This window comes from Psychrobacter sp. UBA3480 (genome assembly GCF_002377945.1).
Taxonomy (GTDB): domain Bacteria; phylum Pseudomonadota; class Gammaproteobacteria; order Pseudomonadales; family Moraxellaceae; genus Psychrobacter.
The window spans coordinates 180,231-237,901 of sequence record NZ_DFQV01000020.1 but is presented as its reverse complement, the minus strand read 5'-3'; the positions used below and the strand labels follow the sequence as shown (position 1 = coordinate 237,901).

At 42.8% G+C, this 57,671-nt stretch carries 50 protein-coding genes (2 of these 50 cut by a window edge); 24 read left to right on the top strand and 26 right to left on the bottom strand.

Features of this window, described 5'->3' with window-relative positions:
• Positions 1–18 carry the beginning of an acetyl-CoA carboxylase carboxyltransferase subunit alpha gene (locus B2863_RS08300; protein ID WP_102078709.1) on the bottom strand. It extends 786 nt beyond the left edge of the window, so 18 of the gene's 804 nt are visible here — the first part of the coding sequence; it begins with the start codon at positions 16–18; its stop codon lies beyond the left edge, outside the window.
• Positions 19–195: 177 nt separating this feature from the next.
• Positions 196–1,761, bottom strand: coding sequence for an exopolyphosphatase (ppx, locus tag B2863_RS08295; protein WP_296209207.1), 1,566 nt, complete (start codon positions 1,759–1,761; stop codon positions 196–198).
• Between the two features lie 460 nt (positions 1,762–2,221).
• On the opposite strand from ppx, the gene B2863_RS08290 reads away from it, so the two are divergent.
• Complete coding sequence (locus B2863_RS08290; protein ID WP_296209804.1) at positions 2,222–2,557, top strand: DUF962 domain-containing protein; 336 nt, start codon at positions 2,222–2,224, stop codon at positions 2,555–2,557.
• Between the two features lie 125 nt (positions 2,558–2,682).
• Here the strand turns inward: B2863_RS08290 and B2863_RS08285 are convergent, their stop codons facing one another.
• The 3 genes from B2863_RS08285 to B2863_RS08275 form a co-directional block, all read right to left on the bottom strand.
• Positions 2,683–4,404: an AMP-binding protein gene (locus B2863_RS08285; RefSeq protein ID WP_296209204.1), complete on the bottom strand. Its 1,722-nt coding sequence runs from the start codon at positions 4,402–4,404 to the stop codon at positions 2,683–2,685.
• 264 nt (positions 4,405–4,668) lie between these two features.
• A complete protein-coding gene (gene hemL, locus B2863_RS08280) occupies positions 4,669–5,970 on the bottom strand; it encodes a glutamate-1-semialdehyde 2,1-aminomutase (RefSeq protein WP_296209201.1) in 1,302 nt (433 codons plus the stop codon).
• Positions 5,971–6,073: 103 nt separating this feature from the next.
• The gene (locus B2863_RS08275; protein ID WP_057758016.1) at positions 6,074–6,427 is read right to left on the bottom strand and encodes a zinc ribbon domain-containing protein YjdM; all 354 of its coding nucleotides are present in this window, start codon (positions 6,425–6,427) and stop codon (positions 6,074–6,076) included.
• A gap of 296 nt (positions 6,428–6,723) precedes the next feature.
• On the opposite strand from B2863_RS08275, the gene B2863_RS08270 reads away from it, so the two are divergent.
• Together B2863_RS08270 and B2863_RS08265 are read left to right on the top strand one after the other, a co-directional pair.
• Entirely contained in the window at positions 6,724–7,476 is a 753-nt protein-coding gene (locus tag B2863_RS08270) for a YgfZ/GcvT domain-containing protein (protein ID WP_296209197.1), read from the top strand.
• 91 nt (positions 7,477–7,567) lie between these two features.
• Positions 7,568–8,893: a D-amino acid dehydrogenase gene (locus B2863_RS08265; protein ID WP_296209194.1), complete on the top strand. Its 1,326-nt coding sequence runs from the start codon at positions 7,568–7,570 to the stop codon at positions 8,891–8,893.
• Positions 8,894–8,986: 93 nt separating this feature from the next.
• Here the strand turns inward: B2863_RS08265 and B2863_RS08260 are convergent, their stop codons facing one another.
• Both B2863_RS08260 and B2863_RS08255 read right to left on the bottom strand, forming a co-directional pair.
• Positions 8,987–11,185 (bottom strand): molybdopterin oxidoreductase family protein, encoded by a 2,199-nt coding sequence (locus tag B2863_RS08260; RefSeq protein WP_296209191.1) that lies wholly within the window; start codon positions 11,183–11,185, stop codon positions 8,987–8,989.
• Between the two features lie 63 nt (positions 11,186–11,248).
• Complete coding sequence (locus tag B2863_RS08255) at positions 11,249–11,947, bottom strand: TetR/AcrR family transcriptional regulator (protein WP_296209189.1); 699 nt, start codon at positions 11,945–11,947, stop codon at positions 11,249–11,251.
• Between the two features lie 210 nt (positions 11,948–12,157).
• Here B2863_RS08255 and B2863_RS08250 point away from each other — a divergent pair, with 210 nt between their 5' ends.
• The 4 genes from B2863_RS08250 (at position 12,158) to B2863_RS08235 (ending at position 15,927) form a co-directional block, all read left to right on the top strand.
• Entirely contained in the window at positions 12,158–13,399 is a 1,242-nt protein-coding gene (locus B2863_RS08250; RefSeq protein ID WP_296209187.1) for an NADH:flavin oxidoreductase/NADH oxidase family protein, read from the top strand.
• Positions 13,400–13,834: 435 nt separating this feature from the next.
• Positions 13,835–14,038 (top strand): CsbD family protein, encoded by a 204-nt coding sequence (locus tag B2863_RS08245; RefSeq protein WP_057758006.1) that lies wholly within the window; start codon positions 13,835–13,837, stop codon positions 14,036–14,038.
• A gap of 768 nt (positions 14,039–14,806) precedes the next feature.
• Positions 14,807–15,469, top strand: coding sequence for a hypothetical protein (locus tag B2863_RS08240; protein ID WP_296209185.1), 663 nt, complete (start codon positions 14,807–14,809; stop codon positions 15,467–15,469).
• Between the two features lie 83 nt (positions 15,470–15,552).
• A complete protein-coding gene (locus tag B2863_RS08235; protein ID WP_296209184.1) occupies positions 15,553–15,927 on the top strand; it encodes a hypothetical protein in 375 nt (124 codons plus the stop codon).
• Between the two features lie 142 nt (positions 15,928–16,069).
• Here the strand turns inward: B2863_RS08235 and B2863_RS08230 are convergent, their stop codons facing one another.
• From B2863_RS08230 to B2863_RS08220, 3 genes are all read right to left on the bottom strand, one after another.
• Positions 16,070–16,381, bottom strand: coding sequence for an NGG1p interacting factor NIF3 (locus B2863_RS08230; RefSeq protein ID WP_296209182.1), 312 nt, complete (start codon positions 16,379–16,381; stop codon positions 16,070–16,072).
• Between the two features lie 37 nt (positions 16,382–16,418).
• A complete protein-coding gene (locus tag B2863_RS08225; protein ID WP_296209180.1) occupies positions 16,419–17,051 on the bottom strand; it encodes a DNA-3-methyladenine glycosylase in 633 nt (210 codons plus the stop codon).
• A 314-nt stretch (positions 17,052–17,365) separates the two neighbouring features.
• On the bottom strand, positions 17,366–17,791 hold the full coding sequence (locus B2863_RS08220; RefSeq protein ID WP_296209179.1) for an immunity protein YezG family protein: 426 nt from the start codon (positions 17,789–17,791) through the stop codon (positions 17,366–17,368).
• A gap of 197 nt (positions 17,792–17,988) precedes the next feature.
• Between B2863_RS08220 and B2863_RS08215 the strand changes: the two genes are divergently transcribed.
• On the top strand, positions 17,989–18,426 hold the full coding sequence (locus B2863_RS08215; protein ID WP_296209177.1) for a hypothetical protein: 438 nt from the start codon (positions 17,989–17,991) through the stop codon (positions 18,424–18,426).
• A gap of 201 nt (positions 18,427–18,627) precedes the next feature.
• Here the strand turns inward: B2863_RS08215 and purC are convergent, their stop codons facing one another.
• The 5 genes from purC to B2863_RS08190 form a co-directional block, all read right to left on the bottom strand.
• On the bottom strand, positions 18,628–19,341 hold the full coding sequence (gene purC, locus B2863_RS08210) for a phosphoribosylaminoimidazolesuccinocarboxamide synthase (RefSeq protein ID WP_296209175.1): 714 nt from the start codon (positions 19,339–19,341) through the stop codon (positions 18,628–18,630).
• A gap of 128 nt (positions 19,342–19,469) precedes the next feature.
• Entirely contained in the window at positions 19,470–19,799 is a 330-nt protein-coding gene (locus B2863_RS08205) for a hypothetical protein (RefSeq protein WP_414706913.1), read from the bottom strand.
• A 141-nt stretch (positions 19,800–19,940) separates the two neighbouring features.
• Complete coding sequence (dapA, locus tag B2863_RS08200) at positions 19,941–20,846, bottom strand: 4-hydroxy-tetrahydrodipicolinate synthase (protein ID WP_101204579.1); 906 nt, start codon at positions 20,844–20,846, stop codon at positions 19,941–19,943.
• Positions 20,847–21,296: 450 nt separating this feature from the next.
• Positions 21,297–22,505, bottom strand: a complete 1,209-nt coding sequence (locus B2863_RS08195; protein WP_296209172.1) for a hypothetical protein — start codon at positions 22,503–22,505, stop codon at positions 21,297–21,299.
• Positions 22,506–22,781: 276 nt separating this feature from the next.
• On the bottom strand, positions 22,782–24,146 hold the full coding sequence (locus B2863_RS08190) for a Do family serine endopeptidase (protein ID WP_414706928.1): 1,365 nt from the start codon (positions 24,144–24,146) through the stop codon (positions 22,782–22,784).
• Positions 24,147–25,113: 967 nt separating this feature from the next.
• Here B2863_RS08190 and B2863_RS08185 point away from each other — a divergent pair.
• Positions 25,114–27,387, top strand: coding sequence for a cation:proton antiporter (locus tag B2863_RS08185; protein ID WP_296209169.1), 2,274 nt, complete (start codon positions 25,114–25,116; stop codon positions 27,385–27,387).
• Positions 27,388–27,615: 228 nt separating this feature from the next.
• Here the strand turns inward: B2863_RS08185 and tmk are convergent, their stop codons facing one another.
• Positions 27,616–28,335 carry a dTMP kinase gene (gene tmk / locus B2863_RS08180; RefSeq protein ID WP_414706927.1) on the bottom strand — a complete coding sequence of 240 codons (720 nt, stop codon included), beginning with the start codon at positions 28,333–28,335 and terminating at the stop codon, positions 27,616–27,618.
• Positions 28,336–28,435: 100 nt separating this feature from the next.
• Positions 28,436–29,725, bottom strand: a complete 1,290-nt coding sequence (mltG, locus tag B2863_RS08175) for an endolytic transglycosylase MltG (RefSeq protein ID WP_296209163.1) — start codon at positions 29,723–29,725, stop codon at positions 28,436–28,438.
• 170 nt (positions 29,726–29,895) lie between these two features.
• On the opposite strand from mltG, the gene B2863_RS08170 reads away from it, so the two are divergent.
• Positions 29,896–30,660 (top strand): DpnI domain-containing protein, encoded by a 765-nt coding sequence (locus tag B2863_RS08170; protein ID WP_296209160.1) that lies wholly within the window; start codon positions 29,896–29,898, stop codon positions 30,658–30,660.
• Here B2863_RS08170 and B2863_RS08165 read toward each other — a convergent pair.
• Positions 30,652–31,218, bottom strand: a complete 567-nt coding sequence (locus B2863_RS08165) for a hypothetical protein (RefSeq protein WP_296209158.1) — start codon at positions 31,216–31,218, stop codon at positions 30,652–30,654. The genes B2863_RS08170 and B2863_RS08165 overlap by 9 nt on opposite strands.
• A 177-nt stretch (positions 31,219–31,395) precedes the next feature.
• Here B2863_RS08165 and B2863_RS08160 point away from each other — a divergent pair, with 177 nt between their 5' ends.
• The gene (locus B2863_RS08160) at positions 31,396–31,587 is read left to right on the top strand and encodes a DpnD/PcfM family protein (RefSeq protein WP_025651093.1); all 192 of its coding nucleotides are present in this window, start codon (positions 31,396–31,398) and stop codon (positions 31,585–31,587) included.
• A 118-nt stretch (positions 31,588–31,705) separates the two neighbouring features.
• Positions 31,706–32,389 (top strand): DNA-methyltransferase, encoded by a 684-nt coding sequence (locus B2863_RS08155; protein ID WP_296209151.1) that lies wholly within the window; start codon positions 31,706–31,708, stop codon positions 32,387–32,389.
• On the opposite strand, the gene B2863_RS08150 is transcribed toward B2863_RS08155, so the two are convergent.
• The gene (locus tag B2863_RS08150) at positions 32,386–33,396 is read right to left on the bottom strand and encodes an aminotransferase class IV (RefSeq protein ID WP_296209148.1); all 1,011 of its coding nucleotides are present in this window, start codon (positions 33,394–33,396) and stop codon (positions 32,386–32,388) included. The two genes, B2863_RS08155 and B2863_RS08150, sit on opposite strands and share 4 nt — an antisense overlap.
• 3 nt (positions 33,397–33,399) lie before the next feature.
• Positions 33,400–34,062 carry a hypothetical protein gene (locus B2863_RS08145; RefSeq protein WP_165598150.1) on the bottom strand — a complete coding sequence of 221 codons (663 nt, stop codon included), beginning with the start codon at positions 34,060–34,062 and terminating at the stop codon, positions 33,400–33,402.
• Positions 34,063–34,552: 490 nt separating this feature from the next.
• Here B2863_RS08145 and aroE point away from each other — a divergent pair, with 490 nt between their 5' ends.
• Complete coding sequence (aroE, locus tag B2863_RS08140; protein WP_296209140.1) at positions 34,553–35,416, top strand: shikimate dehydrogenase; 864 nt, start codon at positions 34,553–34,555, stop codon at positions 35,414–35,416.
• A gap of 32 nt (positions 35,417–35,448) precedes the next feature.
• Here aroE and B2863_RS08135 read toward each other — a convergent pair whose 3' ends face one another.
• Positions 35,449–36,570, bottom strand: coding sequence for an FUSC family protein (locus B2863_RS08135; protein ID WP_290178295.1), 1,122 nt, complete (start codon positions 36,568–36,570; stop codon positions 35,449–35,451).
• A 382-nt stretch (positions 36,571–36,952) separates the two neighbouring features.
• Between B2863_RS08135 and B2863_RS08130 the strand changes: the two genes are divergently transcribed.
• On the top strand, positions 36,953–38,773 hold the full coding sequence (locus B2863_RS08130) for an acyl-CoA dehydrogenase C-terminal domain-containing protein (protein WP_296209134.1): 1,821 nt from the start codon (positions 36,953–36,955) through the stop codon (positions 38,771–38,773).
• Positions 38,774–38,895: 122 nt separating this feature from the next.
• Positions 38,896–39,366, top strand: coding sequence for a hypothetical protein (locus B2863_RS08125; RefSeq protein ID WP_296209131.1), 471 nt, complete (start codon positions 38,896–38,898; stop codon positions 39,364–39,366).
• 97 nt (positions 39,367–39,463) lie between these two features.
• On the opposite strand, the gene B2863_RS08120 is transcribed toward B2863_RS08125, so the two are convergent.
• Positions 39,464–39,838, bottom strand: coding sequence for a 5-carboxymethyl-2-hydroxymuconate Delta-isomerase (locus B2863_RS08120; RefSeq protein WP_296209129.1), 375 nt, complete (start codon positions 39,836–39,838; stop codon positions 39,464–39,466).
• 204 nt (positions 39,839–40,042) lie between these two features.
• Complete coding sequence (ybaK, locus tag B2863_RS08115) at positions 40,043–40,531, bottom strand: Cys-tRNA(Pro) deacylase (protein ID WP_296209127.1); 489 nt, start codon at positions 40,529–40,531, stop codon at positions 40,043–40,045.
• Positions 40,532–40,778: 247 nt separating this feature from the next.
• On the opposite strand from ybaK, the gene plsB reads away from it, so the two are divergent.
• Positions 40,779–43,601 (top strand): glycerol-3-phosphate 1-O-acyltransferase PlsB, encoded by a 2,823-nt coding sequence (plsB, locus tag B2863_RS08110; protein ID WP_296209124.1) that lies wholly within the window; start codon positions 40,779–40,781, stop codon positions 43,599–43,601.
• A gap of 102 nt (positions 43,602–43,703) precedes the next feature.
• On the opposite strand, the gene ettA is transcribed toward plsB, so the two are convergent.
• Entirely contained in the window at positions 43,704–45,365 is a 1,662-nt protein-coding gene (ettA, locus tag B2863_RS08105; protein ID WP_057757965.1) for an energy-dependent translational throttle protein EttA, read from the bottom strand.
• Positions 45,366–45,815: 450 nt separating this feature from the next.
• Between ettA and B2863_RS08100 the strand changes: the two genes are divergently transcribed.
• The 4 genes from B2863_RS08100 to B2863_RS08085 all read left to right on the top strand — a co-directional run bounded on the left by B2863_RS08100 (position 45,816) and on the right by B2863_RS08085 (position 49,555).
• Positions 45,816–47,018 carry a flavin reductase family protein gene (locus B2863_RS08100; RefSeq protein WP_296209121.1) on the top strand — a complete coding sequence of 401 codons (1,203 nt, stop codon included), beginning with the start codon at positions 45,816–45,818 and terminating at the stop codon, positions 47,016–47,018.
• Between the two features lie 158 nt (positions 47,019–47,176).
• The gene (locus B2863_RS08095; protein ID WP_296209119.1) at positions 47,177–48,625 is read left to right on the top strand and encodes a fatty acid desaturase family protein; all 1,449 of its coding nucleotides are present in this window, start codon (positions 47,177–47,179) and stop codon (positions 48,623–48,625) included.
• A 185-nt stretch (positions 48,626–48,810) separates the two neighbouring features.
• Entirely contained in the window at positions 48,811–49,104 is a 294-nt protein-coding gene (locus B2863_RS08090) for a GNAT family N-acetyltransferase (protein WP_296209116.1), read from the top strand.
• 157 nt (positions 49,105–49,261) lie between these two features.
• A complete protein-coding gene (locus B2863_RS08085; protein ID WP_296209112.1) occupies positions 49,262–49,555 on the top strand; it encodes a 4a-hydroxytetrahydrobiopterin dehydratase in 294 nt (97 codons plus the stop codon).
• Between the two features lie 133 nt (positions 49,556–49,688).
• Here the strand turns inward: B2863_RS08085 and B2863_RS08080 are convergent, their stop codons facing one another.
• Positions 49,689–49,844: a DUF1328 domain-containing protein gene (locus tag B2863_RS08080; protein WP_082624527.1), complete on the bottom strand. Its 156-nt coding sequence runs from the start codon at positions 49,842–49,844 to the stop codon at positions 49,689–49,691.
• 520 nt (positions 49,845–50,364) lie between these two features.
• Between B2863_RS08080 and B2863_RS08075 the strand changes: the two genes are divergently transcribed.
• Together B2863_RS08075 and B2863_RS08070 are read left to right on the top strand one after the other, a co-directional pair.
• Positions 50,365–51,651, top strand: coding sequence for a saccharopine dehydrogenase family protein (locus B2863_RS08075; RefSeq protein WP_296209109.1), 1,287 nt, complete (start codon positions 50,365–50,367; stop codon positions 51,649–51,651).
• 750 nt (positions 51,652–52,401) lie between these two features.
• The gene (locus B2863_RS08070) at positions 52,402–52,980 is read left to right on the top strand and encodes a hypothetical protein (RefSeq protein ID WP_296209106.1); all 579 of its coding nucleotides are present in this window, start codon (positions 52,402–52,404) and stop codon (positions 52,978–52,980) included.
• Between the two features lie 116 nt (positions 52,981–53,096).
• Here the strand turns inward: B2863_RS08070 and B2863_RS08065 are convergent, their stop codons facing one another.
• Positions 53,097–55,625 carry a Tex family protein gene (locus tag B2863_RS08065; protein WP_296209103.1) on the bottom strand — a complete coding sequence of 843 codons (2,529 nt, stop codon included), beginning with the start codon at positions 55,623–55,625 and terminating at the stop codon, positions 53,097–53,099.
• Between the two features lie 378 nt (positions 55,626–56,003).
• On the opposite strand from B2863_RS08065, the gene ompR reads away from it, so the two are divergent.
• Together ompR and B2863_RS08055 are read left to right on the top strand one after the other, a co-directional pair.
• Positions 56,004–56,762: a two-component system response regulator OmpR gene (gene ompR / locus B2863_RS08060; protein ID WP_057757943.1), complete on the top strand. Its 759-nt coding sequence runs from the start codon at positions 56,004–56,006 to the stop codon at positions 56,760–56,762.
• 79 nt (positions 56,763–56,841) lie between these two features.
• On the top strand, positions 56,842–57,671 hold the 5' portion of the coding sequence (locus tag B2863_RS08055; RefSeq protein WP_296209099.1) for a CobW family GTP-binding protein. The gene runs 430 nt beyond the window's last position; the window shows 830 of its 1,260 coding nt (coding positions 1–830); its start codon is at positions 56,842–56,844; its stop codon lies beyond the right edge, outside the window.

Here is a 57,671-nt window from a genome sequence, read left to right as displayed (position 1 = left end):
ATCCCAGACAGTGCTCATAGACGCTTCCCTTTAATATTTATACTTAATGTATTTATGTTTAAGAATAATATCGTTATCCGTATTCAGATAATGAAAGTACAGTTGTAAACTCAATAGAAGCTATAGTAGCACATCTTAAATGGCATGACATTATCGACAACGCCGCTTTTGTTACGTTAGTCTTTAACTCAATACTTACAATGGTAACTGCTCAATCTCTTGAGTCTCAGCCTCTTGAGCTTCAATCACATTAAGCTGTACGCCCCATTTGGCAAACTGGTCAATTTCAGTACGCAAATCAGCCAGCAAGAATGCGTAATGCTCACTGCTATCCGCTAAGGTGATTTGCCAACTGTTTTCAGCGACTACCTTTAGTTCTAGCTCTGGTAGCGCGTAATCACTGCGGCTATGATGTGCCAGTACGGCGAGGCGCAACAGTAAACAAAGATAAACCAACTGATCACCACCAATCTGACAAGTCTGCTCTAGCATATCGGCTTTGAGCTTGCGACGATGGTTAAGCATCAACTGTGCCATGCGTTTTTGATCGACTTGCGAAAACCCTGGAATATCAGAATACTCCAGCAAATATGCGCTATGCTTGTGATAACTACTGTGACTGATTGCTAGCCCTATCTCATGCAAGAAAGCAGCACGTCTGAGCAAGTCGCAATCATCATTGGACAGCGCAAGCTTGTCTTTTACTTGTTCGAATAAATGGCGACTGGTTTTTACCACTTGCTTGGCTTGCTTTTTGTCCCCTGAGTAACGCTTGATTAACGCAAGCACACTGCGGTCACGCACATCTTCACTAGCAAAGCGTCCGAGCATATCGTACATAACGCCTTCGCGTAATGCACCATCTGAGTAGGTAATGGTCTCAACACCCAGCACTTTCATCACCGCGCGCAATACTGCCACGCCAGCAGGAAATACAGCTTTACGATGTTCTTTGACGCCTTCTAACTCGATATCATCGATATTGCCAATCTTAATCAGCAATTTCTCTAATTTTTTGACACCTTTGTAAGTAATGCGTTCTTGCTCATCGGCCCAACCTTTTGATACTAAAACATTACGCACCGCTTTGATTGTACCGCTTGAGCCGACTACGCTACTCCAGCCTGTCTTTTGATAACGACCGTTAATCGCTAAGACTTCTTTACGTGCACCTGAAATGGCACTATTAAAAGCTTCTTTAGTAATCAGGCCGTCCGCGAAGAATTTTTGGGTAAAAGAAACACAGCCCATTTGTAAACTTTCAGTCAACAATGGATCGAAATTTTGACCAATAATGAACTCTGTCGAACCGCCGCCAATATCCATAACCAAGCGTTTATCACTACTCTCGTTGGTATGCGAGACGCCCAAATAAATCAATCGCGCCTCTTCGCGGCCCGCAATAATCTCAATAGGCTTTGGCAGGATTTTATTGGCACGGGAAATAAAATCGTTGGCGTTTTTGGCTTGACGCAATGCATTGGTCGCCACCACACGAATACGCTCTGGCGGTACTGAATCCAAGCGCGCCACAAAGCGGCTTAAACAATCAAGACCACGCTGCTCGGCAGCTGCGCTTAGAATATTATTTTCGTCCAGACCGGCGGCGAGCTGTACCTTTTCAGACATCGAGACTACTTTTCGCACTTCCCCATGGTCAAGACGAGCAATAGCTAAATGGAAACTGTTGGAACCAATATCGATGGCTGCCATCATTTCATCATCGCCAATTGGCGGATTCGTAAGGTAGTCAATAGGCATAGGACAAGTCGTCACCGTGTTAGAGAGAGTGGATAGTTTACCAAAATCACGTGCTATATAGTTATAAAATCACATGTATAGAAAAAAGTCATAACCACAAAAATCAGGGCAATTTTGTCATTAAAGCATTTATGCCAAACACTCGCAAGCAATGCAAAGTTGTAGCAGGGATATCGACGACCACCTTATAAACTGACAGGTATCGGCTCAGCATCTAGCGCTTGTGTTACGCATATCGGTTTGCTACATTGAAAGCTATCAATATCATGATAAAAAACCGTTATTTACAGAATTTTTATCCGTACAATTTACTTCAAAAGCCACCAACTAATCGGTTAAAAACCATCTGCAATTAATAGTTATCAACCTCACCAGCAAGGAAGCTAGTCAAATGAATCAGACCACTACAAAAGACGCTACCCAAAATACTGAAACCCCTATTAGTAGCGCTAAAAAAGACATGGTAAAAACTGAAAATTTGCCCAAACAGGCATTTTATGATTTTTACTTAGATGAGCATCAAAACATGGCCTGTCGCCGCCTACATTTCGCAGGCAGTAGCTTTGGCTTATTAGGACTGGCAAAGTCTGTCAAAACTGGCTCAGCTAAGCCTTTGGTAAAGGGCATTGCCGCTGGATATGCCTGCGCATGGGTTGGACATTTTTTCTTTGAAAAGAATAAGCCTGCTTCTTTTAAGTTTCCATTGAAAAGCTTTGTCAGCGATTTTCGTATGTATAGCGATGTGCTACGAGGTAATCTGAGCTTGAGAGATCGTAAGTTTGATAAAGCACGATAACGTTTAGTCGTCATATAAATTAAGTGACAAAAAAACTGGGCTACTATTTTTAGCGGCCCAGTTTTCAATTATATTGATAGCTTCATTGATGTCAGCTAATTTCTATAAGCGAAACGACACATTTCTTATCGTAAGGATTTGCGTAATATTTTGCCAACAGCAGTCTTAGGTAGCTCATCGATAAACTCATAGGACTGTGGACGCTTATAACCAGTTAAACGCTTGCTTGCAAAGTCTTTTAGCTCCTCTACGGTGAGATCCGCGTCTTTTTTGACCACAAACGCTTTTGGCACTTCCCCGCTATGGTCATCTGCCACCCCGACTACAGCGACTTCGAGCACTTTGGGATGTTCAGTCAGCGCAGCCTCTACTTCATTGGGATATACGTTAAATCCTGATACCAGTATCATGTCCTTTTTACGGTCGACGAGTGTCAAAAACCCCTCATCATTCATAACGCCGATATCACCTGATCTAAAGTAGCCATTTGGGGTAAAAGTATCTGCATTGTCTCGCTGCCAATAACCGCGCATGACCTGAGGCCCTTTGATACAGACCTCACCCCTTGTACCTACTGGGCACGTATTCCCATTCTCATCAATGATATGGATATCTGTCAAAGCCAATGGCAGTCCAACGCTGCCATTGAACTCTGTAATGCCAGACGGATTGAAAGAAATAACAGGCGCCGTCTCAGACATTCCATAGCCTTCGCTAATAATCATACCTGTCACTTGCTGCCATTGATCAGAGACCGCTTTAATAATCGCTGTGCCGCCACCGATAGATAAGGCTAAACGACTAAAATCTAGACTAGCGAATTTTGGATGATGCAGCATGCCAATGAATAATGTATTCACTGAAGGGATAACATGAGGTCGGTGCTGTTCAATGGTATTCACTAAACCATCGATATCACGTGGATTGGTGACCAATATATCTTCCCAGCCGCCATAAAGACCTAGCAAGCTGCAGACCGTAAACGAAAAAATATGATAAAGCGGTAAGGGATTAAGTATTTTAATCTGCTCGCTACGATTGGCTTCAATCGTTTTACCAAACATCGCATAGCACTGGCAGACATTGGCCATGACATTATAATGAGTTAGCATGGCGCCTTTTGGCTTGCCAGTCGTACCGCCTGTATATTGCAGTAGCGCCAAATCTTCACGTTCAATCGTAACTGTTTTGAACGCTTCTGCACCATAGGCCTGCATAATATGTGCAAACATTATGTTGTGCTGTGATGATTCATTTGATAATTCGGTCGAGGAATGTGTTTGCTCATCTGTGTTCGCAGATTGTGCTGTGCCAATTTGACTGAGCAAGGCAATGTCGTTATCAGCAATGCTAGGATCAATGGAACATCTGACCACCCATTTCAACTGCGCTTTGACTGTGTCATCTAATTGCTCATAAGCAGTGCTCATACCATCTAGCACAATTAGACCACAGGCTTGAGCGTCAGTGAGCTGATGTGCCAATTCATATTGGGTATACATGGGATTGACATTGACCAATACCACACCTGCACGTAGGCAACCTAATAGCACCACGGCATACTGCAGGATATTTGGCAGTTGTACCGCAATGCGGTCGCCTTTCTCAATACCTTGCGCTTGTAAAAAAGCAGCGAAACGTCGACTGGCAATGTTTAACTGTCCAAAAGTGAGCGACGCCGCACCCATACTAAAAGCTGGCAATTCACTATGCTGTTCAATCTTTGGTTGCAGTAAGTCAATTAGGTTGTGCTTACCTTCCAATACATCCAAATGATTGTCTAGGCCGTATTGGTCGTAAGTGGCTTGCCATAGTGGCGCGGTATTGCTAGAAGTAATGATACTCATTCGTTTGCATCCTTGCTTAATTGTCTGGGTTTACCTCAGAATATCATAACTTGTTGTCTGTTTTTCGGACGCGCAGGCAAGAACTGTATAAGCATCAGTCACGCTAATGTCTATACAAACAATCTTCGAAAATACTTTATATTATTCCCAATACGATTATAAATAAGATATCGATAAACAAAAAAACCAGCAAAGATCACAGGATGATCTCGCTGGTTTTTTAAGCTTTAACTTTTTAGTTAGCTAATAACTTACATGGCTAAACTATGCTTTTGCCATTTCTGCAAATATCTCATCAGCCGCATTGATTGACGCATCAATATCTTCGTCGCTATGCTTGATAGACATAAAGCCTGCTTCATAAGCTGATGGTGCCAAGTAAATACCGCGATCTAGCATACCGTGGAAGAAAGTATTGAATACGTCCATATCGCACTCTGTCACGTCATCGAAGTTCTTTGGCGTTTCGGTTGCACCGTCTTTGACAAAGAACATGCCAAACATACCGCCAAGCTTATTGGTACGTAGATGAATACCATGTTTGTCAGCTGCTGCTTGGAAACCGTCTACTAGACGATCAACTTTTGCTGCTAACTCGTCGTAGAAACCTTCTGCAGTTAAGTCTTCAAACATGGCAATGCCAGCGCGCATCGCTAGTGGATTGCCTGATAACGTGCCAGCTTGATAGACACCGCCAAGTGGCGCGATGCAAGACATGACTTCTTTTTTACCACCGAAAGCACCAACGGGTAAGCCAGCACCGATGATTTTACCGAAACAGGTCAAGTCTGGGTCAATACCAAAATGGGCTTGCGCACCGCCAAGACCAACACGGAAGCCCGTCATCACTTCATCAAAAATCAATACTGCGCCATTGGCTGTACATTCTGCGCGCAACGTATCATGAAACTCTTGTGTTGGGATAACCATGTTCATGTTGCCAGCGATAGGCTCTAAGATAACGCAGGCAATTTCTTCACCCCATTTCTCAAAGCAGTCCTTAATCGCTTGCGGATCATTATAAGGAATCGTAATGGTATGCTTAGCAAAGTCTGCTGGCACGCCTTTCGACGTTGGCTCACCAATATCAAGCATGCCAGAGCCAGCTTTTACCAACAAGCTGTCTGAATGCCCATGGTAGCAACCTTCGAACTTAACGATTTTGTCACGCTGAGTATAACCACGTGCCAAGCGAATCGCACTCATGGTCGCTTCTGTACCAGAACTGGTCATACGAATCATCTCAACGCTTGGTACGATTTCGCAAATTTTATCTGCAACTGTCGTCTCGAACGGTGTGGGCGTACCAAAGCTTAGACCATCATCAGCCGCTTTTTTTACCGCATCGATGACTTTTGGGTGCGCATGACCCAAAATCATTGGGCCCCACGAGCCAACATAGTCAATATAAGCATTGTCTTCGGTGTCATAAATTTTGCTACCATTAGCACGGTGCATAAAGATTGGCGTCCCACCAACTCCTGCAAAGGCGCGAACCGGTGAGTTAACACCACCTGGGATATGTTTACGTGCTTGTGCAAAGAGCTGTTCGTTTTTAGTACTCATAATTATTCTCTACTTATAGCGACATTTATAACGACAATGTTTTGTAATTAAACGTCTGCTTTATATTTGTTTATTATCGAATCTTTCAAGAAGTTTTTACAATTTAAGCTTTTTTGACCACAGAAGACTTAAGCTTCATTGGTCCGTAGCCATCAAGTTTACAGTCGATATCATGACCGTCAGTAGCATCTGGCAACAGACGTATGCTTTTCGCTTTCGTTCCTACTTTAATCACGATTGAAGAGCCTTTGACTTTTAGGTCTTTAATAACCGTCACCGCATCGCCGTCCTGTAGCTCATTGCCAACAGCATCACGAATAACTGCGTCTTGGTCTTCAGCTTGCGCTGCATCAGTCTCAGCCGCCGTCCATTCATGAGCACACATAGGACATACCAGTAACGCACCATCTTCATACGTATATTCAGCATCACATTTAGGGCAATTTGGTAAGCTCATTATTTCCTCGGCAGCCATCGTACATTAGGTTAATTGTAGAGCTGATATTGTACCGTAACTCACCATCTTTAACCAATTTGTAAGCTTGAAAATCAAACGCTATGCCCAATTTAACGCTTAACCCATCACTTAGTAATGACGTTTTTTATGGCAGGGTTTTTTGTGGTACTCTTCTTAGCCTCATTTAGATTTATGTGCACAGATGCTGTCAATGATAAAAGCACCCATATAATTTTTTATCACTTCGATTTACCCTATATATTAATAAGTAAGCTCTCATCAGAAGGATAATAACAATGACTCAGTCTTCAAATTTATCAGCTGTACCGCAGTTTTCGCAATTAACTATCCAAGGCGAAGATGCCGAAAAATTCTTGCAAGGGCAATTGACTTGTGACGTTACCAAGCTCGGGCTGAGCTATCAGGCCGCCGCCATCGGTAACTTAAAAGGTCGTATTGAGTTCGGTATCTGGATCAAAAAACAAGCAGAGAAACATTATGATGTGGTCATCAGTAGCGACTGTGCTGAGTCTTTGCAGGCGCATCTTAATAAGTACGGGGCGTTTTCTAAATTTGAGACCAGTGCACCAGCAGCGATTTATCCTTGTGTGTTAGCAGATGAGCCAACTTTTAGCCATAAAGACGACCATAATACTGCTGAGGATACGCAGGCTTGGATGGCATGCAGCTTAGCTACTGGTAATTATTGGATTGTAGCTACGACTCAAGGAGAGTTCCAACCGCAAGAGCTGCGTCTACATCAGCGCGGCGGCATGGACTATGATAAAGGCTGCTACTTGGGCCAAGAAGTCATCGCTCGCATCTACTTTAAATCTGCACCCAAAGCATTTTTGCACTATGTAAAAGGCACTGGTGAGACACCAAACGCAGGTGACAAGATTGATAAAATCCAAGTGGTCAATGCAATGAAAAATTATGAGGGCTTTACCGCTTTGGTCGTGGCGCGTCCTGAACAATTGGCAGAAAGCGATTTGAGCATATTGGACTTGCCAGCTGCACTACAAGTAGATGTTGCGCGCCCGAAATAAAAGCACATCGAATCAGGCAAGCGACGCAGTAAAGGTGATGGTCGTTCAATACAGCGCGACTGTCATGACTAACATGAGCATAGAGAATCCTATGACACATATTGCGGTACTCGGAGCAGGCGTGGTGGGCGTGACCACCGCATGGTATCTACGTCAGGCAGGCTATGATGTGACCGTGATTGAGCGCGAACCGGCGGCAGGTATGCAGACGTCATTTGCCAACGGCGGTCAAATATCTGTTTCACATGCCACGCCTTGGGCCAATCCTGCGACCCCGATGAAAGCGCTCAAGTGGCTGTTTAAAGAGGATGCTCCGCTACTGTATCGCTTGCGTGCGGATAAAGCGCAGCTCAAATGGGCCATGCAGTTTTTGCAAGAGTGCCGCGCTGATAGAGCCGATGCCAATCTAGTGCAAATGGTGCGCTTAGGTCTATATTCAAGAGATACCCTACAACAGCTGCGCGCGGATATTGGTATCAACTACGAGCAGCAAACACGCGGTATCATGCATTTTTATACCAATCAGGCAGAGTTTGATGCGGCTATCGAACCCACTGAACGCATGCAAGCGCTTGGTTGTGAGCGCCATGTGATTGATATCAATAATGCCGTCAACTTAGAACCAGCGCTTTACCCAATTGCGCATAAGCTCACTGGAGCAACCTATACCAGCCGTGATGAGTCTGGCAATGCGCACCTGTTTACCCAGCGCTTGGCGCAGCGCTGTATCGATGCTGGCGTACAGTTTTTATATGATACCGAGATTTTGGCACTCAATGCTGATGCTGACTCTGCCCGTCCGCATGTACATAGTATGACTATCCGTCCAAAAGGCGAAAACGCGCAGACTTTCACGGCTGATAGTCATGTGGTCGCGCTTGGCAGCTATAGCGTACCTCTACTAAAACCTTTGGGGATACACGCGCCAATATTTCCAGCAAAAGGTTATTCGGCTACCTATACGGTGAATCCACGTGCACCGCATTTAGCGCCTTTTGTTAGTCTAATTGATGATGAATTTAAGCTGGTCACTTCACGACTGGGTGACAAATTGCGAGTCGCTGGTACAGCTGAATTTAATGGCTATAACCTAGACTTAAATGCCACGCGCTGTGAAGCCATCACTCGGCGCGTGCAGCAATTATTTCCGAAAGGTATTATCGCAAACTCGGTGCAATATTGGACAGGACTGCGCCCAATGACCCCATCGAACGTGCCCCTTATTGGTCGCGCACACTGCGGACAAGTCAAACATGGCAGTCATAACGCTTCAGCGACTTTTGATAATTTATGGCTCAATACTGGTCATGGTACGCTTGGTTGGACCCACTCTTGCGGCTCTGCAAAAGCCCTTAGTTTGTTAATCCAAGGCGAAACCCCTAATGTCGATTTTGACTTTATCGGCATGAGCGTTTAATCGGATCAGCGATATATTTAAATTGCAAACAAAAAAAAGGCGCTCACTTTACGTAAACGCCTTTTTTGCATGTCTATGAACTTGCGATTAACTTTATGCTAGTGCGCCTTCCGCTACAGTCTCTGTAGCAGTAGATAAACCATCTGCACCCATATCCAATGCTTCTAGTTGCACAGGCACACCGTTGACTGCAGCATTACCACTCAACTGATCAATCAACGTCTCATCGGTCAAATCATTAACGCTAACCCCTGCATGTGCTTGCGCAATCTTTTGCTTAACCCCTTTACGACCGTGACCAAAGCCATGCGGGATACTGACCACTCCTGGCATCAGCTCATCCGTCACTTCTGCTGCAATGACCACGCTACCCACTCGAGAAGTTACTCTGACATCTTGACCATCTGCAATGCCATGTTGTGCTGCTGTTTGCGGGTGCAGCATCAATGTACAGCGAGATTTACCTTTTACCAATCGATGGCTATTGTGCAACCATGAATTGTTGCTACGTACATGACGACGACCGATTAGCAAAATCTCATTACTGTTGTACTGCTGTACCATCTCTTTGACACGTGCCAAATCTGACTGATAAAAATCGACATGAAGATGAATTTGTTTATCGGCGTGTTTAATAGCCTCTGGCAACATACGATGCAACGGACCTAAGTCGATACCATGTGGATTTTCGACTAGCGCTTCAAATGTCACCTCTTTATAAGGGCCATACTTAAGACCTTGCTCTAACAAGAATTTAGGACCAAAGGCTTTTGTCGCGGCACGTTCTTTTTGCGTTGCTTCTGGCGCATCTTTGTCTAAGCGGTCAGCCAATCCTAAATAAATCTCCCAGTCATGCTTGGTATCGTCAGTTTTATCAAACAAAGCAGGCGAGTATTTGGCGACATTGTGCACGGCAAAACCATTAAAAGTAATGTCATAATGGTCGCGCTCTAATGGCGATACAGGCGGCAGAATAATATTGGCATGGCGACTGGTCTCAGTCACAAAGTAATCAAGCGAAACCATAAACTCTAATTGTGATAATGCTTCGTCTAACTTTTCACCATTTGGGGTACTCAAAACAGGATTACCAGCGACCGTAACGAATCCCTTTAACTGGCCTTCCCCTTCTACTAACATCTCATCTGCCATCGCAACCACTGGATACTCGCCATTAAAATCTGGCAAATTGCTGACACGGCTATGGCGTTTACCTAAATAGCCTGGGCCTGAGCTGTTCACAACGTCAACGGCAGGATTTGGGAACATGAGTCCGCCCACTTCATCTAAACGACCTGTGACGATATTGATGACCATAGATAGATATTGGCTTAGCAAACCAAACTCTTGCACCGAGATACCCATACGACCATAACAAACCGAGCTTTCTGCTTCACAAAACTCTTTGACGATACGTTTGATCTCAGCTGCGGTAATACCCGTGATGTCTGCAACTGACTCAGGCGTGTATTGTTCAGCGAACAAAGCAAGTCGATCGATCTCTGGTGCCAAGGCCGCCACTCTAGTATCGAGCTTCGCATAGCCTTGCGTATAGATTTCATTGAGCATAGCTAATAACAGCAATACGTCCGTCGCTGGACGAATAAAGTGGTGTTCGCTAGCGATGTCTGCAGTTTCGGTACGTCTGGGATCAACCACTACTACCTTGCCATCGCGCGCTTTGATATCTTTTAGCTTTTGACGCATATTGGGCGCAGTCATGATACTGCCGTTAGAAGCCAGCGGATTGCCACCGATGATAAGCATGTATTGGGTGTGATTGACATCGGGAACTGGAATACGCAGCATATGACCAAACAGATGCATGCTAATAATATGATGCGGCAGCTGGTCGATAGAAGTGGCAGAAAAACGACTGCGCGTCTTTAAACTGGTAAGTAGTTGTTTGATGGTCAACATACCACCCATGTTATGTACGTTAGGATTACCTAGATAAACACCCAACGCATTTTGACCATACTTTTGCTGTATGGATTGAATACCTGCGGCGACTTTATCCAACGCTTCTGGCCAACTAATAGATTTCCAACCGTCTGCCGTTCTCTCTACCGGCTGACGCAAACGGTCAGGATCTTCATGCAAATCTTGCAAAGCGGTGGCTTTCGGACAAATATAGCCTTGTGAAAAGGGATCGTTTTTGTCCCCTTTAATCGACAAGACTTTTTCGCCATCATGTTTTATTTCGACGCCGCACATTGCCTCGCACAATGTACAAGTTCTAAAATGCGTTTGCGCTTCGCCTAACGTTGGTGCAGCCGTGGTTGTGGCCATAGTCACTCTCCCTGTTGTGTTTTTTGTTCTAGATTTCATGACAATAATTTTTGCTTATTATCACTACTGACTAGTATTGCTTCCGTGCAAAAAATTGGTGAACAGTGCATCAAAGCTGATACTCAAGGTGGCAATCGCTTGTTGCCTTGAGTAACGCTGCTGATGACAGCCCAATATCAACTCATGTACTTGTGCCGCCGCCATATCGACGCATAGATTGATAGCACTGCGCTCGCAAGTACGATTAGATAACTGCAATCCTTGAATGAATATCTCTGTCCACTCTTCTTGTATTTCGGTAATCAGATTGCCCAGTCCATTATTTAATGATGACTGGTTTTCTATATTGTCACTAAATCGTGGGCGATCCTCTAACAAATGCTGAAACAATGCGATATTCTCAAACGCAGAATCAAAAATCATCATCAGGCATTGTCGACATTGCCGATTAAATTGATCTTTACTCAATAGGTCATAATCTTTGAGCATATTGACCCATGCCAGTCGCATCGGTGATAGATAATTGTTTTTTAGTTGGGCACTCAGCTCGTTTTGCAGCGCCTCTAGGCTCTCAAAATGATTGTAAAAACTTGGCTGGGCGATACCTGCACCTTTGGCAATTTTATTCATACTCATGCCCTGAGCACCTTCCACGCTATACAACCGCAAAGCACTTTTTAATAACGCACGCCGAGTCTTGGCTTTCGCCAGCTCACGTTTGGACTCTACTGGGACTGTCAAATCTTGCGTTAGTACATTCAATGCAGAGGTCTTCCTATTCAATAGATAATTATATCGACACACCAGTAATTTACCTTAGGTGCTATTGTGCCAAAAAAATGTGATGATAATGGTCAATTGCCGATAGCGAATATCTTAGCTATAAGGTTATAGTCATTTAAACCATATGTCTATAGCCAAACCCATAGTAGAACTCATGCTTCACAAAACAACCATTTCTAGGCCACTATCATGACATCACCTGTATTCACCCCTTTAGTGCTGCCTTGTGGCGCTACGTTACCCAACCGCTTAGCGAAAGCTGCCATGGAAGAAAACATGGCTGATGTCGGTCAAGTCTCTGGCCCTACTCTGCTCCGTCTATATAAGAACTGGGCAGAAGGCGGGACAGGCCTGTTAATCACGGGAAACGTGATGGTCGATGGCCGCGCTATGACAGGGCCTGGTGGTGTCGTATTGGACAAACACAGTGAGATAGCGCCTTTTAGAGCGTGGGCAAATGCTGCCAAGCACAACAATACACAGGTTTGGATGCAGCTCAATCATCCTGGTCGTCAAGTATATGCTGCTATGGGTGGCGATGTGCTATCACCTTCTGACGTGGCGATCGATTTAGGCAAGCACTCCCATCTATTTGGTAAACCGCGTGCGATGACGCAGCAAGATATCGAGCAACTGATACAGCGGTTCGCCGATAGTGCACTAAAAGCAGAGCAAGCTGGCTTCGATGGTGTACAAATTCATGCCGCCCACGGCTATCTAATTTCTCAATTTTTATCACCGCTTACTAATAAACGTAAAGATAAATATAGTGGTTCGATTGAGAATCGTATGCGACTATTGATCGAAGTAATCAAAGCCGTTCGTGCTCAAGTTGCGCCTACCTTTGCAGTTGCTGTTAAGATAAACTCGGCCGATTTCCAACGCGGAGGATTTGATGCAGATGATGCCAAAGTAGTTATTTCAGCGATGAATGAATTGGCCGTAGATTTAGTTGAACTATCAGGTGGTAGCTACGAAAGCCCAGCCATGCAAGGCAGCTCAGCAGATGGTCGTACGTTGCAACGAGAAGCGTACTTTTTAGACTTCGCAAAAGAGATTGCTCAAGTTGCTACCATGCCTATCATGACGACAGGTGGCGTTAGGCGATTGGCTGTCGCAGAAGAGGTACTGGCGCAAGGGATTGAAGTGGTTGGTATGGGAACCGCATTAGCCATGAACCCTGCTCTACCGAATGAATGGAAAAATGATAGTACGCTTAGTGCTCACAATCCTGTGGTACGTTGGAAAGATAAAACCTTAAGTGCAGTTGCTACAATGGCGGTCATCAAGCGACAATTACAGCGCATGGGGCATGGGAAATCCCCCAAACCAAATGCCTCACCAATTTTCTCCTTGATTTCTGATCGTATACGAATAAAAAAACTCACCAAACGCTATCATCAGTATTTGAATAAACATTCCACGAAATAACTTTCAATCAATTTCAAAGACAATAAAAAAGCAGCTACTCTATTTTTGAGTAGCTGCTTTTTTATCTACATAAGTATTTTTGAATAATAATATATTTTCTTAATATTTATATAAACAACAAGTTCATAGAAGGAGTTATTATCACGCACAATAGACGCAATTTACGTGGCACTACTACAGCAGCCCTGTATATAACACTTAGTAAACGCTCACTATAATTAAGTAACACTATAAACATAGCATATACAGACAGCTGAATTGAAAAGTCCTATATTTAATCTCACAAGATATTTGGAACCAATCATTTATCCTTGTGCAATACAATTAAAATAAAAATTAAATAGTAGTATCAGTAATCGATATCGTGAAATAAGAATCAAAATAGTGATTAAGAAATAAATCAAACACAATAAGTTCAATAAAAGGAAGAATACAATGAACGAACATACTCTAAAAGGCGAATGGAACCAAATGAAAGGTTCAGTTAAACAAAAATGGGCCGAGCTAACAGATGATGACCTTACCCATATCGAAGGTAGCCGTGACAAGCTAGTAGGCCGCGTACAAGAACGCTATGGTCATGCCAAAGAAGACGCAGAGCGTGAGGTAGATGACTGGCGTGTAGAAAATAAATATTAATATATTTAGTTCATAACTACTGTACTGAATAAACTGAAAAACCGCATAGAAATATATGCGGTTTTTTTGTGGCATATTTATACTGTATAGATAAGCTGTCGGAAAAATAAATTACCATTCTCCAGACACGATAAAACCGCATAGCAATCAATTGTTATGCGGTTTTATTGTTAACTATCCATGTTACCTATCACGACTGTTTTTCATGCATCCTTGCACAAATATTCAGTATATTGTGATACTGGGCATCCTGCCCTTTTTACTACACTACAGCTTCAGTATTACTTGCTGCTATCAGCAAAGGGTATGTGTCCTTACTTCAATCACTATTGTCATCCTGACGTTAGTCATCGAATCATTATCCTTAATGCGGTTAACTCAATCCTTGAGTCACATTCCCTAATGCCGTGTGACTATAATGCCTAACTCTCACTCGTATGTTAAGTCGCGTAAACGTCATTGCGTGTAAGCATATGCTTACAACAATCTATTTTACTTACCACAATTATTACAACTTATTAACGCAAATGACACCTAGCGCAAAGTTTTGTACTCTATTATAGATAATGTAAGGAAATATTTCGGAAAATAAACTACTAAAAATAATTATTGATTACGACCTAATTTAATGCACCAGAATACCTTCAAAATCTTATAGTTATAGTTATAGTTATAGTTATAGTTATAGTTATAGTTATAGTTATAGTTATAGTTATAGTTATTTCTAATTTACACTGCCTACTTAATTCCATCATAGGATACTGCCCCATGAAAACGATAAACTCCTTCTCTATTAAGGCAATTATGTCTACTAGTCTTGTCATTGCATTATTGGGTACGACAGTGGGTTGTGCAGTTGTAGGCTCAGGATATGACAATCAGCCTGTCTATCGTGGTGATAATAATAGCCAAAACAATAATTTTAATCGTGTAAGTCAGCAGCTTCGACAAGACTTGCGCCGCAGAGGCTATCAAGTTATAGATATCAGAGCTGATAGCTACCGTGGTGATCGAGCTCTTACGGCTTATGCTAAAAAGAACAACCAAGCCTACGAGCTAAAGTATACTTACCCTGCCCTAAGACTCATCAGCTCAAGCAAAAAAGCATGGCCAAATAACTGGGATAATAATAAGTCGCAAAAGAATAATGACCGCTATAAAGAAAACAAGCATCAAGGTAATTATCAAAATGGTCAGCGCTATAAAAAAGGCGATGTCGAAGATACTATTAAAGGAGAATCACGTTACCCAGCTATCAAACGCCGTGCTATCAACAAAGTAAGGGCTATGGGCTACCGTGTTGAAGATATCGATCTTGAAGAAAAAAACAAGCGCGGTGTCTTTGAGATTGAGGCTAAACGCGGTTCACAGAAGTATGAGATATTATTAAGTTATCCAAATTTAGATGTGATCAAAGTCAGAAAAGATTGATTACTTTCAGCATTTTAGCTAACTACCTCGGTACATTTAACTTTTACCCATATTGAGCAACGATATATCCTTAGGAGATCATTATGAAAACTCTATCATTTTCAACATTAAAAACGGTAGTGACTGGCAGCATAGTCGCAGCTTTATTGGCAGTGACCACAGGCTGTGTGACTGCGCCGAGTGGCTACAATGGCTATGACGACCTTTACGAGCATAATCATAAGGACAATAAAGGTCATAAAAAACACAAAGACAAAAAGAACGATAAAAACAGCTATGTCTCCGTTGTCGAGCAACGAGCTGCTAGTAAAGTCCGTAGCATGGGATACCGCGTCAAAGACGTCAAATATAAAAACGGTGATCGTAAGATTAAAATAAAGGCTGAACGCGGACGCGACGATTACAAAATCGAGCTAGGCTATCCAAGCTACAACGTGATTAAACTCAAAAAAGATTAATCGATCATTAAGGTCTGATATTCACTATTTATACTCAGTTGAAAAATGAAAAACTTTACAACCAAATAAGTCATCAAGTGGCTTATTTGGTTTTTTTATAGAACGCTTTACATTCCATAAGCTGATATTTTTCTATATAAAACTAAAAATCCAAGACTTTTATCACATCATAAGCTGGTGTTTCATAGGGGTGCACTTCTTTTAACGCGGTAATGGTAGCATCAATAAATGCTTCATCCACTACCATTTCCACTCGCCACTCATCGACCGTTTCTAAACTATCCTGTGTACCGATATGCGGGTTACTGCCTGATAATGGCATAAACTGACCGGCCCCTCGTACCTGCCAACAGCATTGCTCATAGTTTCCAATCTTCCCAGCACCAGCAGTAAACAGAGCAGACTTTACTTTGTCTAACGCTGTATCAGGAATGAAAACGGTCAACTTATACATAGGTTTACCTCATAGAGTAGTTTTGAATCTCAATCTGCTAGTTCTTAGATAAAGAAGGGTGATCAGTCCATATATAACGTAGCAGCCAGTCTTTTGCGTCACCTGCATAATCAATACCAATACGTGGGCGTAGTGATACAGGTGGCTGGCAGCCATCATCTTCTATCCAAACGTCTGATGATGGCGAAATAGATTTGCCATATAAATGACGATCAATTTGCAAGCGTTTGGTCAATTTCCCAGGACCTGCGAACTGCTTAGGATGTGTAAACTGTTTATCTGAACTGAGTTGTTGCTCTTCGATCAGACGGTCACTATCATCAGTCAAAAACCCAGCGCGGATCAATACCGATTCAGGCGACTCTACAGAGCCGCTAATCAAATTTAGCATATGATGCACGCCATAGGTCAAATAGACGTAGAACACGCCGCCTTGCTCATACATAATCTCTGTGCGCGCCGTTCGAGTGCCTGCATGTGAATGGCAAGCGGGGTCATCTTGACCAATATAAGCTTCGGTCTCAGAGATACGCATACGTAGCGTTTTTTGCTGTCCATCGCTATCGGTTAGCTGTCGACATAAAACCTTACCAATCAGATCAGCAGCAACCACACAGGTCGGACGAGTGAACCAGTCAGGCTCCAAAACGGTTGATGAGGCAGTAGACATCAGCGAAACCTTTCCTTATTTTATGGTTTAATTAATATGAGTAAGTACTAACAAATTAGCATAAAAGCAAGACAAGGTATCGGGGACAGTGTTGGCGCTATGTTTGATTTTTTATACGAGCTAAACTACAAGCCTGTGCCTAAAGAGTGATACTGTTGATAAATAGATAGGAATTATAGTCTGTTACAAGTGGTTCCATTATGGCAGTCTGTTTTAAGTGGTCTATTAATACGTTTGGAGAGTGAATTAGCTAGTTCCGTTGGGGTATACTCTACGAAACTATGCTTTAGTTATAGAGAATTTGAGCTGCCTTTTTACTTTTTAGAACTCACACATCTTTCCCATTCCTTCATAGGGATATAGTATTCATCAAGCTCAGTCTGATCTAAGTCGCTAACTGACCTCATATATAAACCAGGCCAACTATCTTCTTCAGAAATATAAGCGAAATCAATTTTAAAACTACCATCTTTATTTAAGACAATTTTAAACTGTGTCCAAGGTTCTTTATTGAAAATTAAGCATTGCTTCAAGTCTTTCATCAGCTTTCGTAAATCAAAGAAAAGATCATTTGTCATTTCTATATATTTAGGCCCTTCATTTGTTTCACATAGTAACTGAAAGTCTTGATGTTCAGAATAAATACGTCCTCTAAAAACAATATTATTATCTTTCGGAGACATTACTGACCATAGCAACTCACCTATTTTTTGATAAATAATTTGATCATTTGCTTTCATGCCATTTTCCTATATCAGTATTTTTTTAATGCCTTAGCAATTGATAAATGATTTATTATTAAGACTAACGCTGATTATTTCATAATTACTAAAGTTGCATCTAACACTAGAAGCTCGATGCCTGTATAGCGCATCGATCACGTATTGGTAAATAGTTACGGGTGTATTTTGTTCCTAGGTAAGGAGCTTAGAATAAAATGCTAATGTTGTCAGGTGAAGTTAATATCTATTTAAATAGTCTAGGTACAATAGAAGGCAATGAAAAAATTCTAGATGCTATGGTGTTGCCAGGGCCAAGGTTCTCTATGGAAACTATGGAAATTGAAGGGATTGAGTATAGTTCTTATCAGTTTTCAGAACATGGTGTTGAATTTAGTTTTACAGATAAAGTGCTGGAAGCTATCTTTATATTTATGGTAGCTAATGAAGATTATGATAAATACGTATTAGGAGATAGGCTTTTCGATAATATTGAGCGTTTTTCAACTAGAGCAGAAGTAGTTGAAAGCCTAGGAATGCCTAACGTTGAAAAAGAGAAGTTTATTAAATATTACTTAGATAAGAACAAATACATACACTTCGAGTTTAATAGCAGCGAAATACTAAATTTGATCACTTTAGGCTGGAGAGATTAAGTATTAGGATAGATATTATTGGGAATTCTATTTCATGTACATTACTAAGTACACTCACAGTACTTTATACGCTCAAACCATTGATGCTATTAGCCTACAGTCTATCATTCAAGTCCTCACTAGGGTACCATCATAAATATAATGCCATAAAAAAACTGAGCACATGGCTCAGTTTTTTATTTTATGCTAAGTATCTGATACTTATTTTAATGGTACACCGATACGGTCAGCCACTTCTTCATAAGCTTCAATCACATCGCCTAATGATTGACGGAAACGGTCTTTATCAAGTTTCTTTTTAGTGTTCTTGTCCCAGATACGGCAGCCATCTGGTGAGAACTCGTCACCTAATACGATACGGTCATGGAATACACCAAACTCTAGTTTAAAATCAACTAGAATCAAGTCACCAGCGTCAAACAATGCCTTTAGTACATCGTTGACTTGATAGGTTAGCTCTTCCATTTTAGCCAGTTGCTCTTTGGTCGCCCAGCCAAGAGATACAGAAAGTGATTCGTTAACCATCGGATCACCTAGCGCATCATCTTTATAAAAAAGCTCATAAGTCGGCGGCGTCAATGCCTGACCTTCTTCTAAGCCTAAACGACGTACCAAACTACCAGCTGCAAAGTTACGAACCACGCACTCTACAGGAATCATGTCCAAGCGTTTAACCAACACTTCATCATCAGACAACTGCTTCTCGAAATGTGTTTCGATACCAGCATCAGACAATTTTTGCATGATAAAAGCATTAAAGCGGTTATTAACCACACCTTTACGTGCTAATTGTTCGATACGCTTACCATCAAGCGCTGAGGTATCATCACGGAAGTGCAAAATCAGAAGGTCATTGTTCTCTGTTTCATAGACAGATTTGGCTTTACCTTTATACAGCAGTTGTTGCTTTTGCATTATGGGGGTTCCTGTTCGTTCAAGCTTATGTGGTAAAAACGCGCAGCTACCGCTGACTGATGTAAGATACATGGTTTGCGGCTATGATAAAAAACGCAACAGTCAGCGATATAGATAAGGGAATAAGTTTAGTTCGAAGTGCTGCTAACAGCACGCTGAGGTTTTGGCAGCTGATACTGATTGCCTGACTCATTTTGTAGTTTGAGCGTGTTTGCCCCAGCATTAGGTGTTGAATATAAAGGTACAAAAGGTGCCGTTTCTTGGACAGCAGGTAGCTCTATTGGTGCTAGCTTTTTGCTCTGCTGATAATCTAAGCTACCGTTGTCACGTTTACCAAGCAAGTTTTTAGTTGCTTGACAGCCGCTTAATACCAAAGTGCTACCTAAAACCAAGGTCAGCATTGCTGGAAATAATTTTGTCGTCTTTGATGATGCTGTCTTTGATGTTACTGTCATCATGTTGTCTCTCTGAGTTAGCAGTTATTGCTCATGTAGGCGATTGACTTATCGTGATAAGTTGACTTGCTGCTAGCTCGAATGGCACTCATCTAATGTGCAGCAAGTCTTAAATCGCCGAATATCAATTGGCTAAATATCAATTTATCGTATGTTTGCTCGAACCAATGCTTCATCGATAGTCGCATGATGCTGCTCCGCGAGCCAAACCAATGGCAGACGGATACCTTTATCGATAATGCCCATTTTATGCAAGGCGTACTTCGCTGGGATAGGGCTTGATTCGATAAATAGGTCGCGGTGCAAATGCTTGACCACGTCATGGATTTTACCAGCTGCTTCAAAATCACCACGTAAACCCGCAGAAAAAGTCTCGCTCATGGCTTTTGGCGCCACGTTGGCCGTTACTGAGATATTGCCTTTGCCACCTACTTTCATTAGATCAAGCGCAGTGCCATCATCACCAGATAACACAACCATTCTGTCACCAACGGCTTTTATCAATTGCTCACCGCGACCGACAGATCCTGTCGCATCTTTGATAGCAACGATATTATCGATATCACACAAACGCTCGACCGTTTCTTGAGCGATATCAACCACTGTACGTCCAGGCACGTTATACAGCATTTGCGGTATATTTACGGCTTTGGCAATGGCTTGATAATGCTGAAATAAGCCTTCTTGTGGTGGCTTATTGTAGTAAGGAGCGACTAGCAACGCACAGTCCGCACCTGCATCGGCAGCATCCTGAGTCAGCTTGATGGCTTCCATCGTGTTGTTGGCACCAGTACCCGCGATGACCGGTACACGACCTTTGACATGCTGGACAAAATAGCGAATGACATCGCTATGCTCTTGCATAGATAGAGTCGCTGATTCGCCAGTAGTACCAACAGCCACAAGGCAGTGTGTGCCCTGCTCGATCTGCCAATCTATGAGATCTGCGAGACGTTTATAATCGACCTTACCGTCAGGGTGCATGGGCGTTACCAAGGCTACCATTGAGCCTTGTAGTCGGGTTTTGATCTCGTCGTATGCTGTGCTCATAACCGTGCCTTACTGTATTATCCTAGCTTTTATTAAAGCTGTCACATGATAGGTCGTTTGCAAGTGGCCATTGCTTTGTGTGCGTTGATAAACGCTGATGGCGTAACTTACTTGATGTTAATGCTGCGTCTCTACTTACTATAATAGCGTTTTTATCATAGATGATTGTATCTACGATATCAGTATCGTGATGGCCATCTACCAAGAGTAATAGGCCTGCTTACTAACCGACAGAAATATAATAATAAGAGTGCCCGTTAGTGTAGCATATTTTGATTTGACCGCTATCAATCAATTGGCAGTCAGCACATAATTTTAGTACCAAAAAACGGGAATTATTTTTTGCTTAAATATATAAAGCTTGGCCTAAAACCTTCCAAATAAATAATCGCACTACTACAGGAGCAGTTTAGCGTAATCAACGTGCGCTGATAAGTCTCTTATGTAATATTAACGAATCGTCAACACATCGATAGTAGGTCGATAGAATCGAAAAGGCAACCCTCTCGTACCGATGCCACTACTGACAAATATCTGTGCACTTGCATGTTGATATAGGCCGCGCTGCTTACCCATGCGACTGTTATATAGCAATGCTGACTGCTCACTACTGCGTCGAATGTCGTTTTGTTTTTGAGCAAGCAGGATATTCTTTTGAATAGCCTTAGCAGCGCCTGTTATCAACAAAGGGCGTGGTTGTAAAGATTTTGGCAGATCACTGATACTATCAAATCGTGATGCTAAGATAATCACTGGACTGGTGGCATTGGCAATCTCTGTTCCAAGCATTGCTTTATCAGTCGCCTCTGACGTTTCAATATCTGTAGACTGCTTGGGCACATCTTGCCAGCCACAAAGCACCGCTACTAATGGATTTGTATTCGAGTTTTCTTGCTCAACACTGTCTTGATTGTTAGTTCGATAAGTCGACTGGTTGACGACTGACTGCTTATTTGTTGCTCTTGCACATTTGAGTGGTAGTGACGTACATTGCTGACCGATATAGTTAATATCGAGTACATCAAAAGTACTGGCCAATGTATCTTCTAGTAGTGGCTGACCTTGCTTGGTCGTATTCATAGATTGATAACGCAAGTCCGAGGTACTCATGACTGTATAAACAGGTTTATTCACCCCTTTAAATAGCATTAACTGACCCACTAAATCTGCACTAGGATAATATAGCCAGTCCCCAGTAATCAGTACGGCATCTGCTGACAAGGCATTAATAGTAGAGACCAGCTTGCGGATATGACGCGGCTTACCACCGTATATTCCTATACGTAAATCTGCTAATACAGCGACTTTAAGCGGTGTAGACAAGTCTAAGTCAATAGAATGATGCTCTAGTCGTAAGCGGTTGGGTTGTACAATAACAGTAAAAAAGTATAAACCCATCATCAATATTGCCATCAGTACGGCAGGTAATGATAGCTGCGCTAACATCGGTATCAGGTCCTGTGACCAAACCATGATAAGCAATATCACCCAAACAGGCATCGTGTAAGCGGCATAATATAATGCGAGCTTCACCCAAATACGCATAAAGCGCTTGGTAGGATTAGCATTAAACGTTTGTAGCCCTGACCACAGTGCAATGTACGCTAGCAATGCTGCTGACGTCGTTGTAATAAGCGTATGTAGAGCGGGGTCAGTCATAATTACCTAGCGGTTGCATAATGGTACGAGCCTACTAAGCGACTCGGCCCACCTTAGAGCCTATTGATCGATCAATAACTCATTTAACGAATGAATTACTGTTGAGGTCTTACTCTTAGCTGTTTGATAAAAAACCAAACATTATAGAGGTCGACCTCCATGATAGACAAGCACAATTATTGACGTGCGCGCTGCCTTTATACTCTGCATCGAACCTGAGTTACGTTATTAGTCACATTAACAGTGACATTCACAGTCACGCTTTAATCATGACACCTACTCAATGCGCAGACCAATAATAGCAGGAATACCTTGGCGTATAATTTCTATAGTGACCACGCCTTTTTTAGGAAGAGATGAGATAGCACCTGAAAAATCTGCCACTGTTTTAATCGGCTTTTGATGAAAGTTAGTAATAACATCACCTGCTAGAATACCTGAGCGCGCGGCCAATCCAGTAGGATCCACCGTGGTAACCAATATGCCCGTTTTATTATCGACGGCGATTTCTGCTTGTTCATCCGCCGTCAAATCTCGTAAACGCAAGCCCAACTGTACATCATCATTTTGCTCATCACCGCTCTGTGCTCTTACATCATTGGGCGCATAAGCGAGCTTGCCGTTAATCACCATCTGCTTACCGTTACGCTGAATCCGTGCACGGAAGGGATCGCTTGGACGCGCTCGATTGAGCAAGTTCAGCAAGTCTGATGCCTCCATGATTTGTACATCATTGTATTGCAGAATGATGTCGCCAGGTTTTAGGCCTGATTTTTGTGCCGGTGAATCTGGTGATACACGAGTCAGTAAGGCACCTTGAGGGCGCTCTAAATTGTAAGCCTCGGCCAGATTACGATCGATATCTTGTGGATAAATTCCTAAATAAGCACGCGCCACTTCACCATCATTTTTTAGCTGCTCATAAATATCCATGGCAGCGTCAATAGGAATAGAGAATGACAGACCCATATAACCGCCCGTACCACTAAAAATACGCGAATTGATACCAATCACTTCGCCGCGTTGGTTAAATAGTGGCCCGCCAGAGTTACCAGGGTTTAGTGCTACATCTGTTTGGATAAATGGTACGCTCGTCTCACGCGAGAAGCTACGCGACTTGGCACTGACAATACCAGCAGAGGCTGAGTAGTCAAAACCAAATGGCGAACCAATTGCCAATACTGGTTCCCCTACTTTTAGACCACTTGAGTCGCCGATAGGCAGGGCTGGAAATTGGTTGCCCTCAACTTTTAGCACGGCCACATCTGAGCGCTCGTCACTACCGACCAAGGTTGCATCAAGCTCGGTTCTGTCATTGAGCGTCACAGTGATTTTGTCCGCACCTGCGATGACATGATGATTGGTCAGCATATAGCCATTGGAGGTAATAAAAAAGGCCGTGCCATAAGCATGTTCAATCGCTGGCGTCGCGACTCGATCAGGAATACGTAGACGATCACCAAAGAACTGACGCAATACTTCAGCCGTCTGAGCCTTAGCAAGCTCGGCTTCACTAATCGTTTTGGTGACATTGACGCGTGCCACTGCTGGCGTAACTTGTTGCACCAAACCAGAGAAATCAGCCGTAGTGACTGCAGCTTGCGCACTGTTTATCGTCGTGACATTAATACTAGCGAACATCGCGGTACTAACAGCGAGTGCTAGGGCACTACGTTGTAACCAGCGCTGCATATTGGCAGTGGTCCGTCCTTTGAACATATTGATAGGCATTTTGTGTCCTCCATATGAGTAATCGCTGTTATTAACAGCCACGTTATGATTGTCAGCGATAGCGACTACACCAAGCGGCATGCCCCTATTCGTTACTATTTGGTGAAATTATATTCTTTTATCTATTTATCTTGTCTATTTATGCGGCGCAGCACTCTTATTCGAACTTATTGTCATAGCTTTTTAGCCGTTACTTTACGCTTATTTTTATCATTACTCATTACTTGAATATTTATAGAGCGCTTGTCTTTAGAAGATGGTTAATAGTGTAGAACATGATTAATAGTGTCTTATAAAAATAAACCATGTCAGCAATCAGTATATGACATTTCATGGCGCTAACACTATTATCCTGTGCGCGACGTGCATGCCCCACGTAGCTACTGTATGATAAATAAAAACTTGAAGTATTGTGCTGATGCCTTTTTCATAGTGCAGGATAACCCAAGGCAGCGTTATTTCATATGGGCTTTATACACTTTTGTGGCCGTGAGATAGCTTTTTAGCAGGTACGGCTTACATCAGCTTGAAATAAAATCATGGTATGATGTCAAACCAAATATTTTACTAAACAAACAAAAGTTAGCTTGTATATGAGGCTGTTTATTGCAGGCTTATGAACTGGCTATCATCACTCTTGTTTTCCATCTTTTGCATTTCTAGCGTATTGTGATTTATCTAGAAGCGCTTTTGTCTTTGCTACTTTATAGTAGTTATATCATATCTAGCTTATGTTGTGATTCATGATGGCTATCAGTGCGATGGCCTAGCTACAACAGAAACGGATAACAACTTAATGTTAAATAAACGGTAGCGACTATCTTATAACAGCTATCGATAGATATAAAATATGACAAGATTATAAAAGGATTAATTTATGGATACCGCCCTTTTGCTATCCGGCGTGGTTGGGATTGGCATTGCCGCCCAATGGTTGGCTTGGTATTTAAAGCAACCATCCATTTTATTTTTATTACTGATTGGTATTATCGTCGGCCCAGTGCTGGGTGTATTTGACCCAGACTTGGTGTTGGGCGAGCTGATGTTCCCTTTCATCTCTTTGGGCGTAGCGATTATCCTATTTGAAGGATCGCTAACGCTAGAGTTCGATGAGATTAAGCAACATGGTACCGTGGTACAGATGCTGGTATCGGTCGGTGTACTGATTACCATTGCTATCGTGGCCCTATCGACTTATTTACTATTCGATGTCGATCCATTGATTGCTCTACTCTTCGGTGCGCTAGTCTGTGTGACTGGTCCAACAGTCATTATGCCGCTGCTGCGTAGTGTACGCCCCAACAAAACCATTTCCAACATCCTAAAATGGGAAGGTATTATCATTGACCCAATCGGCGCTATCGCTGTGGTATTGGTCTATGAGTACATTATCTCAGGCGGTGAAGCCAGTAGTATTCTACTATTTGCTAAGATTGTTGTATTGGCAACTGCAATGGGTATGGCGGGCGCTTGGTTACTTGCATTCCTCATGCGTCGTCATATGATTCCTGAGTTCTTGCGTAATGTTTTTACCCTAGCTTTTGTACTGGTGTTATTTTCGATATCAAATCATTTAGAGCATGAATCTGGTTTATTAACTGTCACAGTATTGGGCGTGGCATTGGCGAACTGGCCAAAATTCCCACGTGAGACGATTTTAGAGTTTAATGAATCGTTGACCATTTTGCTGATTTCAGTGCTGTTCATTATTTTGGCGGCGCGTGTAGAGTTGGCAAGCTTGCTCAGCGTTGGTTTTGCAGGGCTAGTGCTGCTTGCTATCGTGATGTTTGTCGCACGCCCACTATCAGTCTGGGCATCAGCTATCGGCTCGAACCTTAAGACCAATGAAAAGCTGATGATTAGCTGGATTGGCCCACGTGGTATCGTTGCTGCTGCCATCTCATCTCTGTTTGCGATTCGTTTGCAAGAGTATGATATTCAGGGCGTAGAGCTACTTGTACCTCTGGTATTTATGGTCATCATTGGTACGGTCATGATTCAGGGTCTAGGTGCAAAAGTCGTCGGCAATTTACTTGGCGTACGTGAGCCTGAGACCAATGGTATTCTCATCGTCGGCTCAAACCCAATTGCGCTATTGATTGCTACCTCTCTCAAAGACCAAGGCTTCGACGTCATCGTTGCGCATAATAACTACACCAACATTGCACGCGCACGCATGAGCGGTCTGCGTACTTACTTTGGTAATCCTATCTCTGATCATGCAGATCATCATCTGGATCTAATCGGTATTGGTCGTCTGTTTGCGATGAGTATGGACAAAGAAATGAATACGTTGTCCGAGATTCACTATCGTCATGAATTTGGTGAGCGTAAGCTATACCGTCTTAAATTCAGTGACGAAAAAGTCAAAAGCGAGCGTGATGACAAGCAATCGAACTTCCATTCACAGTGGTTGTTTGGCAAAGATGTGACCTATACCAAGCTTGCCAGTATGCTGTCCAAAAAAGCTCGAATTAAGATTACCAACATTACGGATAGCTATAACTTTGAGCAATATAAAGCGGATAATAAGCAATTCGTACCGCTATATACCGTCGACAAAGAAGGCAAACTGCACGTCATCACCGATAAGTTTGACGGTACTGTCCCTCGTGACCGTAAGCTTATATCGCTAGTGGTAGACGATGAAGTACAGCCGAAGCCAGTCGATGTAACGCCTAAGCAAGAGCAGGCTCGTATGGCGGCTGATGCTAACTTTGAATCCAATTCGAAAGCCCCTGAAAAGCGCAAAGAGCAGGAGCCTAGCCCTGATGACAGTCAGACAACAGCGCCAGAGCCTTCGGTAGATAGTGACAAAAATGATGAGCAAAACATTGCTAATCAGTCATCAACTACACAAAGCAGTAGCACCGAGACTAAGTCACCTTCTAGTACTACCGTAGAGAAAAGTGAACCAGTAGAAGAGCCAAAAACGTCTGCTACTAATGTGGATAATAAAGGCGTCATGTCTGCAAATTCGACAGCGACTTCGAAGACCAAAACCTCTACGAACAGTAATGGCAATGGTAGTGCGCCTAAAAACAAAAAAGGTGCGCTTGACCCAAATCGTCTACCTGACTCTGCTCAAGATAGCGACGCCTCTATCGCTACTACTGAGGGTGTAAAAGTAGATAAAATAGATGACAAATAATGTGCATAGTTATCTGCTTTATTGACTTAGAGATAAAATATTTACCTTAACAAAAAGCCCCAGCAATATGCTGAGGCTTTTTATTGGTGCTAACTGCCTGTCTAACTAGCTGTCTGGCTAACTGGCTAACTGGCTAACTGGCTAACTGGCTAACTGGCTAACTGGCTAACTGGCTAACTGGCTATCGATACATCTAACTGCCTTATAAATCTACTTGGTAAAATTTAATTATTTAATATCGAATCTGTCCATAACTGTCTGCCATATACGCGCACTCACATCATCCGTACTACCCGATGCATCAATACGCTGTATACGCTCAGGATACTCGCTCGCAAGCTGGCTAAAACCAGTATGCACCCAAGTAAAAAACTCGGTAGCCTGCTGCTCAAAACGATCTGCCGCACTGCGCTTGTTTGCACGTTTCATACCCTCTGCTACTGGCAAATCCAACCACAACGTCAGCTCAGGAAGCTGCGTCACAAATTGTTTGATGAGCATATCGATTTTGCCGCGTACCAACTCGTCGCCATACGCACGCCCAAAGCCCTGATACGCAATAGTGGAGTCGGTAAATCTATCACATATTACCCAAGTACCATTTTGGAGCGCTGGTAAAATGACTTGCTGCATGTGATCACAGCGCGCCGCAAACAATAGTAGCAGCTCAGTATCGTCTTCGATATCAGTCGCTGGATCCAATAATATGTCACGCAATTGCTCAGCAAATGGGCTACCACCCGGCTCACGAGTACGTAGATACGAGATGCCATTAGCTTCTAAGCGCAAGCACAACTGTTCAATCGCGGTGGTTTTGCCTACGCCTTCGGTCCCTTCAAAACTAATAAAGCGGCTTAAAGTAGGTGCCGTTTCCGTATTTGAAGCACTTGATTCAGGTAGATTCGATGATGGTATGCTGCTATGTGAAGGTGTTGCGCTGGTGTGCATAGATACTGACATGATATGACCTTATGTCATTGATGAGCGCTACCTCTACTTTGTAGCACTCAATAAACGATAAGTTTTTTAAGAGGATTAAGAAGGAGTATTACTGCGGCGGCGTTTGAGATTTTTTCTCACGCATGACACTGAGATAGTCTTTTACCGCTTGATTGTGTTCAGCCAAGCTATTGGTAAATTTGTGCCCACCATTGCCCGTTGCCACAAAATACAACGCTTCACTATCAGCAGGATGTAAGGTCGCTTCGATAGAGGCCGCTGATGGTAGCGCAATTGGCGTTGGCGGTAAACCATCAATTTGGTAGGTATTGTAAGACGTTTTTTCATTGATGTCTTTGCGGCGGATATTGCCATCATAGCGACTGCCCATACCATAGATAATAGTCGGGTCCGTCTGCATACGCATGTTTTTATTCAAGCGATTTCTAAATACGGCAGAGACTAAAGGACGTTCATCAGCAACGCTGGTCTCTTTTTCGATAATAGACGCCATCACTAACGCTTCATATGGACTCTTATAAGGCAGGTTCGGTGCACGATTTTCCCACGCATCAGTCAGTACCTGCTGCTGACGTTTATACAAGTCAGTCAGTACTTTTTTATCGCTGGTTCCTTCACCATAATAATAGGTATCAGGCGCGAACCAACCTTCAAGATTGTAGTTAACAATCGGGTCACTGCTATTAGCCACACTGTCTGGCAATACACCTGTCAAATCCAATGCTTGGGCAATACTCGCATTATCACTATCTACAGTCAGTACTTCTTTTTCAATTTTATCATTATCACGCAGCACTTGGTAAAGGTCTTTAGATGTCTTACCTTCGATAATCTGTACCTTGACCATAGCCGCTTTTGCGCCTTGACCTAGTATTTGTAGCGCCTCAGCGATAGTCGGGTTTTCGGGTAGTTGATACGTACCAGCATGCAACGGCGCATCGACTTGTGACTTGATATATAGCTTAGCCACGCCTGCCGAAAACAGCGGAATCTGCTGCTGCCACTGCGGTAGTAGACCGTAATACGTCTGACCTGGCTCAATCGTGACCATTTGCTGCGGCTGCTCGATACGACCAAACAACGTCTGATAAACCATGACCAAGAAAAATGCTGCAATAAGCCCCAATACTAGCAGCACTTGATAGCCGCGTTGCATAAAAAACGATGGGTTATTGACTTTATATTGACGCGGTTTACTGTTGCCGCTGATGAGCGAGACGTTGGTTGCTGGCGTTGCTGATGTGTCTTCCACCTCATCTACCACTGGTTGCGCGTCCGGCAGCGTGGTATCGACACGCTCCTCGACTGTGCCATCTTGTTTGTTTGACGGCGACTCATTGGGACGTTCAGGTGGTATATTGGGTGTAGGCTTGCTCATGGCAACTCGCGAGGCAGATGTTTGCTAGAATTTAGCACTGAACCGTGCGATTTTCAATGGTATTTGCTTAGCTTATGAATTATCTTGCTATTGATAGCAGTTTATATGGCTTAATACTTAGGTGTTTTTTTCAGTATGCTCAGCTTATCTATTAATAATGAAAATATCTTATGAACCTACATTTTAACCAAAGTCTTGCTAAAAACTATCACTCTGAACCTCAAAAAGTTCGTGTACTCAGCGAAGCATGGGTAAAAGAAAATAGTTACTGCACCAATTGTAGCGCTCAATCGCTAGCTGAGTTTGCTAATAACAAACCTGTTGCTGATTTTTATTGCGAAAATTGTAATGAGCAATATGAGCTAAAAAGTAAAAAAGCCAAGTTGAGCAGTGTTGTCAATGATGGCGCTTACAAGACGATGATTGAGCGTATCAATAGTAAGGACAATCCCAGCTTTTTCTTTTTAACCTACTCAAAAGAATACACCGTTAATAATTTTCTAATTATTCCCAAGCATTTCTTTACGCCCGATATCATTGTTAAGCGTAAACCCTTATCAGTGAATGCCAAACGAGCAGGTTGGGTTGGTTGCAATATTGACTTACGCCAAGTACCCGAATCGGGCAAAGTATTTTTGGTCAAAGACCAACAAGTTATACCGCGTGAAAATGTCACCCAACATTTCCAAAAGACTTTATTTTTACGCAAGCAATCTATGGCTTCACGCGGTTGGACACTCGATATCTGGCAATGTATCGACCGACTCGATGACAGTTTTTCTCTAAATCAAGTCTATGCTTTTGCTGATGAGTTGCAGCTCAAACATCCTGAAAACAACCACGTAAAAGATAAAATTCGCCAACAATTACAAGTATTACGAGATAAAGGCATCATTGAATTTGTGAGCCGTGGTCATTATCGAAAGTTATACTAGTCGCTTCTCGTTGTAGTGCTTAGGTCTTGGCTGTCCTTTTCTGTCACGGTACACATCGGCAATCAGCTCATCTCTATCATCCCATAATGGTAATCGCGCAGTAGCCACAAGACGCTGATGAAACTTATGCGCTGGATACTCCCAATCAATTTCATCATTGATTTTGAAAAAATGCTCTTCACGATAGTCAATATAAGCATGCAATCGATTACGTACATAGCGATTCCACTGCCATAACAGCTGTACCGAGTTGCGTGCAGGTTTGGTAAAAGGAATTAGATTAACTGTCAAGGCACACATTACCAATTCATCATTAGCAATAACGTCGATACCTTGCTCAATGACTTCTTCTCGCGTATGCGCATACTCAAACATACCTCCAAAAGCCACAAACCTTTTAAGGGTTTTTAAATATATGACACCAAAAGCCAATTGAGTATAAGGTGACAAATGCACGATTTCATTAGGCTTAGCTTTGGCCAATCTACAAATTTCATCAAACACCATCAAGCGTCTGATTTGTAGTGGAATTCGTTGATCTTCATGTATTGAACGCATACGATACTGTCCTTTTAACGGTTTCTACTGAAAAAGGATCATTGATCGATTTGCTCTAAGACACAAGTCTAGGTAACAAAAGACGATCACTTCTTTTGAGCGCTTTTGCTAATCTAGTTGGTATAGATAACAAAAATAGATTTTGAATATGACAACTTGTAATTGTTGAGAATAGTTATGATAAGGACAGACGGTTTGAATATTTATCAAATAGAAGTAATCGAAACGATGAGTGCACTTATAGAAGTGGTTGCAGAAGATGGTGAAACTGCTCTGCTAAAAGCGCGAGAAGAATATAGAAGCGAGAATATTACTTTAGAACCTGATGATATGCTTGATACTGAATTTATTATCTTTGGCGTAGAATAGAATGAGTAGCTAGCTCAAACCTAAAGTAGCTCTCAGTACTTGTGAACCTTAATGGATAAGCGTATAGATAATAGTAGAGCGCTGGCTCTTAACCAGTACATTCAATAATGGTCTAACAGTGAAAAACGGTAAAGTCCAGTCAGTCAATAAAGGTCAGTGGGACAAGCTCATCAGTGACAATGATGCTTACGTATTCACCTACGAATGGCTATCTGCTGTACGAGAAAAAATGGCAGATAATGCGACCTTATGGGTCAGTGGTACACACCATAATATTTTTACCTTAGGACGTATTTTGCCGCAGCTTGGTTTTAAGGTACTTAATGTTATAACTTGGGAAAAAACCAATCCACCACCCAACTTTTCTTGTCGGTTTTTTACTCATTCTACAGAATTCATTATTTGGGCAAGAAAACACCCTAAAGTACCGCACTACTTCGATTACGATTTGATGAAACGACTCAATAACGATAAGCAAATGAAAGATGTGTGGCGCTTGCCAGCAATTGCTAAGTGGGAAAAATCTTGTGGTAAGCACACTACGCAGAAACCTTTGGCATTACTAGCTCAAATTATTTTAGCTTCTACTAAGAAAAATGCAGTGGTTCTTGACCCTTTTGCTGGCTCTGCGACGACAGGTATTGCAAGTAATGTCTTAGGAAGGCAATTTATCGGTATTGAACAGGAAGCTGAATACCTACAACTTAGCCAAGCGCGTTACGAAGACCTACAACAAGAAGGAAGAAAAGAGTTTTTCAAACAGCATTTCTATCGTTTATTAAATAAAGAGAGTAATAACTAAACGGATTCAAAATCCACAACATCACCTGACAACAACGTCAGACTGCTCATTGGCATGATACCGCGCAGTGCATTGCAAAAGAAGAGGTGCGTTAGTTTAGGCAAATCCTCATCTTGTAGCGACCTGATTATGACTGGATATTGCGTCGTGGATAGTGCATCTATAATTACCTGACGCATGACGCCAGTAACGCCTGATCGAGCCATAGAAGGGGTGTACCACTGGCCAGTGGTTAGGTAGTTTTCGTCATCTTTACGAATACTAGAGGTAGTTTTGGATTTCGATAGCGACTCTTCTGCCAATTGGTAGAAAACATTACTCATCGTACCCTCAACCCACTGCCCGCTCATATCGCGTAGCAGTCCTTCACCAAGTGTTGAAGCAAGCTTTGATGCCAATGGCTCAGATTTTATCTGTTGTAGCTCACCACTAGCGAGGACATTGTCTAAACGATTAAGGCTCTTGAGACCTGCCAACGGTGGCGGCAGGCAAGCAATCTGAGAAGACAAGCATATTGCAGAAGCATTAGGCTGGATAGGTACTAAGTTTCCATCAGTCAAGGACAGTTGTAGCGCAGTAGAAACTCTCATTGCGGTAGCCTTTAGCCATATCTCACAGTCGCTACCATTTGTACTAGGTGCATAGCCATAACCGCGCACATCCTGCGCAGCGCGGGTGACTACTAGCTTAAGCATACCCTGCTCTAATTGCTGAGCGTACAGTTGCAGTACTGCTAATAGCTCTTCGCTATTTATATTTAGCTGCAAGGTATCAGCATGAGAGACAAGTCGCTGATAATGATAATCTGACCACAGTATCAACCCATCAATGACACCCATAGTGGTAAAGAAGCCGTCAGCGTATGCCAGCCCGCGATTATCTAAAGACATCGTTACCGTTTGGCTGGTTGTCCTGTTATCTTCGGTTACCCTATTATATTCAGTCAAACTACTGTCTTGAGGGTACAGACACACCCAACCGTTTGGCACTGATGTCGTATCGGTCATGATTTAGCTATTGTCTGTTTGAGCGGCGGCTTTATTGATAACTAGCATGCAACTGTAGAACTCACATTTTGCTAGCTCTATCTTTTGTCCACCGACGATTCTATTTTTGATGATTTGACTATTGAGCATATCAGCAACCATTTTTCCGCCATCATCACCCATCAATTGACGCGATAGTTGATAGGCTTTTTTGGCGTGGTTTTGGCTCAGCTCTTTTTCTTTGTCTGTATCAGTAGGATTGGCATAGTACCAACCCAGCTCTAGATATTTTTCAGAGTCGATAATATCTAGATAAGGCGCGTCCGTTTTCATAAAGCGATATTTTGCCGCTGGATTACTGGCATAGTCTAGGCTGTTTTCGTCCGTGCTCATCACTTCGCCAAACACCGATTTTATACTATCTAACTCGTCCACCGCGAGCGACTCAACCTTATCCGTACCCCATGCTGCGACATCATATCTCACTGGCGTGCCTTGCTGAGCAGTGGCGCCATCTAGGTCAGGATTGTTTGCGCTGTCCTGTACTGGCTCATTCGTTGTTGCCTGCTCAGTGGTCTCAGCATCTGGATTTGGAGCATCTTCTTTGGTGCTGTCACAGCCACTGAGCGTCACACCAACTGCCATTATCGTACCGACTAGAAGGGTCTGTAGGTTAGGATTCCACATGGATAATTTACTCACACTTTTAGATTGATCTCGAAATAGGATTAACGAGCTGGCAGGAACGCCGCTGATAACGAATAGTTTTCAATAAAGAGCATATTTCACAAACATTATAATCTAGCAGTCATTACAGCATATTGATATAGGTTTCCATATTTTATAGTTTACCCAACTGCTCATCACTTGACTACCTTTTACGTTACGCGGAGCACTCCCCGAGAGTACAGATTTGTTAAATATATAACGTACCAAAACGACCTTCTCTTCAGTAGAAAGGAGAAAACTGCTTGCGCGTGTTTAGCGTATGTTTGCTTCAATGTCACAATTTATTTTCAAAAGCGATAAGACAGTCTATGACTAACTCTGTCACTTCCTAATCATTGATTGGCGATAGCCTCTTGGTTTGTCAATCATAGCGTTATCACTTATGATGATTGAGCGCCACTTAGTGCTTCTTTGATAGTATTTTTATTTTCTAGCCAGCGGATTATTTATGACCCAACACTTTATCGTTATTGGCAATCCAATTGCCCATAGTAAATCTCCTGAGATTCATGAGCAGTTTGCTGTACAAGCAGGGATTGATATTAGCTATCAGCGGCAGTACTGCCCTGATGATGCCGCCAGTTTTACAGCTGTCGTTGAGGCATTTTTTTGTGGTGGCGGTGTGGGCGCTAACGTGACAGTTCCTTTTAAACAAGTTGCTTATGATTGCTGTGCGGCGCGTGGTGGCTTATCAGAACATGCCAAGACGGCAGGCGCGGTCAATACATTACTGTTGAACAAAGCACTATTAGAAAGCGGCGTACCAATCACCGAAGCACTCTATGGTGATAACACGGATGGACAAGGACTTATCAATCACATTATGAGTATGGACTGGCCACTGACCGATGCTCGTGTGGCGCTAATAGGTGCAGGCGGTGCCGCTCGTGGCGTAATATTGCCATTATTTGAAGCGGGTATTGGCTCTCTCACGATTGCCAATCGCACCGTGTCTAAGGCAGCCGATTTGGTAAATGAGCTAAGCGCGGCCAGCTCAATAATCGATAACCAAAACATCGAGGTTTGCGCGACCAATGAACTCAGTGGCTCTTTTGACATTATTATTAATGCCACCTCTATTGGTTTATCAGGTGATACGTTACCGCTAGATGATGCTCTAAACTGTCAGTACGCTTACGACATGATGTATGGTCGTCCGCTACCGTTCTTGCATCATTTTGCTGCTCGTGGCGCACAGACCTCTGAAGGCTACGGTATGCTTATCGGTCAGGCCGCTTTAAGTTTTGAGCGTTGGACTGGGCATACTATCGATGTCGCACAAGCAACAACAGCGCTAAATAAAGACCGTTAATCAAAGAGAAATCTTTGTAAAGCTCTACCCTATTAACTAAAACGTAGTAACAGCCAATTTTCAAAACGGCGTAGCGGTACACGCAATCGCGTAGAATGTATCGCTAGACCACCACTCAATCCAATCACGCAGCCGAGCGCCGTATCAATCATACGCGCTTGGATAACGTCTCCAGCGACTGGTGGCACTGACATCGTACTACCATACTCAGCGATAAATATCGTCAGCGGCGTGATAAATATCACCGCCAGTCCATAATGCCGATCCACAAATGACTCAATCAAAAACATCATACATAATATCGCGATAGCGATGCCCCATCCTGATAGTCCCCAAGACAGCATCCAACCTGCCACGCCCATGCCAGCCAATGTACCTAATAATCGATGCAACTGTTTGATCCACATGGTTCGTAGCTGCATACCTTGGATGATAATAAAGCAGCTCATCGCTGCCCAGTATGGATAAGGCAGCTCTAACAGAACGGCAACGACCAACGCCAAACTGACGAAACTTACCACGATAAGACTATCGCTAATCATATCAGGCTGATAGTCATAGACAGGTACAGAAGCAACAGGACGCGTCGCCAATAAGAACAAACTATAGAGTAGCGCCAGCAACATCGAGGAGCCACTACCCAATATCACAAGCCCTATCGCTGAGAGCACTTGATCAATCGGTACAGGGATAAACAATGCAATCGCACCCGCCATCAACACAAACAATCCTGCGGGTGGTGGTTGCCGATAGTAACGACCTAGCATCACTACGCTAATACCAATCAGCATAAACACAGGCAGCCGAAGTACTGGTAATAGCTGCGCGATCAGACCCAGTGCAAAGCTCAGTATCATCGCAAACCCCCAAGCCATAACTGTCACTAGCCGATGTGGTAGCCCGCCTGCAAATGGTAGGTTTAAAATAATCATTGAGCCTAGCGATGCTTTGATACCTGAAGACAAGTCACCAAAATAAGCCCCTACAAACACTGGAAAGCTAATCGCAATCGCCGCGATGACTGGCATATGCCATGGTCGATGGCTACGATTGACTGTGAGTAAATGATTCAGCTCACCATCGATTAACCCCTTAATACGAGTTAACAATGTGCTCAACCAAGAGGCTCGCTGTTGCTTTTTTGAGGTGCTCATAAATGGCTTTTCCTATTTGATAAGTCCATTTGTCTTTGAATTTAGATGAGTCTACATAGCCCTTTATAGAATAATTTCAAGCGAAGATACAATTTACCTATACAAACTAAAATGAATTAATAACATAATTAATCATGAATAATAGTTATTAGTTGTATATTTGTCGCTGTAGAAGATTTATAATCATATCAACGCTATAACAGCTGTCTGCTACTAAAGACGTTCTAATAACTAATACACTAGAAAGCTGTCCACTAATAATTCACTTGATGACTAATATAACGTCTAGCTCATCTAAAATAAGTAAATATCGCTTACATAAGTTATGACTCAAATATTGCGCCATAAGTCTATGATAGCGAACTAACCAAAGAGAGCGATTATGTTAACTTACAAAGCCCCCTTACGTGATATCAAATTTTTGATTAATGATGTATTTGACTATCAGACGCATTATAAAAGCTTAGACAACGGCGAAAACGCTGATCCTGAAACTGTAGACATGATTCTACAAGGTATGGCTGATTTTGCTGAAAACGTCATTGCCCCGCTCTATCAATCAGGTGGTGAAGAAGGCTGTCATTTTGAAGATGGCGTCGTGACCACGCCAAAGGGCTTCAAAGAGGCTTATGACCAGTTCGTAGAAGGCGGCTGGCAAGGTATCTCATATCCTGAAGAATTCGGTGGTATGAATCTGCCAACGTCAATCAACCTTATCAAAGCTGAAATGATCGGTACTGCTAACTGGTCATGGTCGATGTATCCTGGTCTATCAACAGGTTGTATCAACACATTGCTTCAGTACGGTACTGACGAGCAAAAAGCACTGTATTTACCTAAGTTGGTCGAAGGCTCATGGGCAGGTACCATGTGTCTGACTGAACCACAATGTGGTACGGATTTGGGTCAAGTTAAATCAAAAGCCATTCCACAAGATGACGGCACCTATAAAATCAGCGGTACCAAAATCTTTATTTCAAGCGGTGAGCATGACTTAACAGATAATATCGTTCATATCGTTCTAGCACGCCTACCAAATGCACCTGAAGGCACACGCGGTATTTCACTATTTATCGTACCAAAATTCACGCCGAACGCTGAAGGTGAAGCTGGCGAGCGCAATGCCGTAGTTTGTGGTTCAATCGAGCACAAAATGGGCATCAGCGCATCTTCGACGTGTGTATTGAACTTTGATGGCGCAGTCGGCTATCTAATCGGTGAACCGCATAAAGGCCTAAAAGCTATGTTCACTTTTATGAACACGGCTCGTATCGGTACTGGTATCCAAGGTCTGGCGCATACTGAATTGTCTTTCCAAAACGCCTTGCCATATGCCAAAGAACGTCGTTCTATGCGTACGCTATCTGGTACTAAAGATCCTGAAAAAGTAGCTGATGCTATCATCCATCATGCTGACGTACGCCGTATGCTACTGACGCAAAAAGCCTTTGCTGAAGGCGGTCGCTCAATGATTTATCATTCAGCACGTTATGCCGACAAAATGGCACAAGGTATTGTCAATGGCGATGATGAAGAGTTCGAAAAGTGGGACGACAAATTGGGCTTCTATACGCCAATTCTAAAAGGCTTCTTAACTGAGCTAGGTATCGAAGCTGCCAAGCATGGTCAGCAAGTCTATGGTGGTCACGGCTACATCAAAGAATGGGGCATGGAGCAAATCGCTCGTGATGCTCGTATCGCAACGATGTACGAAGGCACCACTGGCGTACAGGCGCTTGATCTACTAGGCCGTAAGGTTATCTTGCAGTCTAAAGGTAAGATTATCCGTGACTACACGTCAAGCATCATGAAATGGTGTGGCGAGTATGCTCTTGATAAAGAAATGCGTAAATTCGTTTGGGCACTAACCAAACTGTGTGCTGAGTGGAATACCTTGACGGTACGCTTGATGTTGATGGCACGTAAAGACCGTGAAATTATCTCAGCAGCGTCAGAGGACTTCCTAATGTACTCAGGCTATGTGATGATGGGTTATCATTGGGCGCGTATGGCAGCAGTAGCTTATGAAAAGTTAGAAAATGGTGGTACAGAAGCACCAGAATTCTACAAAGCAAAAATTCAGACTGCTGAATTCTACTTTGATAAGTTGCTACCACGCACGTCTGGTCACGCAGAAGCGATGGTTGCCCCAAGCGAAAGCATGACATCAATGGAAATCGATCACTTTGCTTTCTTAGATTAAAATTGACTAAAACTGCATCGATAATTAGTAAAAAAGCGCCTATCATTTAGGCGCTTTTTTGTGCTTAACTAAAAATCTATTTATATAGAATCCACAGCAACGAGCAGTTTTAGGAGTAAGCTATGCGACTGATTGATTACAAATCCACTTCTTTAGCTGCACACTGTATGCGAACATTGGTAATTAGCACGGTACTAGTAAGTATGTCTGCAAATAGTGCGATTGCTAAAAATAACGATACCCTTATTCGTTTTACAAAAGGTGCTATTAGTAGCGTCATCACTGGTAAATTAAATCCCAATGACAATGAACGCTGGTATCGTTTTGACGCTACACGCGGACAGTATGCCGTGATAAATATTACCCCACTTGCGGGAACATCTGAGACTGCCAATGTCGGCGTATTACATATGCCGAACGGTATACAAGATGGCGGTAAAGGTGGTATCGTCTATCAAGGCTGCTTACCTGCGACGGGCACATATCGATTGCGTATCGCCCGCAATCTTATGGCTACCGAAGGCAAAATTGCGGGCTACAATGTTGAACTAATGATACTACCAACGTATGCCAGTCAGCCTTTATGCAAATGATTTTAGTCATTTAAGGTTGGTAGCTTTAGCCTATAAGCAGTCACCTTTTTAAGCAGTCGCTTTTTCAACCAAACAGTTTTCAAAAAGGTAGGTACTATTAACTACCAAGCATTTTCTTATGATACACCGCACTTATCTCTTCAACTTCTACACATATCTGCAATGCCGCACGCCCTGACTGCTCTGCGCCTATTTTTTCTTCGATAGTAGCAACCAACAGCTCAGCCAACTGGTCACGAGTGGCTATATCACGTCCGCTCATCAGCTTTAGGTGGGCATAAATAAATCCATTGGCTTGTTCATCGTCTTCAACACCTACTAGAAATGACTTAATAGGTACAATACGTGCTTTGATATCAGTAGGCAGCTTAAACTGGCCACTATCCCATAATGCTTTGTTTAGCGATTTGAGTAGTGATTCTTCGTGAGCGATACTGACGTTGGGTGTCACTTGAATGGTTAAATGTGGCATGAGCCTGTCCTTAAATGTAGATAAAAATAATAGATAAGCTGGCGTATAAGTCTACGCCTTATCGCTATGGTCAATCTACAACAATCTTGCGCCAAAATATCTTCAATACAAGCGAACCCAGTATAGATTACTCATAAATATGCTGAGCGAAATTGTCGACACGGCCATTTTGTAATAGACAGATTACAACCTCCGTATAATCTTTTATTCATCCGTAATAGCGTCAAAACAAGCATCAAGCGTCGCGGCCAACTGTGCAGGCGGCAATTCAATCTCTAGACCGCGGCGACCCCCACTTACATAGACAGTGGGCTGATCTTGAGCTGTACTATCTATCACGGTTTTTAGTCGCTTCTTTTGACCCAGTGGACTGACACCGCCCAACACATAGCCTGTGCTTCGTTCTACTTGTTTGGGGTCGGCCATCTGCACTTTTTTGCAGGACAGCAATTTGTTAGAAGATAACGCCTTAGCCATTTTTTTAAAATTAAGTGTTTTATCAACTGGTAATATCGCCACAGCGAGCACGCCAGTATCGGTGATCACCACTAAAGTTTTAAACACTTGTGTCACCGCTACGCCTAGCTTTTCTGCGGCTTCTAAACCAAACGAAGCGGCATTGCTGTCGTGAGTATATTCGTGTACCTGGTAATCAAGGTTACGTTTTTTGGCAAGATCGATAGCTGGAGTCATAGGTTTTAGGCTTAATAAAATGAAATTGAAAAATAGACGCTATATGTATCAGTCATCGGTGATAAAAATATATTATTACGCTAAATATATGAACTTTCAAATGTTTGAGCATTTTGTATAATCTGTCACTCTCTATAGCGTAACCAAACCGTATTAATATTGGTAGTATATACAGACACTATATATCGCTTTGGTGGCTTTTATGGCATCATAAGCGCAACATATTTGACTATTTTTGATACTGATTATGATACCGAAGTTCCTAAAAAAACGGATTTTTAAAGCGCCAGTCGCGACTGATAGCACTGCTAAAACTGATGGTGTCGCGACTGATGGCACTGCTAAAACTGATGGCAATACAATCGCTACGAAGCCTTATTCTAATGCACCGATCAATCAGCTGTATCGTAAGCTGTCAGGTCAGATGCTCGATATCGCCGTAAAACCTAAGCTATTAGGCGAGCTACCTGAGTTCGACAATGATGATCAAACGCTACGGTTTTATGTACTACAGGACTATTCTCGTTCCAACAGTATTCTGATTGACTTGCAGACGCAAGAGCACAACTTACCGCCAGCACTGGTTGGAGTAAATGATGCCGCCCATAATATTAAAGAAAATGCGGCCATCATATTTTTGAATCACCCAAGTGCCAAAGACAGTCAACTGTCTCCTCGCCTTTCTCGCTTAGTATCTGCTGTACTGCAATATCCCGAGCTAAAGGTACGTCTAGTGCCCGTATCGATTCTTTGGGGACGTGCACCTGAAAAAGAAGATTCGTTATTTAAGCTACTGACTGCTGATAACTGGCAAGATCCTAGCATTACTAAGCAATTATTTAATATCGGGGTGATGGGCCGCGATACTTTCGTACAGTTCCACCCACCGCAAGACTTACGTACCATTATCAATGATAATCTCAAAGGCGACGTGGAAGGACCTGCTACCTTTGACTCAGTTGCTACAGATGCCCTTAAAGCAGATTTAGCAGCAGCGGATTCAGTCGATACAGAGTCAACGGCTACTAACAGTGATGCCGCAGCTGACGCTGAGCAGACACCAAGCTATGCGCTAGTCGCATCGGCTGATAGTAATCGTGAACTGGTTCGTATGTTGCAGCAGCAATTGTCAATTTATTTAGACAAGCAGCGCGCCAGTATGCTCGGCCCAGATCTATCAGATAGACGCAACTTGGTAGACAAGCTGGTGTACTCGCCAGCGATCAAACATGCAATTGAGATGGAAGCGGCAGAAAAAGGAACTAGCGTTCGAGAAGCTCGTAGTCAGGCCAGAGGCTATGCTAATGAGATGGTCAATGACTACTCTCATTCTATCATCCGTGGTTTTTATAAATTTCTGACATGGCTGTGGACGCAGTTATATGACGGCGTAGAAGTCCATCACTTCGAGCGGGTACGTGACCTTGCGACCGATTATGAGCTGATTTATGTGCCTTGTCATCGCAGCCATGTCGACTATCTATTACTGTCTTATGTCATCTACAAACGCGGCCTGAGTATCCCTTATGTCGCAGCAGGTGACAACTTAGATGTGCCTGTATTAGGCCCCCTATTACGCGGTGCAGTCGCTTTTTATATTCGTCGTAGCTTCCGTGGTAATGCTCTATATACTGCTGTACTGCGCGAATATATGCATACCCTTATCACGCGTAACACTCCGATTGAGTACTTTATTGAAGGTGGTCGCTCACGTTCAGGTCGCTTGCTACCGCCGAAAATGGGTATGCTAGCGATGACCGTGCATAGCCAACTACGCCAAACCAATAAGCCTGTGGTATTTATACCGACTTATATTGGTTACGAGCGTATTATGGAAGGCGGCACTTATGTCGGTGAGCTAAAAGGTAAACCAAAAGAGTCGGAGTCTTTGATCGGGCTGCTCAAAGTTGGTCGTAAAATCGAACGTATCTTTGGTAATGTGCACTTAAGCTTTGGTACGCCGTTGCATCTTAGCGACTTTATGACGAAATTCGATGTGCCAGCCAATAGTTTGCCATCTGATCGTACTGACTCACCGCTTGATGAAAAGACCAGCGCTATGGTCGATAACATCGGCGTGAAAGTCATGCAGCATATCAATAAAGCTGCAGTCGTAACTCCTGTATCGCTATTGTCATTAGTTTTACTATCGGCACCGAAGGCGGCATTGGATGAAAACATTTGCCGTGAGCAAATCGCTTTGTATCAAGGTCTGGCTCAGCAGCTGGTCTACTCAGATGATACGGTTATCACTGATATGACGCCGCAGCAAATCATCGATTATGGTATTAAGCTAAAACTTATTGAGCGTACGCCGCATATCTTGGGCGATATTATTCAGGTCGCAGGTAAACAGGCGGCACTACTAAGCTACTTCCGCAACAACATTTTGCATGTCTTTATCCTGCTGTCGTTCCTATCTGCGCTAGTCGCACGCAACGGGCGTATTAAACGCAGCCGTCTCGATAGTATCGCTGAGCAGCTATATCCGTTCTTACAAAGTGAGCTATTCTTATATTATCCAGCACATGGCTTGGCTGATACGCTTAATAAGAAAGTTGATAACCTGCTGTCTCATGGACTTATCGTTGACTTGGGTGATGATACGCTCAGCGTTCCTGAGTCTAATAGTAAGCACTATCAGCAGCTGCAAGTGCTTGCGACTCCAGTTGGACAAAGCCTTGAGCGTTACTTTATGACGCTTGCTCTACTTGCTCAGCAAGGCTCTGGTAATTTAACTGAAAACGAAGTTGTTGACCTATGTCACCTACTTGGGCAACGTTTGTCTGTGCTCTATGCAGATGATATTCCCGATTTCTTTGACCGCGCCTTGTTCACCAGTTTCATTAGTGCGCTGACTCGTCTTGACTATCTACAAAAAGATGATGAAACAGGCATACTGACTTTCGATCATCGTATTAATGACATTGCTCATCATGCTAAGTACGTACTAACGCCTGATATGATGCAAATCTTGCAGCAAGTCGCTAGTTTGGATGAAGAAGAAATCACTCACGCCATTACTGAGATTAGTAATAAAAAACAGCGTAAGTTTGGGCGTAAGCGTTAATTTTAACGACTACCCATACCCTTTAAGATTTTAAGCTAAACAAAAAAAGACCGCTAACGATTAGCGGTCTTTTTTTGGATTGGATTATATTAAACAGCCGTATTAGTTAGTAATTTTCTTATACTTGGCACGTTTAGGACTGGCATCATCACCCATTGTCTTTTTACGATACGCTTCAAACTCAGTATAGTTACCATCGAACCAAACTGGGCCTTCTTCTTCGAATGCCAAGATATGAGTCGCGATACGATCAAGGAACCAGCGATCATGCGATACGACCATTACTGTACCTGGGAATACTTGAATCGCATCCTCTAGTGCACGTAAGGTTTCGATATCCAAATCGTTTGATGGTTCATCGAGGAGCAATACGTTTGCGCCTTGCTTTAGCGTTTTCGCCAATTGCAGACGGTTACGCTCACCACCTGATAATTGACCGACGTGCTTTTGCTGATCTGAGCCTTTAAAGTTAAAACGTCCGATATAGGCACGGCTTGGCGTAGTGTAGTCACCAACGGTAATGATATCAAGGCCGTCAGAAACTTCTTCCCATACGGTTTTGTTGTCATCTAGATGATCACGTACCTGACCGACATAGGCAACTTTAACACTTTCACCTAAATCAACTGAACCAGTATCTGGTGTATCGCGCTCAGTAATCATGTTAAATAGCGTGGTTTTACCCGCACCATTTGGACCAATAATACCAACGATACCACCAGCTGGTACGTTAAAGCTTAGGTTTTCATATAACAGACGATCGCCAAATGATTTAGAGATGTCATTGATCTCAATAACCTTGTTACCCAAACGTGGACCAGGTGGAATATAAATCTCAGAGGTCTCATTACGTTTTTGGAACTCAGTTGAGTTCAATTCTTCAAAACGCTGTACACGAGATTTAGACTTGGCCTGTTGGCCTTTTTGGTTTTTGCGAATCCATTCAAGCTCTTTTTTCAGCGCTTTAGCAAATGATTCTTCTTGCTTGTTCTGCTGCTCTAGACGCGTATTCTTTTGCTCTAGCCATTCAGTATAGTTGCCTTCATACGGATAGCCATGGCCACGGTCAAGCTCCAAGATCCACTGAGCTACATTATCCAAGAAATAGCGATCATGGGTAATGGCAACGATAGTACCGCTGTAGTTCTGCAAGAACTGCTCTAGCCATGCAACAGACTCGGCGTCCAAATGGTTGGTCGGTTCGTCAAGTAATAGCATGTCAGGGCGCGACAATAGCAGACGGCATAGTGCTACACGGCGTTTCTCACCACCTGACAGTTTGCTAACGTCAGCATCCCATGGTGGCAGACGGAGCGCGTCGGCTGCTTTTTCTAGCTGGTTGTTTAAGTTGTGCGCATCCCAAGACTGGATGATATCTTCCATTTTGCCTTGCTCTTCAGCAAGTTTATCAAAATCAGCATCAGGCTCTGCGTATTCAGCATAGATAGCATCTAGACGTGCTAGCGCATCTAGTGCTTCGCGCATGCCGTCTTCGACATTACCACGAACGTCTTTACTATCATCTAGCTGTGGTTCCTGTGGCAGATAGCCAACTTTGGTACCTGCCTGCGCGCGTGCTTCACCACTAAACTCAGTATCCACGCCTGCCATGATACGGAGCAAGGTTGATTTACCTGAACCATTAATACCCAAAACACCAATTTTGGCACCAGGGAAAAACGATAGGTTGATATTTTTTAGGATTTCACGCTTAGGGGGAACAAGTTTTGACACGTTGTTCATCGTGTAAATATATTGAGCCATTAACACTCCGATAGACTGCATAGAAGAGAACAGCAAATGCAACTCAGCGATGATGCCAAGCGTGCCGTACCTCAAAATCAGGGTTACAAATTATAGGTCATTATCGCATTGTGGCGCATACCCTGCAAGCTGACAGGTTGTTTTACCAGTTGTTTTACTGTTTTTGACAGCAGGCTATGCCCTTTGGCTATAAAACTTGCTTTAAAAAGTAACTCAGGAGATCTTATCTTAATGAACTAACTTAACATTTTGATTCATTAGCGTTTTATAAAGACCACAAAAAATAGCATCAAAACTTTCGCAAATTTAATCAATAGCCGTTAGCATGTTAGTGTGGCTTAACAAGGTCTAATGGCTCGATTTTGTGTTCGATTATCAAAATCTATTGATCATCTGACTTTATGTTCGTCTCAACATCTACTTTATAGCAATCATACAGGTACTGATAATATGGCCAACGGCTATCGCCCTGAAATAGTCCAACGTGCGTTTGTCGATTTTATCGGAGCGCGCTTACATCCGTTTTGGTCATTGACGACGCCTAAGTTACGCCTGATCGCACGCTATACGTTAAGTGATGATTTGATAGCACTTCGATTTGATAGCAATAGAGCCTTTAAACAGCAGGTTTCTAAGGTGATGGGTGGTTGGCAAGGCGGTCAATATCTCGATTTGCGCGTTTGTATCGATGGAGTTTATCACCAGCGTAGCTACTCGATAGTGGGCTTGGCGCATCAACAACTCTGGTGGCTCGACGATGCTACCGAGAGACATACGGCAGACCGACGTCATACGGTAACTATCGCGATTAAACCGCAAGGGTTGGTATCTAACTATTTAACCAAGCAAATGCCACTGGCTAGCGTCGTTGATACAAGTCTGCCACTTGGTCATTTCACTTTGGGACAAACATCCATAGTAGTGCAGGAAGGCTCAGATAATAAGCAGTTCACTCCTTTGCTATTCATCGCTGGTGGTAGCGGTATCACGCCTATGCTCGGACTTATCACTCAAGCCCTGAGTAATGGACATCAGGTGACGCTATTGCATTATAGTCGGACTGTTTCATCCAAACTACAACATCAGTGGCAACAGCTGAACGATACTCATCCAGACTTCACTTATCATCTAATCCATACTGAAGAGCCGACTACCTATTTGGCTGGCACACGATATTTAAGTGTAGAGAGCCTGCTGTCGCTAAACTTACCTCTATCAGATACGCAAATATTTGCCTGCGGTTCACAAGCGTTATTAGCTGGCTTATATAAAGCCGCCGCAGAGATAACCTTATCTACAGACAAACAGCTGCGCGATAACATCATCGTAGAGAACTTTGGTAATGCCCTAGCTAATGTTGATAACGGTAGCAATCAAACATTCGATAAAACGATACCTGTAGAAGAACACACTGTCTATTTGCGGTCACGGCAACGACAGTTTAGCAGTGACACGACCATACTGGCTGCGGCTGAAAATGCAGATGTACGGCTAGCATATGGTTGTCGGCAAGGCATTTGCCAATTGTGCCGCTGTAATAAAGTCAGTGGCGTAGTCAAAAATGTCCAAACAGGGAAAGTGAGCGGTGATGGTTACGAGTCTATTCAGACTTGCATCAATATTGCCATGACTGATGTGGTTCTCGATGTTTAATGACTGGCTTAATAGAACAACTGGCTCAATAGAAAGCATATGCCAAACAACCTATGAGAAATAGAAGACAAGCGTTACTTTATAGGCTAAAACTCAGATAACTTATCAAACCGGATGCAGTGCTGCTTATTCATGCCGTTTCGGTTAAGGATTTATTTATGCGCTTACTACCACCCGTTACTATGCCACAATCTGCTGTGCCTATCTTGACACCACTTTCCGATGCACAGCTAGCAAAAAACGCGCCTTCACCTTTGACGCCGCAAGCTCCTTACTCGCAGCTTAATGATGAAGCAATCAATGATAGCGGTCAGCCAGACGCATCGACACGGACTCGCTACCCAACGTTGACTGGCGCACCTTTATCAAAGCTTCAAAGTGATGCTTTAGCCGTAGAGCTCAATGCCCTGTATAAAAGCGTTATGGACTCGCTAGGCAGTAAGGATGCACGCTACATACAGCGGATATATGCCACCGTGGTATATAGTGAAGTTATTGCCCGTGGTCTACTTGCAGCGGCTGGGCGTATGCCATCGAAACGCAGTCTAGTCGCTACTTGGCTACTAGGAACGTCTTTACTTAGCCTTAGCAAAATATTGAACAATATGGAGCTGGGTCATAATGTCATGCATGGTCAATATGACTGGATGCAACACCCGCACCTTAATAGTCAAAAATTTGACTGGGATATTGTCTGCCCTGCTCCATTATGGCAACACTCTCATAATTATTTACATCATACTTTTACCAATATTGTTGGTCGTGATCATGACGTAGGCTATCACTTGATTCGAGTGACTGACGAGCAGCCTTGGACACCAGAAGATCGCTACAATATGTTTAGTACAGCGGTACTGGCATTTGGCTTTGAATGGGCGGTAGCTTTTCACGACATCCAAATCAGTGCAGATGAATACGCTGACTCCCCTGATCTGCACAAAATCATGCAGCAGAAGTCTCGCGCGTTGTTTGCCAAAATTGGACGACAAATAGGCAAAGACTATATTGCACTGCCGTCTGTGGTAGCGCTGACACTAGGTCGTCGTAGCGCCTTTAGTACGCTGAGCGGTAACATGACTGCCAACACTGTCCGCAATCTATGGACGTGGGCAGTGATTTTTTGCGGGCATTTCACTGAGCAAGCGCATATCTATACCCATCTCGATGCCAATGAAAGTAAAGGCGACTGGTATGTACGCCAAATCCTTGGCTCTAGCAATATCAAAGGCAGCAAATGGTTCCATCTTTTGACAGGTAATTTATCTCATCAGATTGAGCATCATATATTTCCTGATATGCCAGCTGGCCACTATGCAAAGATTGCGCCGCAGGTACAGGCCATATGCCGTAAGTATGGTTTAAGCTATAACACTGGCCGCTTTGGTACGCAACTCAAGCAAGTACTCGGACGTATTTATCACTTTAGCAAACCTAGTGAAAAAGAATGGCAAGCCCATGTACAGTCAGTGGAAAATGCAGATAGTACTACTCATAAAGATGATAGGTCAGCGGCCAATTTAGAAAACAAATTAGCGATAGAAAACACTGGTGGTCTCACTCGCTTTTTACCTCCAGTCGTTCGTAAAGCCATATCTTATGCATGGTGACATATTCAGATTTGCAACCAGATACGGCCATGATAAGGTAGGACAGAATACATAGATGACGTTAACAGTCGTCCTATCAACCATTACGGTAAGCGTCTAGATTGTTAAGCATCAAACCCACATACTAAACTGGCACTATTAAATTAATAAAATATTTAATTACTAATAAAAAATGGAGTATATTAATGAGTAACCAAACCTCTAAACCAAATCTAGAAATTGTTCATAATCAAGCAGCAAAACGTTTTGAGACTTCTATCGATGGTCAGACAGGTTATATTAGCTATCAGGAAAGTGCTGACAAGTTGGTCTACGATCATACTATCGTACCGCAGCAATTAGGCGGTCAAGGCGTTGGTTCAGCACTCGTTAAGCACGCATTGAATTATGCGCGTGAGCAAGACAAGAAAGTGATACCACAATGCTCATTTGTCGCATCATACATTAGCAAACATCCTGAGTATCAAGATTTGATTTAACTGGCTAAGTAACTAGATTCAACTAATTCGTTAACGAGGCTCAGTTAAGTGACATCGGGCGAAGCAGAAAAATATGTAGATATTTATTTCGCATAGGAGACATACCCCAACACCACTTTTAATAAACCAATTCGACATAACAATAAAGGTTATTAATATGAGTAGTTTATCTGACAAACAAATCAATCTACAGCTAGAAGAGCTGGCTGGCTGGCAGCGTGATGGCAATAGCCTCGTCAAGACATATCATTTCAGCGATTTTATCGAAGCTATGAGCTTTATGAATCAAGCGGCATTTCATGCTGAAGCGCTTGAGCACCATCCTGAATGGCGTAATACCTACAATATCGTAGAAGTTCGTTTAACCAACCACGATACAGGTGGTATATCTAGTCTAGATATTCGTTTAGCCAAACGCATGGAGCATATCATTCAGCCAAAACGGTTGTAGTGGCAAGTCTACAATGTATGCCTAGATGCCGATTATCTTGGTTCTATACCTATTACCCTAGTTGAAGCAGACAAAAAAAGACCCTCAATTGAGGGTCTTTTTTATAGTAGGTATTTATAATAATAAGCTGTATTTACATCTTACGACTGACAAAGGCAACGATAAACAAAATAACGGCGACTGCTAAGAAAATGTATGCCAAATTAGCAGACAATCCTGCGACACCACCGAAACCTAGGAAACTCGCTAATAATGCGATGACTGCAAAAATAATAGCCCAACGAAACATAATCTTCTCCTCAAATAATGGTAAAAAACAGATATTAAAATTTATATAGCATCTATTTAACTTGTTTTTATCTAATGCTAGTTATTACTGTTTACGCTTATAGATTAGCAATGTTCGTCTCCAAAAAACGTTCATTTTAGTAATAATATCGGTAGGTTATGTAAAGTTTGTAGTAACTGTTAATGTCTCATACCTCTTTTTCTTTAATAGATGATATTTTCGAAATAGAATTATATTTCTGAATACAGCGTTATTTAACCGAGAGTTCTCAAACTAAGCGCTTTTTACCTGAATGTGCTTTATGTGCTTTATGTGCTTTTATTGAATACTCTTTTACTGAACGCTACTCTTCCAACTGTATGCAGAATTATTTTAAATTTCTCACGTTATATACGATGATTTATGGAAAGTTGGTTGCAAACTATAAACTGTAGCGACCTCACAAACCCCTAACCTAATCAAACGACTTGGTTTATAGTTTACTATCCACCTCTTCTCAAATCTATTAAGGACAATACATATGGATACCAATACGGATACTGAAAACCCTACACAAAAAACCGGCGGCGACACACGCCCTTATGCAGTTGTTCTATATGGTGCGACAAGTTTCGTCGGTCAGATCACTGCCCACTATTTAACCAATTTTTTATCAAATAATAAGAATGAAGATGGCTCGAACGTATCATGGGCGATCGCAGGTCGTGATGAAGACAAGCTCAATAAGCTACAGGCCAAACTTGAGAGTAAGGTAGACATTATTATCGCCAATAGTAATGATGCTGCCAGCCTTGATAAGATGACAAAGCAAACTCAAGTCCTCATCTCTACTGTAGGCCCATATCTGAAATATGGTGAGCCACTGATTAAATCCTGTGCTGAAAACGGTACAGATTATGTCGATCTTACTGGTGAGGCCATTTTTATCAAAGATATGATGGACAAGTACCAAGATACTGCCAAGCAAAGTGGTGCCCGTATTGTTAACTCTTGTGGTTTTGACTCTATCCCGTCAGATTTGGGCGCGTACTTTACCCAAGCTAAGGCAGAAGAGAAGTTCGGCGAGACCTGTAATGTCATCCATATGCGTGTCAAAGCAGCGAAAGGTGGCATCTCAGGCGGTACTATCGCATCGATGGCATCAATATTTGAAGAAGCTGGCGAAGATAAATCACGTCGAAAACAAGTGGCTAATCCTTACTTGTTAAACGATGATACCGATGTACCAAACGTACGTCAGGACAATGTCAGCAAACCAGTATATGACAGCAATCATAAGCGCTGGTTAGCACCGTTCGTCATGGCCACCATCAATACGCGTATCGTCCATCGCACTAACCAATTACTCAGCTATGAGTACGGTCGCGATTTCAAGTATGACGAAGCAATGTGGATGAAAGATGGTGTCAAAGGAAAACTGTCTAGCTATGCTATGAGCGCAGGTTTATTAGGCTTTGCCACTGCGATGATGATTAAACCAAGTCGCGAGTTACTATCCAAGCACGTCTTACCAAAAGCTGGCTCAGGCCCTTCCAAAGACGAGCAAGAAAACGGCTACTTTGATATTCGTCACTTTGGACAAACGGCCAAAAATGACACTATTACCGTTAAAGTAACAGGTGATAGAGATCCTGGTTACGGTAGTACCTCTCGCATGATTTCGCAGGCAGCATTATGCTTGGCACAAGATATCAGCAAAGAAGACGTTGGCGGTGGGTTCTGGACACCAGCATCTGCGATGGGAGATAAGCTAATAACTCGCTTAGAAGCACATTCTGGTCTTAGCTTTGAAGTGATTGATAGTTAATCTATTGAATGATAACAAAGGCTCAATGTTTTTATGACCGTATCTTGGTTTCGAGATACGGTTTTTTATTACCTACTTTAAAATTTCAGCTAGGATTAAATTGAGAACAACGTATTTTTTTGGTGAACAATGTTTCTGTTTCCCAATTATTTAATACTTTATGATACTAACCATTAATCCAATATTGCTACTATCGTTTTATAAATATTGTAGAAAAATTATATGTAAACATTAGTTTAGTTGAATGTATATCATCAAAGAACTTATGTACTAAAATCTGATAATTATCTAAACACTGGTTTTGAATTATAAATAAAAACTTTTAAAAGAAGTCTCTATAGCACTGATAGATAGCACTCAAAAAACTATTAATAACAATTAGCTAAGATAGAACAGCGACTATAAGCAATCAAATACTCATATGTTGAATACTAGAGACATTGGTAGATATTTATAGTCAACAGACTCATTTATTAACAGCTTTAATAACACAATCAACCTTTGCTACTAATGAGTTTTTGAAAAATTTAGAAGTTAAAATACCAGCTAGACTTTAAGCATGACAGTTTCATAACGTCACAAGAAAACATTAAACTGTTAGAACCTTAATGAGTTTGCTACTGAAATATAAACTACATCGTTGATAATTTGCATACAGTATTTACAGACACCTTTAAATAAAAACAGCTCATCGTTGAATATGGGTTATCGTTTTTAACTATTGCTAATTATGTATCATGGAGTTTTATAATGAAAAAGAATGTTTTATCACTAATCGTCGGCGCTACCCTTGTATTACCAACTATGGCAATGGCAGCACCCGTTAACAGTAGCGATCTAATGCCAGCAGATATGCGTAATGCTCCTGTCGAGAGCACTGTACAGGCCGAAATAGAAGGTCCTGATGGTGAGTTGCTAGCGACCCAACCTGGCGCTGTCGATGTCGAAGAGTCAAACACTGCTGATGTCGATATGGACATGGGTAATGAAGCAGATGAAATGAATGACGAAGCTGACGATATGGATGATGCAGCAAGCGATGATAACGCAGCTTTGATGAACAACGCTCAAGCAACAGCCAATGCGGCAGCAATGACTAATGCTACAACGGCTCAGGCTCCTGTACAGAACGCTCAAGCGCCTAACATGCAACATAGCAATGCAGACTATCAGCCTTTAATCGCAGGTGAAGCGGCTACTGAAAACAAAGTTGCAGATGCTGCTAGTACGTTGCAAGAAAAGAAAAAAGACAAGCGTGGTGAGTTATTAGCTACTCAGCCAGCAAACGTACAGTTTAAAGAAAACCGTCGTATCGCTGTATCACGCTAAGCAGATAGGTAGTTGGTTTGATTAGTTTGTAAGCGTATTACTTATGTAAAAAGGCAGCCATATGGCTGCCTTTTTTGTTATACCCAACTATAAATTTTAGCTATTTTTAGCAGTATTTATTTCTTAGCTTTAGTCACACCAGCTTCTTGTAATAAAGCGCCGAGTGTACCCATTTTACTTGGGGCTTCAGCTTTATCATTTTTCACTGGCTTACTACGATTGCTCGCGTTGTCTTTATCCTGACGCTTGCCACGTGGCTTAGACGGACGTTTGTCAGCAGCTGGACGATTACTATTGGTATTGTTGCGTGGACGACTGGTTTTCTCACCATCTATACTAGCTGTCGTAGACTTAGCAGCCGCACGGACAGGTTTTTCAGATTCAGGTTTCATGCTAAAGCCGATACGACCACGTTTTTCATCGATAGAGATAACACGAACCGAAACGATATCACCAGGTTTGACACGGTTCATAGGATCTGCGACAAAGTCATTGGCCATCTGCGAGATATGTACCAAACCATCCTGATGTACACCAACATCAACGAAACAACCAAAGGCCGTTACGTTAGTGACTACCCCTTCTAACGTCATGCCTTCGCTCAAATCTTTGATGCTATTGACGTCATCACGGAAATTAGCTGTTTTAAACTCAGGACGAGGATCGCGAGCAGGTTTAGCTAGCTCTTCGATAATCGCTTTTACGCTGATATTATCGTCATTAGCAGCCAATGTAATCGTATCAATCGTATTTAACACGCCATCATTACCGATGACTTCTGACAACGGCTTGCCCGCTTGTGCAAGTAAGCTATCGACCAATGCATAGCTCTCTGGATGCACACCAGTGGCATCTAATGGATTGCTACCATTATGAATACGCAAGAAACCAGCTGCTTGCTCAAATGTCTTAGCGCCTAGACGTGGGACATTTTTAAGCGCTTCACGACTATCAAATGCACCGTGCTCTTTGCGATAGGTGACGATTTGCTGCGCTACATTGCGGTTAAGACCTGCGATGTGAGCCAAGATAGCTGGACTGGCTGTATTCACATCCACACCCACGGCATTCACGCTATCTTGAGTTACTTTATCCAGACTGTCTGCAAGCTGGTTTTGATTGACGTCATGCTGATATTGACCCACACCAATGGCTTTTGGATCAACTTTAACAAGTTCTGACAATGGATCCTGCAAGCGACGAGCAATAGAAACCGCTCCGCGTACAGAAACGTCTAGATTGGCCAGCTCATCACTAGCAAGTTCACTCGCTGAATAAACAGACGCACCCGACTCATTAACGATAACAGCTTTGGCTTTTAATGCATCGTTCGCAGCCAAAATCTCTTTGATCATCGCATCTGTTTCGCGACTTGCCGTACCATTACCGATAGCGACCAAATCAACGTTATAAGTGCTTAATAGCTCATCGATGACTTTTTTGGCTTCATCCATCTTATTATCAGGTGCGAACGGATACACTGTCGCGATGACAGGTTTCTCTTCGTTATCTGACATGACATGACCCTGCGCATCGACGATGGCCATTTTTACGCCATGACGGATACCAGGATCGATACCCAAGATTACTTTAGGGCCTGCAGGTGCAGACATTAGCAAATGCTGTAAGTTGCTAGCGAACACATCAATCGCATCCGCTTCTGCGGCTAGGCGCTTTTCAGTCAACAAGCGGTGCTCGATATGCGGACGCCATTTGTCTTTCCACAAGCTACTGGCTGCCTCTGATAAAAACTCACGGCGGGCTGCTGGCGCTTTGGCATCGACATCGAAATGACTGATGATTTTTTCAATAAATGGTGCGTCTTCGCCTTCAATTTTTAGACCCAAGACATTTTCTTGACGACCGCGCAACATTGCTAATAGGCGATGATTTGGCAGGCGAGCAAGGCTTTCGCTATGCTCAAAGTAGTCTTTGAATTTTTCGCCAACTTCGCGCTTTTCTTCGCTCGCAACGCTCGATACGATACTGGCAGTTTTGGCAAAACCACTGCGTAAGTTGTCCAACAAGCCCAATGCTTGTGTCCATTCATCAACGATAATCGCTTGTACGCCAGCGAGTTGTTTTTCGATATCGCTAAAATCAACCTCAATTTCATTACCACTGTCATCAGTGATACTTGACTGGACTTGATAATCAGCCAAGGCATCCGTCGGAGTGATTTCTTGGGTCAAGACCGCTTGGGCAGCAGTATCAAGACCAGCGGCACGAGCTTTGGCAGCAGGTGAACGACGACGCGGACGATATGGCAGATAGATATCTTCAAGCTCAAGCTTAGACGTCGCATTATCGATACGCGTCTGTAGCTCATCGGTCAGATTGCCCTGTGTGCTTAGCAGCTCAGTAATTTTGAGGCGACGTGTTGCCATGTCACGCTCGTAATTAAGCGACTTCTCTAAAGCACGCAGCTGCGCATCATCAAGATTCTGAGTCTTTTCTTTGCGATAACGCGCAATAAAAGGAACCGTCGCGCCTTCATCATAAAGTTTGACAAACGCATTGACTTGAGCAGTCTTAATGCCAAGCGCGCGAGCAAGCTTGTCGTGAATATTCGCGTGTGTGGTTGCATCTAAAACCTGTGCATTTGTCGAGGTTTGAGATGACGTTAAGGTATCAGTGCTACTCATATACGTATCAATCGTTGAGAAATGTAGCTTTGCATTATAGCAAAAGCTGCATGAATAAAAATCCTTTTTATCTTTTCGTTATTTATTGCGCATTTTAGGACGCAAATCGTTCTATAACACACATCCTATGGACTTGTTAAACAAACGCATACAGCATTTATTATCATGGGTGATGCAATTCTCGGTGCAATCTTATACACTAAAGTATCAATAACACAAATATTGATATGTGCTGACATATTGAACAATAGTTTTTAATTTTATGAAGTGCTTATTCGTAACCAATAATTAAATAATGATAATTAGTGGCAGTGTTTTTGCTCATAGCTATTTACTTGTAGTTTCTGATAACAATAATTTTTATAAAAGGATGCCTGTATGACTGATAACAACAGCCCTGACACGTTGACTCAGCGTATTTTAGTCGTCGATGACGATGCTCGTCTGCGCTCTTTGTTGCAACGCTTCCTAGAAGACGACGGTTTTGTCGTTCGTACCGCTCATGACGGCAGTCAGATGGACAAACTCATGCAACGTGAGCTTTTCTCTTTGGTCGTGCTTGATTTGATGCTGCCAGGCGAAGACGGTATCAGTATCTGTAAGCGTCTGCGCGAGGACAATGCAGATATTCCTATCATTATGCTGACTGCCAAAGGTGGCGATGCTGACCGTATCGCAGGTCTAGAAGCGGGTGCAGATGATTATCTGCCTAAGCCTTTTAACCCAAAAGAGCTATTGGCTCGTATTAAAGCTGTACTACGTCGTCAAAACCGTGAGTTGCCAGGTGCGCCAAGTCATCAAATGGAAGTGGTCGAGTTTGGTCCATGGACATTAGATTTATCAACACGTACACTTAAACGCGATGGTAACGTAGTCACTTTGACAACAGGTGAGTTTTCAGTACTAAAAGCGCTCGTACAGCATCCACGTGAGCCATTGACCCGTGATAAGTTGATGAACCTTGCCCGTGGTCGTGAATGGGGTGCGATGGAGCGTTCTATTGACGTCCAAGTATCACGTCTGCGTCGTCTGATTGAAGACAACCCTTCACAAGCGCGTTATATTCAGACCGTATGGGGCGTTGGCTACGTGTTCGTTCCTGATGAAGCCGAGGTAGAAACCATCAAGAGTGAATAACTTTTGACTGATCTAATTCCTTTTAATATAGGCCGTGTTTGTTTACTCACAAACACGCGCCAATATGATGAGCCTATTTGTGAAAAACCCAATTATTTTTCAAAACATACCCTGCACGTTAGTGACAGGGTTTTTAGGTGCGGGCAAAACCACCGTAATTAATCAGTTACTGGCTACAAAACCGAATGACGAGCGCTGGGCTCTCTTAATCAATGAGTTTGGCCGTATCGGTATTGATGGTGCACTTCTAACAAGCTCCCAAGCTAACGAGCTTGAGCAAGAAAATATCGCCATTCGTGAGGTCAGTGGTGGCTGTATTTGCTGCACCAGTCAGCTGCCCTTACAAATTGCGATCAGTCGCCTGCTCAGTGACCATCATCCACAGCGATTACTCATTGAGCCCACAGGTTTGGCACATCCACGTGAGCTGATACTACAACTTAGTGCGCCGCATTGGCAAACTGCCCTAAAGATGAATGCGGTGATAACCGTACTGAGTGGCGAGCAGTGGCAACAGATTAAATATCGTGATCATGACGGTTATCAAGCGCATGTCCGTGATGCTGATGTGCTGATAATCAATCGTTATGTCCAATTAGATACGAGCGAAAAACAAGTCTTAGTAGAATGGATAACCAAGCTAAATTCACAAGTAAAAATCATTTGGTCAGTATCAGGGCTAACGGCATCTGAGGCAACAGACTCATCAGAGGTCCATTCATCAGACGTTCATTCCTCAGATAGTCTTGTAGCAGATGCATACTCTAAAACGTTAAACGACCAAATGAATCAGCCTAGCTCTATCATTTCGAATCAACGAAAAGTTAATATCGCTCATCCTAAAAAATCGATGATTGGTTTACAGTCTCAAGCCAATTCTTTATCAACTGTGCCATCATCGAGTGCTTC

Coding starts and splice junctions, on each gene's coding strand:
- ppx (WP_296209207.1), bottom strand. CDS start 1,761: ATGCCTATTGACTACCTTACGAATCCGCCAATTGGCGATGATGAAATG.
- B2863_RS08290 (WP_296209804.1), top strand. CDS start 2,222: ATGGTAAAAACTGAAAATTTGCCCAAACAGGCATTTTATGATTTTTAC.
- B2863_RS08285 (WP_296209204.1), bottom strand. CDS start 4,404: ATGAGTATCATTACTTCTAGCAATACCGCGCCACTATGGCAAGCCACT.
- hemL (WP_296209201.1), bottom strand. CDS start 5,970: ATGAGTACTAAAAACGAACAGCTCTTTGCACAAGCACGTAAACATATC.
- B2863_RS08275 (WP_057758016.1), bottom strand. CDS start 6,427: ATGAGCTTACCAAATTGCCCTAAATGTGATGCTGAATATACGTATGAA.
- B2863_RS08270 (WP_296209197.1), top strand. CDS start 6,724: ATGACTCAGTCTTCAAATTTATCAGCTGTACCGCAGTTTTCGCAATTA.
- B2863_RS08265 (WP_296209194.1), top strand. CDS start 7,568: ATGACACATATTGCGGTACTCGGAGCAGGCGTGGTGGGCGTGACCACC.
- B2863_RS08260 (WP_296209191.1), bottom strand. CDS start 11,185: ATGGCCACAACCACGGCTGCACCAACGTTAGGCGAAGCGCAAACGCAT.
- B2863_RS08250 (WP_296209187.1), top strand. CDS start 12,158: ATGACATCACCTGTATTCACCCCTTTAGTGCTGCCTTGTGGCGCTACG.
- B2863_RS08245 (WP_057758006.1), top strand. CDS start 13,835: ATGAACGAACATACTCTAAAAGGCGAATGGAACCAAATGAAAGGTTCA.
- B2863_RS08240 (WP_296209185.1), top strand. CDS start 14,807: ATGAAAACGATAAACTCCTTCTCTATTAAGGCAATTATGTCTACTAGT.
- B2863_RS08235 (WP_296209184.1), top strand. CDS start 15,553: ATGAAAACTCTATCATTTTCAACATTAAAAACGGTAGTGACTGGCAGC.
- B2863_RS08230 (WP_296209182.1), bottom strand. CDS start 16,381: ATGTATAAGTTGACCGTTTTCATTCCTGATACAGCGTTAGACAAAGTA.
- B2863_RS08225 (WP_296209180.1), bottom strand. CDS start 17,051: ATGTCTACTGCCTCATCAACCGTTTTGGAGCCTGACTGGTTCACTCGT.
- B2863_RS08220 (WP_296209179.1), bottom strand. CDS start 17,791: ATGAAAGCAAATGATCAAATTATTTATCAAAAAATAGGTGAGTTGCTA.
- B2863_RS08215 (WP_296209177.1), top strand. CDS start 17,989: ATGCTAATGTTGTCAGGTGAAGTTAATATCTATTTAAATAGTCTAGGT.
- purC (WP_296209175.1), bottom strand. CDS start 19,341: ATGCAAAAGCAACAACTGCTGTATAAAGGTAAAGCCAAATCTGTCTAT.
- B2863_RS08205 (WP_414706913.1), bottom strand. CDS start 19,799: ATGATGACAGTAACATCAAAGACAGCATCATCAAAGACGACAAAATTA.
- dapA (WP_101204579.1), bottom strand. CDS start 20,846: ATGAGCACAGCATACGACGAGATCAAAACCCGACTACAAGGCTCAATG.
- B2863_RS08195 (WP_296209172.1), bottom strand. CDS start 22,505: ATGACTGACCCCGCTCTACATACGCTTATTACAACGACGTCAGCAGCA.
- B2863_RS08190 (WP_414706928.1), bottom strand. CDS start 24,146: ATGTTCGCTAGTATTAATGTCACGACGATAAACAGTGCGCAAGCTGCA.
- B2863_RS08185 (WP_296209169.1), top strand. CDS start 25,114: ATGGATACCGCCCTTTTGCTATCCGGCGTGGTTGGGATTGGCATTGCC.
- tmk (WP_414706927.1), bottom strand. CDS start 28,335: ATGCACACCAGCGCAACACCTTCACATAGCAGCATACCATCATCGAAT.
- mltG (WP_296209163.1), bottom strand. CDS start 29,725: ATGAGCAAGCCTACACCCAATATACCACCTGAACGTCCCAATGAGTCG.
- B2863_RS08170 (WP_296209160.1), top strand. CDS start 29,896: ATGAACCTACATTTTAACCAAAGTCTTGCTAAAAACTATCACTCTGAA.
- B2863_RS08165 (WP_296209158.1), bottom strand. CDS start 31,218: ATGCGTTCAATACATGAAGATCAACGAATTCCACTACAAATCAGACGC.
- B2863_RS08160 (WP_025651093.1), top strand. CDS start 31,396: ATGATAAGGACAGACGGTTTGAATATTTATCAAATAGAAGTAATCGAA.
- B2863_RS08150 (WP_296209148.1), bottom strand. CDS start 33,396: ATGACCGATACGACATCAGTGCCAAACGGTTGGGTGTGTCTGTACCCT.
- B2863_RS08145 (WP_165598150.1), bottom strand. CDS start 34,062: ATGTGGAATCCTAACCTACAGACCCTTCTAGTCGGTACGATAATGGCA.
- aroE (WP_296209140.1), top strand. CDS start 34,553: ATGACCCAACACTTTATCGTTATTGGCAATCCAATTGCCCATAGTAAA.
- B2863_RS08135 (WP_290178295.1), bottom strand. CDS start 36,570: ATGAGCACCTCAAAAAAGCAACAGCGAGCCTCTTGGTTGAGCACATTG.
- B2863_RS08130 (WP_296209134.1), top strand. CDS start 36,953: ATGTTAACTTACAAAGCCCCCTTACGTGATATCAAATTTTTGATTAAT.
- B2863_RS08125 (WP_296209131.1), top strand. CDS start 38,896: ATGCGACTGATTGATTACAAATCCACTTCTTTAGCTGCACACTGTATG.
- B2863_RS08120 (WP_296209129.1), bottom strand. CDS start 39,838: ATGCCACATTTAACCATTCAAGTGACACCCAACGTCAGTATCGCTCAC.
- ybaK (WP_296209127.1), bottom strand. CDS start 40,531: ATGACTCCAGCTATCGATCTTGCCAAAAAACGTAACCTTGATTACCAG.
- plsB (WP_296209124.1), top strand. CDS start 40,779: ATGATACCGAAGTTCCTAAAAAAACGGATTTTTAAAGCGCCAGTCGCG.
- ettA (WP_057757965.1), bottom strand. CDS start 45,365: ATGGCTCAATATATTTACACGATGAACAACGTGTCAAAACTTGTTCCC.
- B2863_RS08100 (WP_296209121.1), top strand. CDS start 45,816: ATGGCCAACGGCTATCGCCCTGAAATAGTCCAACGTGCGTTTGTCGAT.
- B2863_RS08095 (WP_296209119.1), top strand. CDS start 47,177: ATGCGCTTACTACCACCCGTTACTATGCCACAATCTGCTGTGCCTATC.
- B2863_RS08090 (WP_296209116.1), top strand. CDS start 48,811: ATGAGTAACCAAACCTCTAAACCAAATCTAGAAATTGTTCATAATCAA.
- B2863_RS08085 (WP_296209112.1), top strand. CDS start 49,262: ATGAGTAGTTTATCTGACAAACAAATCAATCTACAGCTAGAAGAGCTG.
- B2863_RS08080 (WP_082624527.1), bottom strand. CDS start 49,844: ATGTTTCGTTGGGCTATTATTTTTGCAGTCATCGCATTATTAGCGAGT.
- B2863_RS08075 (WP_296209109.1), top strand. CDS start 50,365: ATGGATACCAATACGGATACTGAAAACCCTACACAAAAAACCGGCGGC.
- B2863_RS08070 (WP_296209106.1), top strand. CDS start 52,402: ATGAAAAAGAATGTTTTATCACTAATCGTCGGCGCTACCCTTGTATTA.
- B2863_RS08065 (WP_296209103.1), bottom strand. CDS start 55,625: ATGAGTAGCACTGATACCTTAACGTCATCTCAAACCTCGACAAATGCA.
- ompR (WP_057757943.1), top strand. CDS start 56,004: ATGACTGATAACAACAGCCCTGACACGTTGACTCAGCGTATTTTAGTC.